This is a genomic window from Photobacterium sp. Ph5 (assembly GCF_022129445.1).
In the GTDB taxonomy this organism is placed as follows: domain Bacteria; phylum Pseudomonadota; class Gammaproteobacteria; order Enterobacterales; family Vibrionaceae; genus Photobacterium.
Genome location: NZ_JADQAQ010000029.1, coordinates 1 through 57,671, shown reverse-complemented (window position 1 = coordinate 57,671; position 57,671 = coordinate 1). Strand labels below are relative to the sequence as shown.

Sequence of the window (57,671 nt, the reverse complement as noted above, 5' to 3'; positions counted from 1 at the left end):
TCGAAAGATTCAGGTTTTTTTCGTCTGTAGAAAATGATTATTATAGGGTAGTGAGTTAGGTGCTTTATATTGGGAAGCTAGCTGCCTGCTATTTCAGGTAAATTCAAGTTTCTCTCGTTTCAACATTGATTAAAAAAGCTGAGTTAAAAATTCAGGTTAAGTATTTTAAATTAATCAGTCTTGGTGAGCTATCGTAAAATATTTTAAAAGCAGTTCATTCAGTTGCTCTTTATATTCATAATGAGTCTGTGATCCAATTAGTTGGGCTAATTCCTGTCCTATTGGGGATAAACGATAATAAGTAAACGATGTCCCTTTTTTGATTGGAGATAAGCTGTAAGACTCTTTATGGTAGTTTAAATTGAACTTATCAGTATAACTTATTAGGTTTGTTTCTAGCTCTGTGCTTAATAGAAGCCCAAGCTCAGTTAAAATTAAAATAGACGAATAAGGTAAATGGTATTGGTTATAGTCAATATGTGTTTGGTGGCTTCTGTGAAAACTAAAGCTGTTTGTTCGCTGTTTTATACTTGTGAGAAGTTTTTTATTTTTATCGTTACCAATACAGCAGGTAAGAGTAAGGACTTTTTGAAATAGAGCGGCTTCTCGATGTGTCATTGATAAGAGTATTTTTAAGGTGCGAAGAGATACAGAGCCTGGTTGAAGGATCTCTTGTTTTAGAATTTTTGCCCATAGTTTTTGCATTGATGGGTTATGAATCTGTTGAGCCATTTCTATAAATCTGACTAACCAATCAGGATCAGGATCTCTACTTGTTTCATCATTACATTGCTCATAAGCTTGTTTGATGATCTGCTCTAAATTAGCTTGTTCAAGTAATTGCTTTTTTTTAATACGCAGATCTAATCGTTTTTCTAACGTAGTTTCTTGCGTATTATTAATCTCTCCATCAATAGAGTATCTTTCAGCAATACGTTTTATGTTATTTTTACTGCTTGTTAATGGATTTAATACTCCAAGTCCCCGACTACTCTCTATTGATTTGTTGAGACTCTCAGCTTTATCGCTCATGCTTTTTTCATTCCTTTAATCAATATTTACATTTTTTTGTTATTTCGATCTCATGACTAGGAACGAATGCGATGAGATGTTACTTTTATGTTAACTTTAAAAGAGTGGTATTGATGGAGTATCCAATGAAAAAATTAAATCGATATATTGCCGATCTTATTTTAGTCATCGGTTATTCTGCGATACTAAGTTATCTGGTTTGGTTTTTTAGTAAATAAATATATCGACCACTGTGAATGTTTCTTTATTGTTTTAGAAAGTATTAGCCACCTTAAATGAGGTGACTAAAGTCACGTTATAAATTGTTTTTAACCAAAAGGATCACTGTATTTATCTCATTAGTGCTTAGTTTTCCTTCTTTGGCAAAGATAACTTGTCCGGCTTTATTTATCACAAATACGGCAGAGCTTTCCTTTTTTAGATCCCATGATTTTTGAACAATACCATTGGTATCGAGCACAATTGATGACCACGGATACTCTCGCTTGCTGTCTTCTGTTGCTGATTTGACAAATCCTCCAGTCCCCCAGATGGCATCACTTTGATTAATGATGGTTGTTGTTTGGTATTTATTTTCAGGAAAATTTGCGGCAGAAATTGCTGTGATAAGTGGAGCATTGAGATCTTTAGCTGAGCTACGTCCAGCTATTGCAAATAGAATACGCATTTTTCCTGTTAGTTTTGTGCTTCTCCAAGATTGATAACTAATCGTTTTTCCTTTTAAAACAAGTTCACCTTTATTGGTTACAGTCACACCAGGTAACGTCTCACCAGTTTTGATGTTACTCGCAAAGCTGATGGACGGAATGAGAGCCGCAAGCAGAATAACTGTCGCCTTTAATTTCATGTGTAGCCTCTTTGTTTATATAGGTTTGTCATTATGATAGTTAATTTTGTTCGATCTGGTAGTACCACGAAGTTATATGTTCTTTTTAAGTCGATCTTTATCATTATTGTGTTCGTATATGTATGATATTGGCAGATTGTTTGCATTAAGTTTTGATGTAATGAAACAAAGTCATCGATTTACGGTCTATATATTTAACCGTTAAGTGAGGATAAGATGCTTAGAATCTTTAAAATTTATCGTCCGAATCAAGTTGCTCGTTATGTGAAAAGCTATTTTCGAGGTCGTATTTTTATTATGGGTGTAGGTGGTTTTGAATTTGATAGTGGACGACTATTACCACCGAAGTCTGGTGATATAAAAGCACTCAATGTATTAACCGAAGTGAATAAAGAGATTCAAACGCTATCAGGAATGGTTGTTTAATCACCTAAAAGTAGATTTACAGCTCTAAATGTTGTTGTTTCTGAAATGCGAATAAGTTACCAGTATTATTTTGTTCCTATTTTGTTCCTATTTTGACCAATAACAAACTTAATTCTGTTATATCACCACACAGATATACTCCTTCCAATATCACGCATTTAACTATTATGCTGTAATGAATTGTTATTTTCCCAAAAAAAGTAATTAATTGTTCTACAGTTGTTTAAGTTACTGAAAGCTGTTTGAACCGTTTTAAGCATTATCTTTACTTCGTGATAATTTTTAATACCTGCAACGGGCATAATATTGACACTGAAGTTATAGAGTAGACTTTAAGACTGCTATTGAGAAAGTTGCAACCTAGAGGTGTAGTGGTATTGCTTTTCTTAAGTTCATTGACTTTAGGTTACTTTTTTTTAGATTCATTTTGTTAATATTTATAAATATATTGCTGAAAATGGAACAAAACTCTATTCGGTTCAATATTCATAAGTTTTCAGATGACAAAGGTTGGAAGTTAGTTATAGCTTTGTCAAAATGGGTTCGTGATTAATTCTAAATTTCGCAAAGAAGCACAATAGAATGAATAAAGTTTTTAAATGGTTAGGTGTGACATCATTTGCTCTGGTGCTATCTAGTCCGGTAATGGCCTCTTCACTGAAGATTAAAGGCCTAGATGGAAAAGTAGAAGATAATGTTGATGCTTATCTTTCTGCAATATCAAAGGATGATTACAGCGCGACCTTGCGTTTTAAAGATCAGGTATTAAAAGAAATTAGCGATGCGTTACAGGCATTAGGCTATTACCAGCCAAAGTTCGATTATCAAGTCTCAGGTAGTGGTTCTAAAACAAAAATAGTGGTTACTGTTGATCAAGGTCCACGTGCACATATTAGTAAAAGTAACTTGATCATTACTGGTGATGCTAAAAATGATCCTGCTTTTATGGCATTAGTAAAAGATAGTGGGTTGGGATTAGGTGAACCGTTAAACCAAGGTAAATATGAGGCATTTAAATCATCGCTCACAAGCTTAGCGGTTCGACGTGGTTATTTTGATGCGCAATTAACGAAGAGTACGTTAGAAGTTGTACCTAGTCGTAACGAAGTTTTTATTAATATCGATTTTGATTCTGGCCGACGTTACACCTTCGGTGAAACGACGTTTCAGGGAAGCCAAATTGATGATAATCGCTTACGTTCGATGATCCCTTACACAGAAGATGAACCTTACCTTGCTTCAAAGCTTGGTGAATATAATGAACGTTTATCTAATGTTGGTTGGTTTTCGTCTATTTTTGTTGGTGGTGATGTAAAAGAGCGTAAAGATGATGCGATCCCAATTCATGTCGTTGTATCACCACAGGTGAAAAATCAATTTGAAACGGGTATTGGTTTTTCTACCGATACCGGCCCTCGTTTGAAGTTTAATTGGAAAAAGCCTTGGATCACTAGCAAAGGTCATAGCTTTTACCTGAAATCTGAAATATCGAAAGATGAACCTAAAGTTGAAGCGGCTTATAAGATCCCACTCGATGATGTGTTGAACAATTATTATCAAGTAGTAGGTGGAATACGCTATGTTGATACACACGATACATTAAGTACACAGTTTGGCGTCGGGGTTGAGCGTCATTGGCGTTTAGATTCAGGATGGAATCGTACGGTCGCATTACGTTGGCTAACTGAAGACTATAAGCAAGGTGGCGATGAAGAAGGGGTCTTTAACGTCCTGATGCCTGGTTTGTCTTATAGTAAAAGTTCCATGGTCGGCGGTATGTTCCCATCAAGTGGAAGCAAATATAATTTCTCAGTTGATTTTGCAGATAAGTCACTAGGATCTAATACTAGTTTTGTTCGTTTACAAGCAAAAACAGCATGGATACGTAGCTTTGGTGAAAATCAACGTGGGATTTTCCGTTTAGATGGCGGTGCTGTATTAGCCGATAGCGTTAAAGATATTCCACCATCATTACGTTATTTCATCGGTGGTGATAATAGTATTCGTGGTTATGGTTATCAGTCTATCTCGCCACGTAATAGTGAGGGGCGAATGGTTGGTGGTCAGTATATGGCAACATCAAGCATTGAATATCAATATCGTGTTTATGGCGACTGGTGGGGCGCTGTTTTTTATGATTATGGCTCTGCTTGGAATGATACACCAGAGTGGAAGCGCGGTACTGGTGTAGGGGTTCGTTGGATTTCTCCTGTGGGTCCTATTCGTCTTGATTTTGCATGGGGACTTGATAAGGCTGATAAAGACAAGTTCCAGCTCCACTTTACATTAGGTCCTGAATTATGATCTGGGTTAAACGTATAGCGCTAGCAGTATTAGCGTTATTACTCTTGCTAGTTATTGCTGTGGCAGCATTATTGTATACGCCTGCTGGTATTAAAGTTGCTGCATGGGGAGCGCAAAAAGCACTTCCAGCCTTGTCCATTGGTGAGTCGCAAGGTGCTTTACTTGATGGTTTTGAATTTAAAAATGTCCGCTATAACGACGGTAATATAGATCTGGCTGTTAATAAGCTGAATTTGACGTTAAATGATAGTTGCTTATTAACCCCTGAGATTTGTGTTTCTGATCTTGGGGTGCAAGGTGTGAAGTTTTCAATGCCTGAACTTCCTCCTGCATCAGATAAGCCAGAACAACCTTCAGAGCCTGTGACTGAAATTTCAATGCCATTACCTATTCATATTGAAAAGGTTACGCTTGATGATATCGATTTAGATATTTTGGCGAATAAAGTGCGTTGGAAGCATTTCTCAACCGCAGCTGATTTGGTTGGTAGTCATGTCACCTTAAAGCCAACGGATTGGGAAGGGATTTATTTAGCATTAGCACCATCTAAATCGACAGAGAAAAAGCCTGCAACTGCGTCGAAATCAACGAAAAAAGCGGAAGCAATAAAACTGCCTGATGTTGTGCTGCCGATGTCGTTTGATATTGAACGTTTTACAGTAAAAGATTTTGAGTTAGCTGGTGATACACCGCAAAAGGTTTCGTTATTAGAACTGATTGCGAATGCAAAAGACAGTGATGTAAAGATTGATAAGTTGCAGGTGAATGCGCCTCAAGCATCTTTAACAGCAAAAGCGGATGTGACGTTAACGGGCAATTACCCACTCACATTAGATGCAAATGCAAAAATAGCAACGAAGCCTGTAGAAGGGCATCAGTTACATTTAAAAGCATCGGGCTCATTAGCGAAATTGGTACTTGATGCAACGCTAAAAGGTAAATTAGATGCGTTGGTTAAAGGTAAATTATCGCCATTAGATCCGAATCTTCCTTTTGATGTGGTGGTATCAAGTAAGCACTTACAATGGCCTATTGATAAAAAAGCAGAATTTACTGTTGCCAATACTGATATAAATGCCAAAGGTAGCTTAAAGGGCTTTACGTTTAATGCCAAAAGTAACGTAAATGGCACACCAATGCCAAACGTGAAATTAAATTTGAAAGGTAAAGGTAACCTTGATTCGGTGAACTTATCAGCACTGAATATAGATACCTTAGGTGGTTCTATTACAGGTAATGCAAAAGCAAGTTGGAAAGATCTTGTTAAATGGCAAGGTCAGCTCGCTTTTGCGAATATCCAACCTGGTAAACAATGGCCAGAAGCGGAAGGCAACGTAAGTGGTAAGCTAAATACATCGGGTGGTCTAACTACAAAAGGTGGCTGGTTTATTAAATTGCCAGAGCTTGCTGTTAATGGCTCTATAATGAAACAGCCACTTGATCTTCATGGTCAGCTTGATGCCTCTGATCTTACGGGTAAAGGTAAAGATCTTAAGTTTAAAACACAAGGTTTAACGTTAAAGCATGGTCCTAATGGTTTAGTCGCTAGAGGTGAGTTAGACAAAACATGGAATCTTGTTGCTGATATTAAAGCACCTGATTTATCTAAATCATTAGCAGGCTTACAGGGGCGTGTTAATGGTGAGGTGAAGTTATCAGGCAAGATGGCTGAACCAGATGTAAAACTTGATCTTGAAGGTGATGATCTTGGTTGGCAAAAAGTAGCAAGCCTTGCATCTTTTGAATTGAAAGGTAACGTAACGCCATTACCTGCATTGAAAGCAGATATTAGTTTAAATGCGAAAAAAGGAAAATTTGATACTGTTACGTTAGATGATATGGATGTGTTGTTTAAAGGCACAGAGCAAGATCATCGTTTAACGGTAAAAGTAAAAGGGGAGCCAGTTGGCACTGAATTACTTTTAACTGGGAAATTGGATCGTAAGACAGGCTGGCAAGGGATATTGCAAAAAGGTGACTTTACGACTCCTGTAGGTGAGTGGGTACTAAACCATCCAACGCCTATTCGTTATGATCTGAAAACGGCAATGGCAACAGTAGGCGCACACTGTTGGCAACAAGGTAAAGCTGGAATTTGTTTAACTCAAGATCTTACAGCTGGTGCATCGGGTAATGCCGAGTTAGCGATTAAGCGATTCAATTTTGATTTATTGAAATCATTTATTCCTGAGCAGATGAACGTTAATGGCGAGCTTGGTGCCAATGTTGTTGCTAAATGGGCGCCAAAGAGTGCACCTTATGTGAAAGCTCAGATTTTGATGCCAAGCGGCAGTTTTACTCAACAAGTGGACACCGAGGATGCCCCATTAACATTAGGCTGGGATAAAGTTACCGTTAATGCCGAGATGGAAAATGATGTGCTTAACGCAAACTGGCTAGTCGCTGTTAAAAATAATGGTGATTTATCAGGTAATGCTAAGATCACTGATCTACAAGGTGATAAACGCATTAATGCCAATGTGAAATTAGATCGCTTTACGCTTGCATTCTTAGAGCCAGTTATTAAGGATTATCATCAGTTTGGTGGTCAAGTTGATACTAACTTGCAAATAACGGGTCCGATTATGCACCCTGCAGTGAATGGCTTATTACAAGTCACGAAGCTAGAAGCAAGAGGGCGTAAAGTACCATTAGATGTTCAGAACGCTGATATTAAATTAGCCTTTACAGGTTATAACGCAACGTTAATGGGGAATATTTATACACCTGACGGACAACTGTTATTACGTGGTACAGGCGATTGGCAAGATATGGCAGCGTGGAAAACGGAATTGAATATTAATGGTAAAGAGTTACAAGTGAGTGTACCGCCAATGGTCTCTCTTAAGGTTTCTCCAGATCTCACCATTAAAGCAACACCGAAAGCTGCAGATATTAGCGGTAAAGTAGGTATTCCGTGGGGACGTATTACCGTTAATCAATTACCGAAGTCGGCGATTTCTGTTTCAAAAGATCAGGTTATTTTGAAAGATAACTTAGAACCTGTTGAACCGAAGAAATCAGTACCGTTTGATATTACAACTAACATCATGGTGCATGTAGGTGATGATGTTAAGCTTTCAGCCTTTGGTTTAAAAGCTGGCCTATTAGGCGATCTGAATGTACGCCAGAGTGGCAAAGGCCCAATGATATATGGTGAAGTCAACATTGCCAAAGGTTCGTTTTATCGAGCGCTAGGGCAAGAGTTACTTATCCGTAAAGGTCAGATCCTATTTAATGGTCCTGCTGATCAGCCATACTTATCGATTGAAGCTATTCGTGATCCTGACAATATAGAAGATGATGTTATTGCCGGTGTGAAAGTAACAGGTTCTGCTGATAAGCCTGAAGTGACTATCTTCTCTGATCCGGCTATGCCACAGCAAAATGCATTATCGTATATTCTGACAGGACGTAACCTTGATAGTGAAGGTGACGGTGGTGCAAATAGTGCAATGACGACTGCGCTTATTGGGATGGGGCTTGCGCAAAGTGGCCAGTTAGTTGGTGATGTTGGTGAAGCAGTCGGTATTAAAGATCTTAGTTTATCGACAGCAGGTGCGGGCGATGATTCGCAAGTAACCATCAGTGGCTATATAGCACCAGGTCTACAGGTTAAGTATGGCGTAGGTATCTTCAACCAAGTGGATGAATTTACATTACGTTATCGCTTAATGAGGAACCTGTACGTAGAGGCGGTCTCTGGATTGGATCAGGCGGTAGATTTACTCTACCAATTTGAATTTAATTAATCGTTAACAACGTTATATGACAAAAAACCCAATGCATGCATTGGGTTTTTTATTTCTGTAACATGGGATCAGTCTTTAGGTTGAGCGTTGAGAAGAAGTTGATAACTCATGCCATTAAATGTTTCTGTATAGCCAAGAGAATATAATTCAGCTTCAGCTATTTCGGCACGACGTCCTGAACGGCAGTAGAGTAATATCGGCTTTGATTTGTCTGTTAAATATTCTGAAATTGTCGCAATTTTTTCAAAAGGAATATTAATAGCATTAGGAAGGTGCCCCGTGGAAAATTCATCAACTGTTCTCACATCAACGATGATAGGGGTATGCGCTTGTTCTATTTGCCAGAACTCATCAGGGCTGACATTTTTGGAAAATGAAATAGCGGGAAAGACAGTCAAAAGTACCGCGAGTAAACCACGTTTTTTTTTCATCATATTTCACCGCTATTGATAAGTGTTATTAGCTAATTACTTCTTTTGAGCACGTTCAAAAGAGGTCAGAATTTCAGCTTTTGCTGCTTCTGCATTATCCCAACCTTCTACTTTTACCCACTTGTTTGGCTCAAGCTCTTTGTAGCGCTCGAAGAAGTGGGTTATTTGTGCTTTCAGTAATTCAGGTAGATCATTCACATCTTGGATATGATCATATTCTTTACTTAGTTTACTGTGAGGCACGGCAACAATTTTTGCATCTTCACCTGATTCATCCGTCATCTTTAATACGCCAACAGGACGACAGCGGATCACTGCACCTGGAACGAGCGGATGTGGCGTTGGTACGAGTACATCAACTGGATCACCATCAAGTGATAGCGTGTGGTTTACGTAACCATAGTTACACGGATAAAACATTGGGCTAGACATAAAACGGTCAACAAAAATTGCACCGCTGTCTTTGTCTACTTCATATTTAATCGGATCTGCATTTGCAGGGATTTCAATAACAACGTAAATATCTTCAGGGATATCCTTGCCAGCAGGGACCTGATTAAGGCTCATGACTAATTCCTTCTAAGGTTAATGAAATGTTGTTGTTTGTTAAAATTATAATGACTGTAAACAAAAACAAAAGCAAATCATCATCGTTGTTGTATCGCTGCTTTAAATGCGCGACATATATCGAGTTAATACTTAGTTTTCTGGATATTCGCGTAATAAACTTTCGACTTTTTCGACCATATTGGTTGAGCCAACAAAAAATGGTACGCGCTGGTGTAACTCTGTTGGCGCGATATCAAGTATACGTTGGAAGCCATCCGTCGCTTTTCCGCCTGCTTGTTCGATAATAAATGCCATTGGATTGCATTCATAAAGAAGGCGTAATTTTCCGTTAGGGTAACTGGCAGTACTAGGGTAGAGATAAATCCCGCCTTTTAATAAGTTACGATGAAAATCAGCCACTAATGAGCCAATATAACGTGAAGTATAAGGACGCTTTTCTTCAGGTACGGCTTCTTGGCAATATTTAATGTATTGCTTTACGCCCAGAGGAAAACGAATGTAGTTACCTTCGTTAATTGAATAAATGACGCCATCTTGTGGAATGCTCATATTTTCATGAGAAAGACAAAAGCTGCCGAGAGAAGGATCATAGGTAAAACCATGAACACCGTTACCAGTGGTATAAACGAGCATGGTAGATGAGCCATAAATGACATATCCAGCAGCAATTTGTTGATTGCCTGTTTGTAGAAAATCAGCTTTGGTTGGGGGAGAGCCAACAGGAGAAACGCGACGATAAATGGAAAATATTGTCCCTACAGAGACGTTAACATCGATATTTGATGAACCATCGAGCGGGTCCATTAGAACAACGTATTTTGCATTTAAATTTAACGGCTTATCAAATCCAACAACTTCATCTTCTTCTTCACTCGCAATACCACAGACTTGATCTCTTGCTTCAAGAGCGGCTTTAAATTTATCGTTGGCATAGACATCGAGTTTTTGCTGCTCTTCGCCTTGGATATTGTTCTCGCCGACTGTACCTGTAATATCGACTAACCCAGCTTTATTAATTTCGCGGTTGACGATCTTAGCTGCGAGTTTGATTGACCCTAATAGGGATGAAAGCTCGCCACTTGCGTGAGGAAAGTCATTCTGTTTCTCGACAATGAATTCACCAAGCGTTCTAATATCAGTCATAAACAATCCTTTCATCATGTTGTCATATAATCGGGTGAAGAGAGTAGAATATCGCACTTGATCATCTCTTCAGCAGGTGAGAGGAAGTGCCATATCGTATTTTTGTTATATAAGAAATTGTATATAAAGATCTTTTTTATGGTAACGAAGTAACGTTAAAGCGTGAAACTAACCGAATTAATCACGGAGCCAGCAGTAATGCATATTCATATTTTAGGTATTTGCGGTACATTCATGGGCGGTGCTGCAATGCTTGCGAGGCAGTTAGGCCATAAAGTTACTGGTTCTGACGCCAATGTATATCCACCAATGAGCACTATGTTAGAAGCTCAAGGTATTGAAATTATTCAAGGATACGATCCGAAACAGCTTGATCCTGCTCCCGATCTCGTGGTGATTGGTAATGCCATGAGCCGTGGTAATCCTTGTGTAGAGTATGTTCTTAATAAAAATTTACGTTACACCTCAGGTCCACAGTGGTTGCAAGAGTATTTATTACATGATCGTTGGGTGATGGCGGTATCAGGTACACATGGCAAAACAACCACAGCAAGTATGTTGGCGTGGATTTTAGAAGATTGTGGTTACCAACCTGGCTTTTTAGTCGGTGGTGTGCTGGGTAACTTCGGTATTTCAGCGCGTTTAGGAGAAAGCATGTTCTTCGTTGTTGAAGCGGATGAATATGATAGTGCTTTTTTTGATAAACGTTCGAAGTTCGTACATTACCATCCTAGAACCTTGATCATGAATAATTTGGAATTTGATCATGCTGATATTTTCGATGATCTTAAAGCTATACAACGTCAGTTTCATCATCTAGTACGTACGGTGCCTGGTAACGGTCGTATTTTAGCGCCAAAAGGGGTGAAGAATATTGATGAAACGTTAGAGATGGGCTGTTGGAGTGAATTGGAATATATTGGTGGTTACGGTCATTGGCGTGCTGAAAAACACCATGCTGATGGCAGTGTGTTTGATGTTTTCCTTGATGGTGATAGCGTTGGAACGGTACGTTGGCCGTTAGTGGGTGATCATAATGTTAATAATGCCTTAATGGCGATCGCTGCGGCACGTCATGTTGGGGTTACGCCTGATCTTGCATGTGAAGCACTGGCGAAATTTATTAATACTAAGCGTCGTCTTGAATTGAAAGGCGAAGTGAATGGTATAACGGTTTATGATGATTTTGCTCATCACCCAACAGCTATTGAACTCACGTTAGGTGGTTTACGTGCGAAGGTGAACCAATCACGTATTTTAGCCGTATTGGAACCGCGATCTAATACTATGAAGTTGGGAGTACATAAAGATGATCTTGCTCCTTCTTTACATGCTGCAGATGAAGTGTTTTTTTTCCAACCGCCAAATATTCCGTGGTCAGTTGAAGAGATCGCTGAGCAATGTTCACAGCCTGCCTATTGCAGCGCTGATTTAGATGACTTGGTCAATAACATTGCTGGTAAAGCACAACCCGGTGATACCATTTTAGTGATGAGTAACGGTGGTTTTGGTGGTATTCATGATAAGTTATTGGCAGCACTAGCTAAATAATAGGAAAAAGTAATGACAGATAAACGTATAACGCTAGCATGGACAGGCGCATCGGGTGCTCCTTACGGACTACGTTTATTAGAATGTTTATTAGCGGCTGATTATCAGGTGTATTTATTGATTTCATCTGCGGCACGTGTGGTTTTAGCGACAGAGCATGGTTTGAAACTATCAGCATCACCTGATAAGGCACGAGAGCAATTAGTGGCTCATCTGAATGGTAATGCTGATAAGTTAATTGTCTGTGGTAGAGATGATTGGTTCTCTCCTGTCGCGTCAGGCTCTGCGGCACCGAAGCAAATGGTGGTGTGTCCGTGCTCTGCTGGATCATTAGCATCTATTGCTTATGGCATGTCAGAAAATTTGATTGAGCGTGCTGCTGATGTGGTGATTAAAGAACGTGGTCAGTTAGTTCTGGTGGTACGCGAAACACCATTTTCGACGATTCATTTAGAAAATATGCTCAAGCTTTCTCAGCTCGGGGTCACTATTATGCCTGCCGCTCCTGGTTTTTATCATCAACCACAATCGATTGATGATTTAATTGACTTCATGGTCGCAAGGATCTTGGATCATTTAGGTGTTAAACAAGGTTTAGTCCCGCGATGGGGATACGATCAACGCGTATGATAGAAACTGTTAAGCCCGTAATTAATGTTACGGGCTTTTTTAATACTGTTCGTTAGGAGGAAGAAATCCTGCTTCTTGATAATAACGAACCGCTCCAGGATGGAAGGGGACTGATAATCCGTTTTGGAGCATGTCTGCTTTAGTTAAATTGGCAAAGGCAGGATGAAGCCGTTTAAATGTATCAAAGTTGGTAAAAATGGATTTTGTTAGTGCATAAACGGTTTCTTCAGAGACATCAGTACTTGAAATTAATGTTGCAGAAACGCCAAAGCTTTCAGTGTCATCCGTTATACCTTTATAAAAACCCTGAGGAGTAATTGATTTAGTATAGAAAGGATGATCTGCAATGATCTTTTCGATATGTTTACCCGTGGTTGGAATTAATTTAGCGTTACAGTAAACTGCAGCTTCTTTTATTGCTCCATTTGGATGGCCGACAAGATAGATATAGGCATCAATTTTGTTATTACATAATGCTTCTGAACGTTCAGCTGCGGGGATCGAAGTAAGCTTAAAATCAGAATGTGTCCAACCAAGGCTATCCATTACAATCTCCATTGTTGCTCGATCGCCTGATCCTGACTCACCTATATTGATCCGTTTCCCTTTTAGATCATCAAGGTTATTTATACCTGAATCTTTACGAACAATGATATTAAAAGGTTCGTCATGTAGCGAAAAGATCGCTCGCATCTTGTTATAAGGGCCTTGATCTTTAAATTGGCTCGTACCGTTATAACCATGAAATTGCCAATCAGATTGAACCACGCCAAATTCAAATTGTTTATCTTTGAGTTTGTTTATGTTGTAGATAGAGCCAGTGGTTGATTCAACCAAACAACGTAGATTATGTTGCAGACGTTCTTGATTCACTAATTTACAAATTGCGCCACCGGCCGGGTAATAAACACCATTGATGGGGCCTGTTCCTATTGTAATGAAGCTTTGAGCGTATGCCGATGATGCGATGAAATAGCAACTTAAACTAAATAGCCCAAGCATCATGCCTTTCTTTAATGTCATGAATGAATCCTTTCTAATCATGATGGCTAATGGATACGAATGAGAGCGTATTAAAGAATATTTTTGCCGTTTATCATAACAAATGCCGACAGTCAGAGTGGCTTTTGTGTGTGCTCCATCACTCAAATTAAGCAATAAATAAGATGAAAAGAAGCAAACATGGAGGAAATAGCAAGAGTATGAGGTAAGGACAGAGCTGGGTCTATTTGATATTTCATTCAATTATGAAAATAAATAGACCCAAAGTATTACTTGCTGTAATCAAATAACTCACAAACAGAATCGTAAAGCTCTTCTGTTGTTACGCTGTTAGTAGGAGTAATAAAGATCGTATCGTCACCCGCAACAACACCAAGGATACCCTCTGCTTTACCTAAAGAATCTAATAAGCGAGCAATCACTTGCGCAGCACCGGGACCTGTATGAATAACAACAAGCGCGCTGTTATAGCCTACATCCATGACAAGATCTTTTAATGGGCTGCTGGTTGTGGGTACACCGAGTTCAACAGGTAAACAATACACCATTTCCATTTTTGCATTGCGTGTACGTACTGCACCGAATTTCGTCAGCATACGAGAAACTTTAGACTGGTTGATATTATCGAAACCTTGCGCTTTCAATGTATCAACAATCTCACCTTGAGAACTGAATTTTTCTTCTTTTAGAATTAGTTTAAACGCTTTTACTAAGCGTTCTTGTTTATCTGAATTTCGCATAAATAAATATTATCTACAGAGATGAGGTGAGGTATTTTTGCATAACCTATCACTAAGTAGCAAACAAACTGCATGAAATCTGATTTTTGTATTATCAGGTGTTAATGATCAGTATAAAGGCAGTAATTATCTTTGTTGTTGTTTTTATTAGATAACATCATTAGTGATTTGCTTAAATTCTCACTTTTTTGAATAAAAGTTATTTTTGTAGTGACAATATAGGACGGCAACAAGGGTTTCTGCGCAACTTCGCAAAGCGTGCGGCTGAAGATTGTATTTGTTATCAGCTTGCTATAACGTCCCTCTATTATGCTTACCTTATGCAATGAAAATTAGCTTAAGTAAGCTGTATTAATAAAAAAAGATACTTCTATCGTAAAGGAGAACGAACATGAAAGTTGCTGTAATTGGCGCTGCTGGTGGTATCGGTCAAGCTCTTGCTCTGCTGTTAAAAAACCGTCTTCCAGCAGGTTCAGATCTTGCTCTATATGACATTGCACCAGTAACACCTGGTGTTGCAGCCGATCTTAGCCATATCCCGACCCCTGTAACTATTAAAGGTTATGCAGGGGAAGATCCTACTCCAGCATTAGAAGGCGCTGATGTTGTTCTTATTTCAGCTGGTGTAGCACGTAAGCCTGGTATGGATCGCGCCGATCTTTTCAATGTAAATGCAGGGATTGTTAAATCACTGGCAGAAAAAATCGCTGTAGTATGTCCTGATGCTTGTATTGGTATTATTACTAACCCTGTTAATACAACAGTACCTATTGCCGCTGATGTGCTTAAAAAAGCCGGTGTATATAACAAACGTAAGTTATTCGGTATTACTACACTTGATGTGATCCGCTCTGAGACATTTGTTGCTGAATTGAAAGATAAAGCACCTTGTGATATTCGAGTACCTGTCATTGGTGGTCACTCGGGTGTGACTATTTTACCATTGCTATCACAAGTTGAAGGTGTTGAATTTACTGATGAAGAAGTAAAAGCATTAACGCCGCGTATTCAAAATGCAGGTACTGAAGTTGTTGAAGCGAAAGCGGGTGGTGGTTCAGCAACCCTATCTATGGGGCAAGCTGCATGTCGTTTTGGTCTTGCTCTAGTACGTGCACTTCAAGGTGAACAAGGTGTTGTGGAATGTGCTTACGTTGAAGGTGATGGTCAACATGCTCGTTTCTTCGCACAGCCTGTATTACTAGGTAAAGATGGCATTGAAGAAGTGATGGATTACGGTTCATTAAGTAACTTTGAGCAATCAGCAATGGAAAGCATGCTAGATACGCTTAAAGGCGATATTACTTTGGGCGAAGAGTTTGCAGCGAAGTAATCGGCTTTAGTATTATATTTGAGTAAGAAAAAGCGGCGATTAAGCCGCTTTTTTATTGTCTGCGAGATGCATATCTAATAGTAACGATCACAGCCTGTATGCAGTTGTGGTTGATCTATAATCTCGTTGCATTCAATTGAGCGTAACTGATGATCATTTTTATGCTCAATGATCACGGCGTTGTTTTGTTGATCAATACCGATCACTTTTCCTACGCCATGTAATGACTCGACCCACATCCCCACCTTTAATTGACTTATCTCCATTATTCACTCCCACTTATCAGCAAAAGAAATAAGTTGATATAAAGTATAGATCATCGAGATCGTGTTTTTTAGATATAAAAAAACCTGCCAAAGGAGCAGGTTTTATAGTGTGAAGCTAAAGGTCTACTTATTACGCTGTACAGCCATATGAGCTAGTGCAATTAAGGCTTCTTTGTACTCAGAGTCTGCAATCGGCTCTAGTGCTGCGATAGCTTTCTCGGCTTCTTCTTCTGCACGTTGTTGGGTGTACTCTAGCGACCCATGTTCGTGCATAGCCGCTAAAATAGCATCAAGCTTGACCATTCCATTCGCTTTTTCAATCGCTTCGCGGATCATGGCTGATTGTTCGCTATTACCGTGATGCATAGCATGAAGCAGTGGTAAGGTGGGTTTGCCTTCAGCTAAATCGTCACCGACGTTTTTACCCATTTCTTTACCATCTGCGATGTAATCTAATACATCGTCGATAAGTTGGAAGGCGGTACCTAAATAACGGCCGTATTCTTGGAGCGCTAATTCAATTTCAGCGGGTGCTTGAGCGATAATCGCTGCAATCTGAGTGGAGGCTTCAAACAAGCGCGCAGTTTTTGAGTAGATCACTTGCATGTAGCTATCTTCAGTGGTGTCAGGATCGTTACAATTCATTAATTGTAGAACTTCACCTTCAGCGATCACATTAGTCGCTTCACTCATTATGTCGAGGATCTTTAAAGATCGTAGACTTGTCATCATTTGAAATGAGCGAGTGTAAATGTAGTCACCGACTAAAACACTGGCAGCATTACCAAATGCAGCATTAGCGGTCTCTTTGCCACGGCGCATGTCTGATTCATCGACAACATCATCGTGCAATAATGTTGCGGTATGAATAAATTCAACAAAAGCTGCCGCTGTTGTGTGCTTCTCACCGTCATAGCCTAAGGCACGTGCTGCTAAAACAGCAAGCATCGGACGTAGACGTTTACCACCGCTACTGACGATGTAGAAACCTAGTTGATTGATAAGTGCAACGTCTGAGTTAAGTTGCGCTTGTATCTTCGCGTCGACCTCGGCCATATCGTTGGCGGTGAGCGCTTGGATAGCTTTGAAATCCATTATACATCCAGCAAGATTGTTGGCCACGTAGGGCGGAAAAGTGATTCGAATGATTTATCGAATATTACACTAAAATAGTCCTATCGTCATAACCCCAACGTGCGCTATTTCAAAGACTTTTTTTGTTGAGCAGCTTTTGATCAATTTTCTTTCCATAATGGCTTGCCAGAATAACTCTTTTCGCGTAACATTCGCGCCCTATTGATGACAAGATTAAGCGCATACCCATTGCCTTTTTTATGCGGCAAATGGCCTATGCGGACAAGCGGAGTAAGACATGTACGCTGTTTTCCAAAGTGGTGGTAAACAACACCGTGTAAGCGAAGGCCAAACCCTACGCTTAGAAAAACTAGACGCTGAAACTGGCGCTAGCATTGAATTTGACTCAGTACTTTTAGTAGCTAACGGCGAAGAAGTAACTGTAGGCGCACCTTTTGTGGCTGGCGGTAAAGTAACAGCTGAAGTTGTTACTCACGGTCGTGGCGATAAAGTTAAAATCGTTAAGTTCCGTCGTCGTAAGCACTCTCGTAAGCAAATGGGCCACCGTCAGTGGTTCACTGAAGTCAAAATTACTGGCATCAGCGCTTAATAACAGGAGAATTTAAAGATGGCACACAAAAAAGCTGGCGGTTCTACTAACAACGGTCGCGATTCAGAAAGCAAACGCCTAGGTGTTAAGCGTTTTGGTGGCGAATCAGTTCTAGCAGGTAACATCATCGTTCGTCAACGTGGTACTAAGTTCCACGCAGGCAACAATGTTGGCCTAGGTAAAGACCACACTCTATTCGCTCTATCTGACGGTAAAGTGAAGTTCGAAGTTAAAGGTCCTAAGAACCGTAAATTCGTATCTATCGAAGCTGAGTAATATTCAACTTTGACACGAAGATTAAAGCCCTGCCTATTGGCGGGGCTTTTTATATCTGGAGGGTTTATGCGAGATCGTGGCCCGATGATCGGTTTTTTTCTTGCATTAACAACGGCAGTCTTTTGGGGCGCGTTACCAATTGCAATGAAACAAGCCGTTGAAGTGATGGACCCTTTTACAATTGTTTGGTATCGCTTTATTACTGCTTCTATTGGTTTAGGCCTATTGCTAGGCTGGAAAAAGCAGTTACCAACAATATCAAACCTAGGCCGAGCTGGTGGAATCGTGTTACTGATTGCAAGTGTTGGTCTTGCCGGTAATTTCGTTCTATTTAACAGTTCACTCAAGTATCTTAATCCACCTGTGGTACAGGTTATCATTCAATTAGCTCCAGTGGGCTTATTGGTGACCAGTGCATGGGTATTTAAAGAAAAGCTTGCTAAGCACCAGATTATTGGTGTGATTTGTTTATTAGCGGGTTTACTACTGTTTTTTAATGAACGCTTAATTGAGTTATTTACCAGCTTTTCTGGTTATACTTTAGGTGTGAGTTTAGCTGTGGCGGCAGCTATTGTGTGGGTGGTATATGGCCTTGCACAGAAGTGGTTATTAAAGCGATTTACTTCAGCACAAATTTTGCTGATGATCTATGTGATCTGTGCTTTGATCCTGACGCCAGTGGCACAACCTGAACAGATCTATGCAATGGATAATCGTCAACTTGCGATGTTGGCATTCTGTTGTATTAATACGCTTGTTGGCTATGGTGCTTTCGCTGAAGCGATGTCACGCTGGCAAGCCTCACAAGTGAGTGCAGTGATCACACTGACTCCTTTGTTTACGATATTATTTGTCGATCTTGCGAGCCTTGCTTTACCACAATACGTTGCGTCAGTAACGTTGAACATCTGGGGTTACCTCGGTGCGATGGTAGTGGTAAGTGGTGCGATATGCTGTGCTATAGGCCATAAATTTATTCGCCAGCACAAATAATCTAGGTCGATGACAATAATTACTACGCCATGATGGATTTGTGATCATGGCTGTATGTTAAACGCCACAGTGCGGAGAAAAAAATGAAGTTTATAGATGAAGCAGTTATCAAAGTTGATGCCGGTGACGGTGGTAACGGCGTAGTAAGTTTTCGTACTGAGAAGTACATTCCTAAAGGCGGTCCTGATGGCGGCGATGGTGGTGACGGCGGTGACGTGTACCTATTTGCTGATGAAAACTTTAACACCTTGATCGATTATCGTTTTGAACGTTTCCATGCCGCAGAGCGTGGTGAAAATGGTCGTGGTGGTAACTGTACGGGTAAACGTGGTGCCGATAAAATACTGACAGTACCAGTAGGTACTCGTGCAGTTGATGATGATACTGGTGAAGTGATTGCCGATCTGACTGAACACGGTATGAAAGTGATGGTTGCTAAAGGTGGTTTCCACGGCCTAGGTAACACCCGTTTTAAATCATCTGTAAACCGCGCACCTCGTCAAAAGACAATGGGTAGCTTAGGTGAAGTGCGTCATCTTCGTTTAGAACTACTACTTTTGGCTGATGTGGGTATGTTAGGTTTACCGAATGCAGGTAAATCTACCTTTATTCGCTCTGTATCGGCAGCTAAGCCGAAAGTAGCGGATTACCCATTCACTACGTTAGTACCAAGCTTGGGCGTTGTACGTGTTGATGCTGAGCGTAATTTCGTTGTTGCTGATATTCCAGGCCTGATTGAAGGTGCGGCAGACGGTGCTGGTTTAGGTATTCGTTTCCTTAAGCACTTAGAGCGTTGTCGTGTATTACTACACATGATTGATCTACTGCCTGCTGATGGCTCTGATCCGGTAGAAAATGCATTCACTATCATCAATGAGCTTGAGCAATACAGTGACAAACTTGGTAATAAACCGCGTTGGATTGTATTTAACAAAGCTGACTTGCTTGATGAAGAAGAAGCGCAAGAGAAAATGACTGAAGTATTAGAAGCCCTTGCTTGGGAAGATAAGTACTACAGCATCTCTGCACTAAACCGTACCGGCACGAAAGAACTAACGTATGATCTGATGGAAGCGATTGATGCAATGCCTAAGATCAAATACGAGCCTGAAGAGAAAGAAGATAAAGTTGACTTCAAGTGGGATGATTACCACGCTGAGCAAATTAAGAAAGCTCAAGATGAAGACGATGATGATGATTGGGATGATTGGAACGAAGATGATTACGATGTTGAAATCATCTATAAGCCATAATCAAGTCTGATTGTGTAAGAAGAAGCCGTGCCGTGAGGTACGGCTTTTTTTGTGCTTAATCAAAATGGCCTTTGTGGTTATTCGGTACCCTAATGAGATAATAAGTATGCGATTTTAATGGATAATAAATGGCAATTAAGAAGGACTGTATTATTACTTCGCTCTCAGAGTCTGAACAAAGAGACATTACACGGCTAGCGATATCTGCAGGCCAACGTCTTTTGCAGCATGGCGCAGAAAGTACCTTAGTTAACGATGTGACACGTCGTCTTGGTCTGGCACTTGGTGTTGAAAGTGTTGAGGTATCACTATCAGCTAGTTCGATGGTGATCAGTACACGTCATCAGGGGTGTTGCATTACAACCACACGGCGTTGCCAAGATGGCGGGATCAATATGCAGATTGTTACTGATATTCAACGGATCTGTATTTTAACTGAGCGTGGGCTACTTGATCGCCATGATGTTCACCGTAAGTTAGAAGGTATTCAATCTCAGCGTTATCACCGCTTATTGGTGATTATTATGATTGGATTGTCTTGCGCTTCTTTTAGTCGCTTAGCTGGCGGTGATTGGCCGGTTTTTTTCCTGACTTTTCTTGCTTCATCCATTGGTATGTTTGTTCGCCAAGAAATTGCACACTGTCATTTTAATCCCTTGATTAATTTTTCCTTCACCGCTTTTATCACCACATTAATTTCTGGTTTTGGTCAAGTTTATCAAATTGGTGATAAACCATTTTTGGCAATGGCATCTTCTGTGTTGATGTTAGTGCCTGGTTTTCCATTGATCAATGCCGTTGCTGATATGGTAAAAGGTTACCCTTCAATGGGGCTGGCAAGATGGACAATGGCGAGTTTACTGACACTTGCTACTTGTATTGGTATTGTTGCTGCGATGAATGTGCTGGATGTGTGGGGATGGTTACTATGAATGATCTGATCTCACTGATGCTAATGCTAGGCAATGATATGTTTTTTGCCATGATCCCAGCCGTTGGTTTTGCATTAGTCTTTAATGTCCCACCAAAGGCATTGAAATATTGTGCTATTGGAGGAGCATTAGGGCATGGCACTCGTTTTCTTTTAATGCATTGGGGGATGCCTATTGAGTGGGCTACATTTGCTGCTGCCACTCTTGTTGGGATGATTGGCGTACATTGGTCGCATCGCTTTTTAGCACACCCTAAAGTTTTTACTGTCGCGGCAATGATCCCTATGGTTCCTGGCGTTTTTACTTATAAAGCAATGATTGCGATTGTTGAAATTAATCATCGTGGTTTCTCAATGGAATTATGGGGAGTGATGGTTGAGAATTTGCTTAAAGCGATCTTTATTGTTGCTGCATTAGCCATTGGGTTAGCTATACCGGGATTATTGTTTTATCGTCGTCGACCTGTGGTGTAACCTATAACGTCACAAATATTAAAAAGGAGTTTCCTGAAGATGAAGATCAGCATGATCGCCGCAATGGCGCATGATCGAGTAATTGGCAAAGAAAATGCGATGCCATGGCATTTACCCGCTGATTTTTCTTGGTTTAAGCAATGTACTTTAGGAAAGCCTGTGGTCATGGGGCGCAAAACGTTTGAGTCTATTGGTCGCCCGCTTCCAGGTCGTCATAACATTGTGATCACCCATAATCCTGAGTTTCATGCCGAAGGGATCACTGTTGTGAGTGATATAGAAGCTGCAAAACAAGCTGCTGGTGATGTGGAAGAGGTAATGATCATCGGTGGTGGTAGTATTTACCAAGCGTGTTTACCACAAGCGAATTGCCTTTATTTAACTTTTATTGATGCGAATTTAGACGGTGATACACGTTTCCCTAAGTGGGGAGAGGGATGGCATCAAGTGAGCTCTGAGCATTATGAAGCAGATGAAAAAAATGCTTATGCGATGGACTTTACGGTATTAGAACGCAATTAATCATACTATCAATAATGCCCATGCTGGTGGGCATTATTGGATAGGATAAAGCGGCGAGATTTAATAAATAGGGCATTCGGAAACAAAGCGTTGTCCGTCTTCCCAGCGTAACATAGTTAAGCTGTTTCCCCACACGCACCCTGTATCAAGCCCAATACAATGCTCATCTTGGTGCCCCATGAGTGCCGCCCAATGACCAAAGATAATGGTTTTCTCAATCGGCTCACTGCGCTTTACTTCAAACCACGGGATCAGGCTTCCAACTTCTGGATTTCCAGGCTCTACTTTACACTGCATATCTAAGCGTCCGTTAGGCTCGCAAAAGCGCATACGGGTAAAACTATTGATGGTATAGCGGAGCTGTTCTAATTCATTAAGCTCTTCTTGCCAAAAATCAGGCCCATCACCATACATATTTTCTAATAGCCATACATAACGTTCAGACTGAAGCATCGCTTCAACTCGGCGAGCTTGTTGACGTGCCATCGCTAATGACCATTGTGGACTAATGCCAGCGTGTACCATAACTAATGGAAAATCAGGATGTTCAGCCAGCAATGGTTGATGGCGTAGCCAATGGAGTAATTCTTGGCTATCAGGTGCGTCTAAAATGGCTTGAGTTTTATCACTCGGTTTTAAACGTGCGAAGCCATTTGAAGCGGCTAATAGGTGGAGATCATGATTACCGAGGATCACTTGTGCACTATCACCCAGTGTTTTAACAAAACGTAATGTTTCTAAAGACTCAGGACCACGGGCAACAAGATCGCCAGCAAGCCAAAGGTGATCGTGTTTCGGATCGAATTGTGCTTGAGCAAGGAGTTTTTTTAGATCAGGTAAGCAGCCCTGAATATCACCAACAAGGTAGGTTGCCATATTGCTCTCATTATTGAGGAAAGTGAAAGTAAACAGCTAGTGGATAATGTTAGGCATAGCCAAACGAAATGGGGCAATGTCAACTTTAAAGCTATTACCGTCCCCGTCTTCCATAATGTAATGCCCTTGCATCACACCAAGCGGGGTGTCTATGATTGTACCACTGGTATAGGTATAGTCATCACTTGCTTGAATAACGGGTTGTTTACCAACAACACCATCACCATCGATCACTAGTTTCTTGCCATTTGCATCTGTGATCAGCCAGTGGCGTTTAAGCAATTGCGCCTGACCTCGGCCAAGATTATGAATAGTGACGGTATAGGAAAATACATAGCGGCTCTCATCAGGCTCAGATTGATCATCGAGATAATGAGTAACGACATAACATTTGATGGTTGGGGTAGAAGTGATACTCACAGACAACATCCTTTGTTTATGATCTCTTTTCATTTTAGCGTCATTCAACCACAAATAAAGAAAAACCCCGATAACCGTGAAGCTATCGGGGTTTTAGTGTAATCCGCTTAAATGAGATTAAGCTTTCGCATCTTTTTGGTAATTCGCATCAAGCCAGTTAGCCATGGCTACAAACTGTTCAACAGTAATGTTTTCTGGTCGGTGGCCTGGGTTAACACCTAGTGCTTCAAGTTGCTCTGCTGTGAAGAGTGCTTTATAGCAGTTACGAATTGTTTTACGACGTTGGTTAAAGCCTTCACGACATACACGATCCAACCATTTAAGGTTTGTACATGGGAACGGTAACACTTCGTAAGGAGTAAGACGTACTACTGCTGAATCGACCTTCGGCGCAGGTACAAAAGATTCAGGTGGCACTTCAAGCACAGGCATCACGCGGCAGTAATACTGTGCCATAACCGTTAGACGACCGTATGCTTTGCTTCCTGGTCCTGCCGCAAGACGGTTAACCACTTCTTTTTGCAGCATAAAGTGCATATCTTCAACATCTTTGTGGAATTCAAAAATGTGGAACATTAAAGGGGTTGAAATGTTGTATGGCAAGTTACCAAAAATACGCAACTTATTGTTTTCTTTTATAAGCTGAGTAAAGTCGAAACGCATTGCATCACCTTGGTGGATCGTTAGCTTTGATGCTAGATCTGGGTGGTTTTCAAGACGTTCAGCAAGATCGCGGTCTAGCTCAATAACAGTAAATTTATCAACCAGTTTACCAACTTGCTCGGTGATCGCGCCAAGACCAGGGCCGATCTCTACCAAGTTTTGACCTGGTAGTGGGTTGATTGATGACACAATGCCATCAATGATGTAAGGGTCTTTTAAAAAGTTCTGGCCAAAGCGCTTACGGGCGCGGTGACCTAGATGGACTTGATCGCTGCTCATGCTTGTTTATCTACCAATTCTAGGGCGTGAGATAGCGCTGTCCAAAGGCTACCTGTATCTGCCTGTCCGGTACCTGCGAGTTCCAGTGCGGTACCATGATCTACTGAAGTTCGGATGAAGGGCAATCCTAACGTAATGTTAACTGATTTACCGAAGCCTTTATATTTAAGCACCGGTAGCCCTTGATCGTGATACATGGCTAATACCGTATCGGCATCAGCTAAATATTTTTCTTGGAAAATAGTATCAGCCGGTAAAGGGCCAATAAGATCCATGTTTTCTTGCTGGCGTAATTGAGCAAGAGTTGGAGTAATAATATTTATTTCTTCCATCCCTAAACAACCGTCTTCACCAGCATGAGGGTTTAATCCACAGACATAAATTTTGGGTGATTCAATGCCAAATTTACTGACTAAATCGGCATGTAAAATACGAATCACCTGCTTTAACCTGTCTTCTGTGATTGCTTTTGATACACAACTTAGAGGGATGTGAGTTGTCACTAACGCGACGCGTAATCCTTCGGTAGCTAGCATCATAACAACCTGCGCAGTGTCAGATTGTTGAGCAAAAAATTCAGTATGGCCACTAAATGATACGCCAGCGCGGTTAATAACCCCTTTATGTACAGGGCCTGTTACGATAGCGGCGAACTCACCATTCATACATCCTTCAGCGGCACGTTTTAACGTTGATAGCACATACATACCATTGCGTTCATTTAACGTACCAGCTACCACATTAGTATCGGTATCAATGTGTGCAACCGTCATCGTTCCTGCTTTATGTGGCAGGGCTGACTGATCGGGTTGATAGGGTAAAATGGTTAGCGGTAAACCTAATTTAGCCGCACGTTCTACCATAACCTGCGCGTCAGCACAAATAACAAGTTGGTGCGGCCAATTTTCTTGGCATAAGGCGATGACTAAATCTGGGCCTATTCCAGCAGGCTCACCGGGGGTGATTGCAATCCTTTGTGTGTCAGTCATAGTCTTTATTTAGCCATTGTTGGTTGTATTCATTTTCTCAATGTAAGCGCCTGCACGTAGTTCTTGTAACCACGTCTGTGCTTCTTCATTGAATTTACGGTTAAAGATAATTTGTGCTGCGCGGTTTTTCATTGCAGCGTCTGTGCGATCAACTTTACGACGCCCTTCAACTTCAACAATATGCCAACCGAATGCAGATTTAAATGGCTCACTGATTTTATCAACGGGTAGCGTTTCTACTTTGTCTTTAAATGCTGGTGCATACATATCTGGTACTTGCCAGCCTAATTCACCACCATTTGCTGCTGAACCTGGATCTTCACTGTAGGCTTTCGCTGCTGCAGCAAATGTTTGTTTACCGCTAATAATACTTTGACGAATTTTATCAAGCTCTGCTTTTGCAGCAGCATCACTTAGAATCATTGATGGCTTGATCAAAATATGGCGTGCTTTAACTTCAACCACAGAGACGCTTGGCATCCCTTTTACATTGTTGATTTTTAAAATGTGGAAGCCGACGCCACTACGGAATGGACCAATGATCGCATCTTTACCGTTATTTTGGATCTGATCAGCAAAGACAGTTGGCATTTCTTCTTTACTCATCCAGCCCCATTCGCCCCCTTTTAGAGCTTTAGGTCCTTTTGAGTAACGGTAAGCCAATTGTGAGAAGTTTGCGCCTTTTTTCAATTGAGCAACAATGTCTTCTGCTTCTTGTTTGGCTTTATCTCGTGCCGCTTTATCCGCATCTTCATCAACACGAATTTGAATTTGACTAATGTTGTATTGCACATTTTGTTGCGTTTGTTTTGCCATTTGTTTGGCTAAAGACTCAACTTCTTGTGGCAGAACGTTAACACGTTTACGAACAATAATAGTACGCGCTTCAGATGCCAGCATATCGTTACGCATTTGCTCACGGAACATCGCGTAAGAAATCCCTGCTTTAGCAAGGCTTTGGCGTAATTGGTCTACGCTCATATTACGTTGCTTAGCAACATCAGCGATCGCTTGATCTAATTGGCTATCATCAATACGGATCCCTAGCTGTTGAGCTTGCTGGATCTGCAAGTTTTCAAGGATCAGCTTATCCATCACTTGCTGACGTAAAATGTCATTAGGCGGTAACTGTTGGTGTTCTTCAGCAGCGTTAAGATGAACCGTTTTTAGCATGGCGTTTACATCACTTTGTAAGATCACACCATCGTTAACAGTCATGACAACTTGATCTAGTTCCTGAGGTGCAGCCATGCTGGTTGCTGACATACCCATCATCATTAGACTAAGTACAGAATACTTCCACGTTTTCATTTATATTCCATCAGGTTATAAGGCGACACATGTGTCGCCTAAACATTAATTATTAAGAGTGAACGGATCGCCGTAAGACAAAATATTGCCGCCATCATCCGATGATTGACCAAATGAAGGCCCAGCACCTTGTAACCCAAGTAAACTGAATGAGAAGCTGACATTGCTATCATATTCAGTAAAGTCTCTTGATAGTGAATCTTTAGCGTAACGATTGTAAGTTAGTCCTATCATCCAACATGCAGATGTATAGGTGAAGCCAACTTTACTTTCTAGCATCTTATTAACATTCATGTCTTGGTAGTAATCAGCTTTAACATCAATATTATCACTAACAGGGAAGCCAATAGATAAACCAAGCTGTGATATACCGTCCTGTTTTCCATCAATAGCTGGATTTGGATTTCTTACGTATTTAGTTAAGTAATCACTTGAGACGTAACGGTAACTTGGTTGAACAAATACTTTACCATTCCGGTATTCAACCGCGGTGCTACCTTGCTGAATTTCATTTTCACTTGAGTCATATTGCATTGCGCTCTTTAGAAATAAGTTATCATCAAGGTTAAACTCTGTTTCAACCGCGGTTGCGGAGTAGTTTTCTGCTCGCTCATTATTTGTTGGCTTGTCAATATAAAATATTTGACCTATGGATAGGCTAAATCGTTCCTTAAAATCTTCATCAAAGTAACGGGTTGATGCACCAATTGTGAATTGGTTTGCTGGAGCAATATAGTCATTGCCGCTGTAGGTACGATCGCTAAACAAGCCGTAGTAGTCTTGTTGTAAACGAGTTGAGTCGTAACCACCGCCAGTTATATTGGCTGGGTTATAAATTCCAGATTGATCAACATTTTGAATATATAAATATTGAATCTGAGGTTCTAAACTTTGGGTATAATGGCTACCAAGAATTGAGGTATCACGCTCAAAGTAAAGACTACTATTAACGCGGAACTCAGGAATAGCTCTCGAATCAGCTTCTTTCAACTTATCAATTGCTGCTAACTGCTCCTCATCACTTGTACGCTTTTTCATCTCAGAAACATCAAATTTCTGGTTGTAATAAGCGTAATTTAGTTTTGTTTGTGCAGTTATAGACCACCACGGTGTTGCATAAGGCAGTGTGAAGGTTGGTTCTAAGGTTATGCGATCAGCTGTTGGCTTATATTTGGCATCATTATCAAATTTACTGATGCTCATTGGCATCTTGAAATCGATACCATAGCCTAAGTCATTACGATAATAAGTGGATGAAAGTTGTGGCATTAATCGATAGTTATTACCTTCGCCACTTTCTGTTAATGGCTGGAAGTCACGCACCATCAACATCGTATCCCAGTTGGCATTACGGTAAGACACTTCTGCTGTTTGGAGCAGGTTATTATCTTCACGCTCACCAATACTAGAATCTAGTCCGCTATTAAAATATTCATAATCACTGACTTTGCTATAGTCGATATCAACCAGCCAGTTTTCATCAATGATCCCACTGTGTTCCCATTGGAATCCCCAGCGTTTATCATAATCGGTTTTTTTATCATGGCCCATATACTCGCCGATGATATGACCTTCACCGAAATCAGTTAAATAGCGGAACTTCGCCGTTGTTTGTAGACCACGGTGGTTCATGTATTTAGGCGTTAAGGTTAAATCGTAGTTCGGTGCGATATTCCAATAAAATGGCGCTTCGTACTCCATACCATTACGTGAACCATAAGTTAACGTTGGGTATAAGAAACCCGTCATACGCTCATCGGTAACGGGCACTCGAAGCCAAGGAAGATAGAACACTGGAACATTAAGCACTTCAAAACGCGCATTGTACAAATCAGCAAAAGGGGACTCGCCATCACGTTCGAGTGAGCCAGCTGCAAAGCGCCAACTTTTATCGCCTTCAGGACAGGTGGTGTAAGTGCCGTCTTTCATCTTGTAGAACTGGGTACCATCAACATTACGTTTGTCGATTTGTTCTGCTTCACCACGACCTGCCTGGCAGGTCATACGGTAGATGGCATCATTCATTTGTGAGTCTTTAGTATCAAGATCACTATGGAGCTCTTTCGCTTTCATTTCTATACCACCGTCATGGTAGTAAACGTTGCCTTTTGCAGTAACAATATTTTGCGGTTGTTGTAGCGTTACTGTATCGGCGGCAATCGTACGCGTTCCTTGCTGAACAATAACATCACCAGAATATACCGCTTTATGCTCATTTTTAGCTTGAGCACTGTCGGCTTCAATGTGGATCGGTGTGTTATTGGTATCTTCTTTACGATCTTTGGGTGCAATACAAACACCACGTACCATAGCTAAAGGATCGTTAGTAACGGCTGTTTTTGTTGTTTGATCTTCTGCTACAGCATGTTTATCGTTGATATCTTTATGTAAAGACGTGGCATCTTCTGCCATTGCCGGCCCATAAAGGGCAAGACCAATCATGGTGGCAAGTAAGCTGTGAGAGGTGAGTGACATCAGATTCAACATTCCTGTATCAGTTTGAGAGCAAGGCGAATAATTGCGCTTTTTACAAGCATTCCCGATAAATGACAGCTATCATAATGCAAATTCGACGCGACAGCATCTTTTCAGCGCATGCTGTTGGGTAAACATTGAAAAAATTTAACAAATTACCAGAGAGTATAGAATGCAGAAGACAGGTATATGGGGAAAAATCATTGGTGCGTTGCTTGGCCTCTCCATTGGAAAATTGCCTGGATTGTTGATTGGTTTATTTATTGGTCACCAGTTTGATAAGGCTTATGCTCGTCAGATGAATGGCGGTTTTGCAGGTTTTGGTCAGAACAGAGCCAGCAGCGCAGAGCTGCAAGCAGAGTTTTTCCATGCTTGTTTTGCAGTAATGGGACATGTCGCAAAAGCGAAAGGACATGTAACAAAAGAGGAAATTCGCGTTGCAAGTGCGATTATGGATCGAATGGGGTTACAAGGTGAACCTCGACTTCAAGCGCAAAATGCGTTTCGTGAAGGAAAAGAAGATAACTTCCCATTAGAAGAGATGCTAAATCGTGTTCGTAGCCGTGCACGACGTGCTGATTTACTCCAGTTTTTCTTAGAGTTACAAATTCAAGCAGCATTTGCGGATGGTTCATTACATCCTAAAGAGCGTCAGTTACTGCATATTATTGCGCGATACCTTGGCTTTTCTGAAGCCCAGCTTGAACAACGCTTGCGTATGCAAGAAGCGGCATTTCGTTTTCAGCAAGGTGGTTTCCATCAGCAATATCAACAACAAGGCGGTGGTTTCCAAGCGCCCCCTAGCCGAGATCAATTAGCTGATGCGTTCAATGTGTTAGGGGTTGATGAAAATGCCTCTGCGCAAGATGTGAAACGTGCTTATCGTAAACAGATGAATGAACATCATCCAGATAAACTCGCAGCGAAAGGGTTACCACCAGAAATGATGGAAATAGCGAAGCAAAAAACCCAAGAGCTACAAGCTGCCTATGATTTGATCCGAAAAGAGAAAGGATTCAAATAATCAAAATTCTGCGTTGAAAAGTAATAGAAGCGAGCCTTGAGCTCGCTTTTTTATTGGTGAGATATTCAAACGAGGTTTTGCGGTTTGTTGTTACAAAAGCTATCAATATTTTCAATTAGCTGATTTACCAAGGCTGTAATCGCGGAATCAGATCCCCATGCAACATGTGGGGTTAGTAATAGATTAGGTAAATGTGCCTGTTGTAATAATGGATTATCATTAGTTGGTGGCTCAGAAGTAAAAACATCACAGCCAGCACCCGCAATTTTTTTATCTAGCAATGCATCGACTAAATCTTGTTCATTCACCAGTCCACCACGTCCGGTATTGATCAAAATAGCGTTAGGTTTCATCTGTGTCAGTTCTGTTTTTGCAATAAGATCTTCAGTGGTATCTGTTAGCGGGCAATGTAAGGTGATGATATCGGCTTGCTGTAATACGTCGTTAAACAGCGTATAGCCTTCACGACAGGTGGTGACGTGCTTGTGCTCTGCAAATAGCACCTTCATCCCCAGCGCGGTTGCTAGATTGGCTGTTGCTATCCCTAGGCTGCCTTTACCGATAATACCTATTGTTGAACTTGCGATATCGCTAATTGGATGAGTGAAAAAGCAGAACTGTTGTTGCTTCTGCCACTCGCCTGCGATGATATCTTGCTGATAGCCAATCAAATTACGTTTTAGTGCAAAGATCATTGCTAGCACGTGTTCAGGGACAGAGCGAGCCGCATAACCTCGAATATTGGAAACCAGAATGTTATGGCGGTGACAGTAATCGACATCGACGTTATTGGTTCCTGTCGCACCGATGGCAATAAATTTCAGGTTTGGTAGTTGAGATAAAATATCGGCAGTGAGTTGGACTTTATTAGAAATGGCGATAGTTGCGTGTTGCAGACGTTCAATGACTTGAGATGGTGATGTACGTTGATATTCAACCCATTGATGATCAGATTGTGGGCGAGGAATATCAATGTGTGCTGGGATAGTGGCGCGATCTAAAAATACAATATGTTCCACTGTTAGACTCCATGGAACCTTTGTTCCGTTTGGTGTGAAAAGAAGAATGCTAGTTTAGGTTTTGCTTGTTAAAACAAAGCTAGCATTCTTTTTTATCGTGATCTAACTTCCGTGCGATAGTTCTGATTTATCAGTGGTTTTATTTACTAAAAATCGTTTGTGTTGGTGCTTCTGGATAAAACTCACAAGGGGCAAACAAATGCATCGGTTGATCACTTCCTGGATGTGTAAAAGTCAGTTCTGCTGCGTGTAACAGTAAACGAGGAGAGGCAGCCATAGCCTCCTCATTAGCATAAAACTTATCGCCTAAAATCGGATGACCTAATGCTTGCATGTGAACACGCAATTGGTGAGAGCGACCTGTTACGGGCAGTAAACGGACCAAAGTTGTTTGCTCATCACGGCTTAAGACTTCGTAATGCGTTACAGAAGGTTTGCCATCATCAAAACACACTTTTTGACGTGGACGGTTAGGCCAATCACAGATCAAGGGAAGATCCACGGTTCCTGTGTCTTGTTCGATATGTCCCCAGACACGGGCGTAATACACTTTTTGTGTTTCTCGTTCACGAAATTGGGCTTTTAAATGACACTCAGCTTTTTTGTTTAGAGCCAGCACAATTAAGCCTGATGTCCCCATATCTAAACGGTGCACAATTTGTGACTTAGGGTATTTTTCAAGAACGCGAGCAAATATGCTGTCGTGATGCTCTGGTGCACGTCCTGGGTTTGAGAGTATGCCAGCAGGCTTATTAACGGCGATGATGTCGCTATCAAGAAAAAGAGTATCCAACCATGGATCGATAGGTGGATTGTAGTTCAACACTGGCAATGGTTTCATGATGCGCTCGTAGGATAGGTATGAATAAAAACGGGGCGAATACTAATATGAATAATAGTAAATTGGTATGTTTGCTGATGCGATTAAAGAAAAAAGCCGTGAATATCAGTAATGATATTCACGGCCTTAATTTAGTTATGATGAGTTATTGATCAGTTATGGCTAACAACGATCAAACGCAGCGAATCAAGCTGGATTTGTGCTTTTTCAATGTAGTTAGTTAACTCAATGATTTGGCTTTCAATTAGCTCTAATTCGTCATCACGAATATTCGGATTAACCGCTTTCAGGGCTTGGAGGCGATCAAGCTCAGCGCGCAACGTGTTTTCCATTTCTGCTTGTGCTTGGCTTCGTACGACATCAAGCTCTTTGCTGATCTCGCGCTCTGCGTGCTCAATCAGAGTATGAATATCTTTTTGAACCGAGTTAACGAGCTTACTGCCAAGGTGACGATTGACTGGGCTAAGTTGGCGGTTAAAGCCTTCAAATTCAACGTTAGCTGATAGGTTATTACCTTTACCATCAAGCAAAATACGGATTGGTGTCTTTGGTAAGAAACGACCAATACCTGATTGCTTAGGTGCTTGTGCGTCAACCACATAGATAAGCTCAAGTAGCAGTGTACCAACCGGGAGTGCTTTGTTTTTCAACAACGATACTGCCGTTGTACCCACGCCTTCACTTAGCAGTAATTCAATACCGCCTTGGATCATTGGGTGTTCCCAGCTGATGAAGTTGATATCTTCACGAGAAAGTGCAGTATCACGTTCAAAAGTGATGGTACAACCGTCGTAAGGAAGCCCTGGATAGCTTGCCACCATCATGTGCTCTGATGGGGTCACAACAATTGCGTTTTCACCTTTGTCATCTTGGTTTAAACCAATGGTATCAAACAAGCCAAGTGCGAAAGTCACAAGGTTAGTATCACCATCTTTAGCGCTGATCTTCTCAACCAACTGCTGAGCTTCTTCACCCCCGTTAGAATGAATTTCTAATAGGCGATCACGACCTTGCTCTAACTTGGTTTTAAGCTCATTGTGCATTTCAGCACTGCGCTGAATAACCGATTCAAGTGCTTCCAGATCGTGTTTGTCACTGGCAAGCAAGGTGATCAGATCTTCACATACCGCTTCATAGACAGCACGACCTGTCGGACAGGTTTCCTCAAAGGCATTTAAGCCTTCGTTGAACCAACGGGCTAATAGTGCTTGAGAAGTCCCTTCTAGGTAAGGCACATGAATTTCAATTTCACGCTTTTGACCAATACGATCCAAACGACCAATACGTTGCTCAAGTAGATCAGGGTTACTTGGTAAATCGAACATTACCAATTGGTTTGCAAACTGGAAGTTACGACCTTCTGAGCCGATTTCAGAACATAATAGTACCTGAGCACCATCATCTTCTTGGGCAAAGTAAGCCGCCGCTTTATCACGTTCGATAATCGACATACCTTCGTGGAACACGGTAGCACGGATGCCTTCACGCTCACGTAATGCTTGTTCTAAAGTTAATGCGGTTTGCGCACGAGAACAAATCACCAACACCTTCTCGTTACGGTTGGCTTTTAGCATATCAAGTAGCCAGTTAACACGAGGATCGAAGTTCCACCATGTTGCTGATTCACCTTCAAATTCTTGGTAGATATCTTCAGGGTAAAGTAGCTTGATCGCTTTCTCGTTGACACCTATTTTACCGCCCATCATTGCCGCAACGCGCATGGCTGTGGTGTATTGGGTTGGCATTGCTAACGGGTACATATTCAGGTGACGCTGAGGGAAACCTGTGATTGCTGAACGGGTATTACGGAACAATACGCGGCCTGTACCGTGGCGATCCATCAGGTTGTTGATCAATTCATGACGCGCCACTAATGCTTCAGGATCGTCTTGAGCTGAATCTTCGATCACACGTAACATTGGCTCGATATCTTGTTCAGATAACAGCTCGGTTAAGGTGTTTTTCGCATCATCATTCAGTTTTTCACCAGAAAGCAGTTGGGTTACAGCATCAGCCACGGGTTCGTATTGACGCTCTTCTTCAACAAAGGCTTCGAAGTCGTAAAAACGGTCAGGATCCAGAATACGCAAGCGTGCGAAGTGGCTTTCACGACCTAATTGCTCTGGTGTTGCTGTCAGTAGCAGCACACTTGGCGTTTTTTCTGCTAAGGCTTCAATTACTTGGTACTGACGACTAGGCTTATCTTCGCTCCACTCAAGGTGGTGAGCTTCATCGACAACCAATAGATCCCAATCAGCATCAAGCGCTTGTTCAAAACGACGACGGCTTTTACGTAAAAAGTCTAATGAACACAATACATATTGTGCAGTATCAAATGGGTTAGCAGCATCAGCAAATGCTTCAACACAACGCTCTTCATCAAAGATAGAAAAGTGCAGGTTAAAACGACGCATCATTTCAACTAGCCATTGATGTTGTAGGGTTTCAGGTACCACAATCAGAATACGTTCAGCACGGCCAGATAACACCTGCTGGTGGATGATCATACCCGCTTCAATGGTTTTACCTAAACCTACTTCATCGGCCAGTAGAACGCGTGGCGCATAGCGACGACCGACTTCGTGAGCAATATATAACTGGTGTGGGATCAAACCTGCGCGCATACCGCATAAACCACGTAATGGGCTTTTTAGTTGCTCGTATTGGTTTTTCAGCGCGCGGTAACGCAGTGCAAAACGATCCATGCGATCAATTTGACCGGCAAATAATTTATCTTGCGGTTTATTGAAACGAATTTGGTGACTTAAGAAAAGTTCACGTAGCGCGACATTTTCTTCTTCTGTGTCGGTACGCGTACCTACGTAGGTGATCACGCCTTTATCTTCGTTGATCGCTTCTACCTTTAGTGACCAACCCTCATGGCTTTCAATCACATCACCAACGTTAAACATGACACGGGTAACAGGGGCATCATTACGTGCATATAGGCGATTTTCTTCTGATGCGGGGAACATCAAGGTAACCGTTCTTGGTTCAAGAGCGACAACGGTACCTAGACCTAAATCACTTTCTGTATCACTGATCCAACGTTGACCCAAAGCAAATGGCATAGTGGTAGAAACCTTCTAATTATTTGATATCAAAGAGACTGCAATAAGCTGTGCAAAGTATTAATAAGCTACACTGAAGATAAGTGTAAGCTAGAATTTGAAATTTGTGCATAGCTCAAAAAGGGGACTCATGTTACTGCATGATGTGATTAAGGTCACGGTGAAAGTGATGAAAATCGGTCACAGTAAAATCATAATAAAACTTTCATCTACCGAGGGCTTAATAGGAAAGACGTCATAATTAAACCAGATGGGCAATTTTGACGTAAGCTAATAGAGTGATAGCTTAATTATCGCTGTCCAGACTACCAAGGAGGTGCCTATGGACGACGCCGAACGGAAACTGTTTGTACTTGATACAAATATTCTGCTTCATGAACCTCTGGCGTTCTTTTCTTTTCAGGAACACGACGTGGTTATTCCCATGACGGTTTTGGAAGAATTGGACAGAATTAAAGACAGTAAGCGTGATGTTTCTCGTGATGCGCGAGTTGCGATACGTGCGCTTGAAGATATATTCCACGATGCACCACCAGAGCAAATTTCGGCTGGTATTCCTTTCAATGATAAAGTGGCTCATAGCGGTACTATTGCTATTTTTGCTGACTATGAAGTAAAACAAACCGTCCATGCCTTTAGTGATAAGGCGGGTGACAATCGTATTCTTAATAGCGTTCTCTTTCTACAACAAAAACATGCACCACGCTCTGTCGTATTAGTGACCAAAGACATCAACATGCGACTGCGTGCCAAAGGTGCAGGTGTCTTGTATGTTGATGATTATCGTACCGATCAATTGATTGATGATGTCGCATTATTAACCAAAGGCTTTCATCGCTATCAGGGCGATTTTTGGGAAAATGTTGCTGAGTGTCAGTCGGAAAATAAAGGTCGCTCAACCTTACATACCTTACCTAAAAACTTATTTGAAACTCCCTTTGTTAATCAGTATTTACTGGATGAAGGCAATGATTTTGCCGCTAGAATTCAAAGTATTGATGATGAAAGCGTCACCATTAAAGACATTAGCCAAGAGCGACTAATGCATCGACAAGCTTGGGGCGTTAATCCTAAAAATATTTATCAGGGGATGGCGCTAGATGCAATGCTTGATCCTCGGATTGATTTAGTGATCTTAACTGGCCCTGCCGGCTGTGGTAAAACCATTTTAGCGATGGCGGCAGCACTGGAGCAGGTGATTGAAAAAGGGATGTATGACAAAATTATTGTCACTCGTAATACACCCGAAATCGCTGAGTCGATTGGTTTCCTACCGGGGACCGAAGAAGAAAAAATGATTCCATGGCTGGCGGCGGTTACCGATACTATGGAAGCACTTCATAAGCATGATGTTTGTACTGATGGCTCAATGAAGTACATTTTTGATAAAGCCAATATTCAATTTAAATCGATTAACTTTATGAGAGGGCGTTCTATTCAAAATGCCTTTGTTTTACTCGATGAATGTCAAAACTTAACAGCGTCACAAATTAAAACCATTATTACTCGATGTGGTGAAGGCACAAAAATTGTGTGTTCGGGTAACCTTGCTCAAATTGATTCCAACTATCTATCCCCAGTAACCTCGGGATTAACCTATATTGTTGAGCGCTTTAAAAACTTTGAAGGTAGCGCCAATATTTATCTCAACGGGGTGGTTCGAAGTCGCCTCGCGGAATTTGCCGAAGAAAATCTTTAATCACTAGCAAGAAGAATAAGAAAAGCGAGCACATTGGGTACTCGCTTTTTTTGTTTGTGTTGTTACTTATTGCATTCTGCGGTTATGTTTCTTGTAGGGGTAAACCGAGATAGTTTTTAAGTTCAGGTAATACGGGATTAGATAAAACATCACGAGTTTCTCCTACCGCTTTGATAGTGCCTTCATTAATAAAAATACATTTATTGGCAATCTTTTCGGCATCTTCAGGGCTATGAGTGATCATCAATACCGTCATATTACGCGTTGTGGCTAATTGTTTAACGAGGTTTAGCATTTCCATACGCAACGCAGGGTCAAGGGCAGAAAATGGCTCATCAAGCAGCAGCAAAGGGCGTTCTCGTAATAAACATCGCGCTAACGCTACTCGTTGGCGTTGCCCGCCAGAAAGCTGCTCAGGTAAACGCTCAAGATAGGTATCAATCCCCACTTGTTTCGCTGAATTAATTACTCGCTGTTTTTGCTCTGCGGTAAGTTTAAGGTTTGGGTTGATACCTAATGCAATATTTTCAAACACACTGAGGTGAGGAAATAAATTGTGCTCTTGAAATAACATCGAGAGTGGGCGTTGTGCAGGCTCTAGCTGACAGATAGATTTGCGATTAATGGTGATCTCACCGCTATCAGGGACGAGAAAGCCAGCAATGAGTGCTAATAAGGTACTTTTACCTGCGCCACTTGGGCCAATGAGTGCGGCGATATCTCCCTGCTCAAGCTGAACATCAAAGCTCAACGCCATCGCAACCTCATTTTTGCGTTGAGGTAAGTAGGTATAGTTGAGTTGATTAATGTTTAGCATGATGAACTCCTTGGCGATGGCGAGTAACAACGAGATACTCGACGGCACTAAATAAACCTAAGCTGAGTAAAAGTAAAACCAGTGCAGCAACAGCAGCGGCATCCATTCGGTAACTGCCCATTAGTTCAAATAAATACAGTGGCAGCGTTTGAAAGTCTTGACTGCCAAATAATGCAATCGCACCTAAATCCCCCAGTGATAAGACAAAGCTAATAGCGAGAGCTTGGGCAATAGGGGCACGTAATGCACGCCACTCAACCAAACGTAATCGCGATAGATGCGTCATCCCTAAACTGCGACATAACTGATTATATTGCTGCGCGAGGTGGAGCATTGGTTGACTTAATGTTTTGATTACATAGGGCAATGCCATTAGGGCATTAACACAGACCACAACCCAAAACGCAGCACTGTAAGCATCGGTATATTGGCGCAGTAAAAGAAAAATACCAGTACTTAACACTAACCCTGGTGTCACTAAAATCACTGTGCCGATCATTTCAATCCCGTCAGCAGCCAGTTTTTTACGTGCTAAGCGTAAGCTACGACTCGTGATGAGGATCATGACGCCAAGACAAAATGCTAATAAGCAGGAAAATAGTGCAATATGGAGTGAGTTAGTGATTGCTGACCATAACTGCTTTTGTTCTAAGATATTAAATAACTGCTGGTTAATACCCGATACAAAGACGGCAATGATCGGTGGTATAACAAACACTAACGCACTGATAATCCAGAATACATCCCAACATTTAGCGCGCCATGTATCGTTATAATTCACTACCTTTCTGCTGATAGAGCCGTTTAGGGTAGAAAGCGGTTTAGCAAAACGTTGGGTAAAAAGTACTAATGAGCAGCAAAGTAGCATTTGCCATAAGGCTAAAATCGCACCTGTCGCTAAATCAAAGTCATAACGCAACGCTTGATAAATCGCGAGCTCGATAGTGGTTGATTTAGGGCCACCGCCAAGCGACATGATCACGGCAAAGCTAGTAAAGCACAACATAAAGACTAAACCCGCGATATGCGGCAGTTGTTGGCGTAGTCGAGGCCATGCAATTAAGCGAAATTTACTCCAGCCAGTAATACCTAAATGCGCTGCAAGCTGATGTTGCTCTGCGGGGATACCATCGAGACTTTGCAGTAGAAAACGAACGGTCAGTGGCAGGTTTAAGAATACGTGCGCCAGTAAGATCCCGCTTAAACCATAAATGTTCAATGGCGGTAAGCCTAGTATTTCTAGGTTATGACTGATCAATCCACTTTTGCCATAAATCGATAATAAACCAAAAACAGCAACCAAGACGGGCATCACGAGCGTCATCGCAAATAAACGTAAGAGTAGAGCTTTTCCTACAAACTGCCGTCGTGAAAGTGCATAAGCAATGGGAATCGCTGGGATGATGCTAAATAGAGTCGATAAGATAGCTTGGTAGAAGCTAAATCCTGTCACATGCCGCAGGTAAGGATCATGCCATAGTGTTGACAGTTGCCAGTCGTTAGCTTGGCTGATCAAGGCGGTGAGCGCGGCAACAACAACAAAAGTGATCAGCCCGGCACTGATAATGCCGGGCAATAAGGTAATGCGTTTGTTCAAAGTCTTAAACCATTACTGAGTGAGGGCTTGCTGCCACTCTCGGATCCAGGCTTTGCGATGCGTTGCCACTTCGTCGGCACTAAATTCAAGTGCTTTGCTTGGTACGGTGAGTTCATCAAAACCTTTCGGTAGGCTTTGCTTTGTTACTGGATACATCCAGTTGTGAGTAGCGATTTGTGACTGAAAAGCATCACTTACAATAAACTGCATAAATTGATCGGCAAGCTTTGGATGTGGGCTATTTTTCATTTTTGCTGCCACTTCAACTTGCATGTAATGGCCTTCTTTGAAGTTAGCCGCTTTGTACTGATGCTTGTCTTCAGCAATGATGTGATAGGCCGGTGATGTGGTGTAAGAAAGCACCATATCTGATTCGCCTTTTAAGAACATGTTATAGGCTTCAGACCAGCCCTTAGTGACGGTCACTGTGTGTTTCGCTAGTTGCTGCCACATTTCAGGGGCTTTATCACCGTAGACCGATTTGATCCATAACATTAGACCTTGGCCTGGGGTTGAAGTACGAGGATCTTGGTAGATAACGCTGATATTTTGATCTTTGATCAGAGCATCTAAACTCGCTGGTGGGTTCTTCAGTTTATCGCTGTCATACACAAAGGCAAAATAGCCGTAATCATAAGGGATGAAAGTATCATCACTCCACCCTTTAGGAAGCGTTAGCTTACTGGTATCAACATCACTTTTTGCTAATAGGCCGGTATTTTTCGCTTCTGTCATTAGGTTGTTATCTAGCCCTAACAACACATCTGCTTTACTGTTTTTCCCTTCTAGACGAACGCGATTTAAAATCGATACGCCATCTTCTAAAGAAACAAAATTGACCGTACAACCATTACATTGTTTTTCAAACGCTTTCTTTACTACAGGACCTGGACCCCAGTCGGAAGCAAAGGAACTGTAGGTATAAACATTAAGAGTATTGTCTGAGGCGAAAGCTGAGCTTGCAACTAATGACAGAGAGATTAGGGGAAGAAGAGTGTTTATTTTTTTCACTATGCGCTCCGAGATGTCCTGCATCCTTGGGACAAAAATTGAAAGAGAGAGCGGCACAGGTTTGAGTGCTGTTGCGTCATGCAATGGTCAGCGAGCTCGAAAGAATGTTCGAGCATCTCAATTCCTACGCCAGCATTACCTGGTTCAGGTTCAGTGGGTCCTGCTATAAAGCACGTATGCCTAACAATCTCAGCCAAATGGCTCCCCAATGAGAACAAGCTATTGTACCTGCAACCGTATCGAAGTTATAGCTTCTGATTAAGTTGCCAATTATAGGTGTAACGGATCTGAGTTAATTGTACGTTAGGCGTAACACGATAATGATTAAGGTGTTGTTGCAACTCAGTTAACGATCCAAAATCAGTTTGATACCAATCATAGATAGATGACAGCGTGATGCCATTTTTTGTTACTTTTACTGCTTTTTCACTATTAATAAAGCGTGTGGCAGCTTGATCTAACTGGGAGTCTAATCGTTCGCTATTAAATGCTTTAGGCAGTAAATCAGGACAACCGAGGCTGGCACAGTTGACCGCGTAGTGGATCCTAGGATCTTGCCAGATAGGGCGTAAGATCCGATGTTCAATATCGTTTAAAGTTAGCTTTTTATTATTAATGGTAATAATGGTTTGATCCCATGGTCCAAAGCTAAATAAACCTCCAAGTTTAGTAATTGATTTTACAGGGTAATTATCGATAATTAGTTGAACAGTTAGGGCGTTATATAAATTAACCCAATAGGCAAATTGAACATCACGATTATAACGGTGAGGGTTTTGGGCACTGAGTCGCTTAATATAAGTTGTTAGCTTTTGTTTATCTGCACGTGATACTTGGTTATAACGAAATAAGGTTTGATTCGGTTGAATGACAAGATATTTATCGAGTAGCTGCTGCCAATCTTGATGACTGATCTTGTTTGTGTTATTAGGATCATGAGGTTGCCAATATGGCCAGAGTTCGGATTTTGGCGCCGCAAAGATTGGCAAAGTGAATAACAGCAGCCAAATAGCAATAACAATACGCATATTCTTCCTATTATTATAATAAGTAACAATATTGATTAAGACCGTAATAAGTATTGGCTAATTTCATTATCTTTTTGATATTTTAGATAAAAACGCCCTGTTTATATTAAACTGGGCGTCCGATTTCAGATAATGTATGATTACGCTAAGAAGCTAGGAATACGGTTTTCAAAGTCTGTAATTTTATCTTCGTGTTGTAGTGTCAAACCGATATTGTCTAAACCATTTAATAGGCAGTGACGACGGAATTCATCAATTTCAAAGGTGTACTCTTTACCATCCGCACTGACGATCATTTTTTCAAGATCAACAGTGATCTGTGCGCCTTCATTTTCATCGACATACTTAAATAAAGTGTCGACGTCTTGCTCAGATAGACGTACTGGCACCATTTGGTTATTGATCGAGTTACCATAGAAAATATCGGCAAAGCTTGGTGCAATCATAACTTGGATACCGTAATCAGCAAGCGCCCACGGTGCATGTTCACGAGAAGAGCCACAACCAAAGTTTTCACGTGCCAGTAAAATACTCGCACCTTGGTAGCGAGGGGCGTTCATAATAAAGTCAGGGTTTGCCTGCTCGCCTGCATCATCTAGAAAACGCCAATCATGGAAAAGGTGCTTACCAAATCCAGTTCGGGTTACTTTCTGCAAAAACTGTTTTGGAATAATCGCATCGGTATCAATATTTGCCGTATCTAGCGGTACAACTAAACCTGTGTGTTGTTTAAAACCTGTCATGTTCAAATCCTTTTGTTACACCGATGCGGCATCTAGTTGGCGAATATCAACAAAATGTCCGGCACATGCTGCTGCTGCTGCCATGGCTGGGCTAACTAGATGAGTACGCCCATCACGACCTTGACGGCCTTCAAAGTTACGGTTACTGGTTGACGCACAACGCTCACCGGGACCTAAGCGATCGTTATTCATTGCCAGACACATTGAACAACCGGGTAGTCGCCATTCAAAGCCTGCTTCAATAAAAATCTTATCAAGCCCTTCTTTTTCAGCTTGTGCTTTCACTTGCTCTGAGCCTGGAACGACTAAAGCTTGTACGTTAGCGGCAACTTTACGCCCTTTAGCAATGGCTGCTGCTGCGCGCATGTCTTCAATACGTGAGTTAGTGCATGAACCAATAAAGACTTTATCAACAGTAAAATCAGACAGGGCTTTGCCAGCTTCTAGTCCCATGTAAGCTAATGCTTTTTCTGCAGAGGCTTTTTCAACGGGATCGTTAAAGCTTTCAGGGGCAGGGATTGGCTCATCAACGGCAATCACTTGACCCGGGTTTGTTCCCCATGTCACTTGCGGCTTTATGTCTTTAGCATCGAGCGTTACAACGGCATCAAACTCGGCGTTCGGATCGGATTTCAATGATGTCCAGTATTCTACTGCGGCATCAAAGTCTGCGCCTTTCGGGGCAAATTTACGATCTTTAATATAATCAAAGGTCGTTTGATCCGGTGCAATTAAACCTGCTTTAGCGCCTAGTTCAATCGCCATATTACAAACGGTCATACGACCTTCCATTGTAAGGTCTGTGATTGCTTCGCCACAGAACTCAACGACATAGCCAGTACCGCCAGCTGCGGTTGTTTTACCTATGATGGCAAGGACGATGTCTTTTGCTGTAATGCCTTCCGCTACTTTACCTTTAACTTCAATCTTCATGGTTTTCGCACGAGATTGTTTTAAGGTTTGAGTGGCTAAGACATGTTCTACTTCCGAGGTACCAATACCGAAGGCCAGTGCACCAAAGGCACCGTGAGTCGCGGTATGTGAGTCACCACAAACAATGGTCATACCCGGCAGAGTAATACCCAGCTCAGGCCCCATGACGTGTACAATGCCTTGATATTTGTGGTTTAAGTCATACAGAGTGACACCAAACTCGTCACAGTTTTTTGCCAGTGTTTCCATTTGAATACGTGCCATTTCACCCGATGCATTAATGTCTTTAGTTTGGGTAGAAACGTTGTGATCCATAGTGGCGAACGTTTTTGATACTTGGCGCACTTTACGACCCTTCTCACGCAAGCCGTCAAAAGCTTGCGGGGATGTCACTTCATGTACAAGGTGACGGTCGATATATAGGATCGGATTTTCCCCTTCTGCTGCAACGGCAACATGGGCATCGTAAACTTTTTCATAAAGCGTTTTAGGTGAAGCTGAAGCGTTATTATTAGTGTTCGACATTGCTCAATGCTCCCTTATGCTTGTTGAATGTAGGCTGCGATCTTATCGCCCATTTCACTGGTGGTTAGTGCTGGCTTATCACTCGCAAGATCGGCTGTTAACTCACCGGCTTCTAGCGCTTGTGATACCGCTTGTTCGATAGCACGTGCCGCTGTTTCTTCACCTAGGCTGTAACGAAGCATCAGTGCTGCTGATAGGATCTGCGCCACTGGATTTGCTATGTTTTTACCTGCAATATCAGGTGCTGAACCGCCAGCAGGTTCGTACATACCAAACTTATCTTGGTTAAGGCTAGCAGAAGGCAACATACCCATAGAGCCTGTGATCATTGCACACTCATCAGAGATGATATCGCCGAAGATATTTGAACATAGCATGACATCAAATTGAGAAGGATCTTTGATAAGCTGCATGGTCGCGTTATCAATGTACATGTGAGTTAACGTCACATCAGGGTAATCTTTCGCGATTTCTTCCACGACTTCACGCCATAAAATAGAGCTCTGTAGGACGTTAGCTTTATCAATAGAGCAGACTTTTTTGCTGCGTAAGCGAGCTGATTCAAACGCAATTTTTGCAATACGTTCAATTTCATAGCGGTAGTAGACTTCGGTATCGAATGCTTTTTCTTGTGCGCCTTCACCTTCGCGGCCTTTTGGCTGACCAAAATAAATACCGCCAGTGAGCTCACGCACAACTGCAATATCAAAACCACGTTCTGAAATATCAGCGCGTAGTGGAGAGAACTTCTCTAAGCCACGGTGAATTTGAGCTGGGCGTAGATTACAAAATAATTGAAAGTGTTTACGTAGTGGCAGAAGAGCACCACGCTCAGGTTGATCGTTAGGCGCTAGATGTTCCCACTTAGGGCCACCAACAGAGCCAAATAACACTGCATCGGATTGTTCACAGCCTTTTAGAGTGGCATCAGGTAGCGGGCAGCCATGATTATCGATAGCAATACCACCCACATCATATTCTGTACGATTAAAGGTTAGATTAAATTTAGCTTCGATTGCATTTAGCACTTTATGTGCCTGTTGCATCACTTCTGGACCAATCCCGTCACCGGGTAAAACTGCAATATTGTAAGAACCAGCCATGGTATCTTGCTCTCCATAATTGTTTAAAAGTATAAATTCGTGAGTAACTGCAAGCGTTATCAACTAGTGAGTTGCTGAGCGTTGCTTTATTTCTTCAATTTGATCTGCACGGTGAATGCTATTGATAACGTGCAGTAACGCTTGACCAGACGCTTCTACAATATCGGTTGCTAAACCCGTTCCGTGGTATTTTCTGCCTTTATAATTAGCGATGATATCTGCTTGTCCTAAGCCGTCTTCACCTTCACCTTTTGCGGTTAAATCAAATTTATCCAGTACAATGTCATAACCTGTTAGGCGGTAGATACACTGGTATAACGCATCGACAGGACCGTTACCGACTGCTGCTTCACATTTTTCTTCGTCACCACACAATAGCTTGATGCTGGTCGTTGCCATCACACTACCCGATTGAACACTTAGGTAGTTCAGTTTGAAGTAGTCATCTTCATCACGAAGATTAGAAAAATGCATCAGCGCTTCTAAGTCATAATCAAACACTTGGCCTTTACGATCTGCCAGTTTTAAGAAATCAGCATAGAGTTTGTCTAGGCTATATTCGTTTTCGGTGTAGCCCAATGCATCCATGTGACTTTTAACTGCCGCACGACCAGAGCGACTGGTTAGGTTTAGTGCTTGGTTTTTAAGGCCAATCGATTCAGGCGTCATGATCTCATAGGTGTTTTTATTTTTTAGCATACCATCTTGGTGAATACCCGATGAGTGACTAAAGGCATTGGCACCAACAATCGCTTTATTGGCTTGAATTGGCATATTACACAACTGGCTAACCATTTTACTGGTGCGGTGAATTTCATCGTGTTTGATATTGGTGGTAACACCCAGCAACTCCTGACGAGTTTTGATGATCATCGCAATTTCTTCTAGTGAGCAGTTACCTGCACGCTCACCTAGACCATTAATGGTTCCTTCTACTTGACGAGCACCTGCTTGAATGGCTGCCATTGAGTTGGCAACAGACATACCTAAATCATCGTGACAGTGGACAGAAATAACAGCTTTATCGATATTTGGAACGCGGTTAAATAGTTGAGTGATAATGCCGCCAAATTCGCTCGGTAGGGTGTAGCCTACGGTATCAGGAATGTTAATGGTGTTAGCGCCCGCATCGATAGCGGCTTCTACCATGCGGCATAGATTATCAATCGGTGTACGGCCGGCATCTTCACATGAGAACTCAACATCATCAGTATAATTACGCGCACGCTTTACAGCTGCGACACCCATATCAATGACATCATCATAGCTACGACGTAGCTTGTCTTGTACGTGAACGGTTGAGGTTGAAATAAAGGTGTGAATGCGGAAAGCTTCTGCGACTTTCAATGACTCTGCCGCTACATCAATATCTTTTGCTACCGCTCGGGATAGAGCACAAATACGACTGTTTTTGATGTGTTTCGCGATAGTTTGTACTGACTCAAAATCGCCAGGGGATGAAACAGGAAAGCCTGCTTCAATCACATCAACACCTAAACGCTCTAATGCGTATGCGATCTGTAGTTTTTCTTTTACGGTAAGGCTTGCCGATAACGCTTGTTCACCGTCACGTAGCGTAGTATCGAAAATAATGACCTGATCTTTCATTGCTACTTCCTTTTAATCTATTACCGTTACAGGTTAGTTCGCATTCACTTGCGCTAGTCGATATATGAAAAAACCCGCGCAAGTTGCGCGGGTTTTAAAATCTTTAGTGGCGTTTCCCACTCAAAAGCAACCCGCGCGATTTAAGTCACGATAAGGAGGAGGCTAAGGAGTAAAGAGAAACGTTTTTTCATTTTATACACACTTATATAAAGTTGTTTAACAAATGAATACCAAATAGACAGGTCAAAGGTCAACCAATAATTATGTTTATTTTATAATTATGACGCTAACTAATTGATTTTTAATTATTGCGATATATTTCCCCGTAAATAAGGGAAAAACACTGAGAAGGTTGACTATAACATTTAATGATAAATAGTTGTCAAATCATTAACAATTAATGTGATTCTCCTTTTCTTCTAGATTGTCACTGACTCTCCTTTGAAGTTTCACCTTGTTGTCACAAGTCCTTTTTATTCTAGTGACAGTTATAAAAAGGAGAACAATGATGACATTACTTACCCCCATTCAGCGTTTTGATTATGCGTTTTCAACGCTATGTCTCTGTCATCGATTTAATATTCCACTGGCTAAAATTAGCCGTATTGTTTCACGAACAGGCGATGGCCACTTATATGCCATGATTGGCTTTCTCGTATGGTGGGGTGATCAACAACACGGGGATTTTTTCATTCTTTATGGTTTGTTGATGTTTTTGATTGAACTCCCATTGTATTGGCTGCTCAAAAATAGCTTTAAACGTAGTCGTCCGGTTAGTTTACCCTCCTTTATAAAACCCTCAGATCGCTATAGCTTGCCATCGGGTCATACTGCGGCAGCTTTTATGATGGCCGCCTTAATTTCAAGCTTTTATCCTTCGTATAGTGAAATGGTATGGCTATGGGCAAGCTGCATTGGTTTCTCCCGTGTATTACTGGGGGTGCATTATCTTAGCGATATTGTTGCTGGCGCATTATTAGGTTTTACTTGTTTTGAATTAGCCGGTTTTATCTTGTAAGGAATATACAATGAAAATACTTTATGGAATCCAAGGTACGGGTAATGGTCATATTTCTCGAGCTCGTGAAATGGCACGTGCTTTTGATGGATTAGATTGTGAGGTTGATTATTATTTTTCAGGGCGGGAAAGAGATAAGTTTTTTGATATGGCCTGTTTTGGTGATTATCAATTGGGAAAAGGGCTGACTTTCGTTACTGAACAAGGCTGTATCCAACGATTAAAAACATGGCATCAGCTTGATTTACGGCAATTTCGACAAGAAGTGAAAACGTTAGATGTATCTCGTTATGATTTAGTGTTGAATGATTTTGAGCCCGTTACTGCATGGGCTGCAAAACAGCAGAAAGTACCCAGTCTCTCGTTAAGTCATCAAGCTGCTTTTTTACATGATGTACCCAAAGCGAATGAAAGCGTATTTGATCGACTACTTACGCGTTATTTTGCTCCGACTCAATATCAAATTGGTCTGCATTGGCATCATTTTAACTGCCCAATATTACCGCCAATTATTCCTTGTTTTGATACACCGAGTCGTCATCAACAACCTTTTATTTTGGTGTATTTACCCTTTGAGTCACTTTCTCAAATTACCGATTTACTCTCTCATTTTCAGCAAGTGAATTTTGTTTGTTATCACCCAGATGTTGAGAGCAAATCACAATGGCAAAATGTGCAGTTGAAACCATTAAGTCGAGAGGGTTTTCATTACCATTTACATCACTGTAAAGGTGTCGTGGCAAACGGTGGTTTTGAGCTGCCTTCAGAGGCTATTTCTTTAGGGAAAAAATTATTGCTAAAGCCATTACAAGGGCAATTTGAACAAAGTAGTAATGTTGCAACGTTAGCGATGATGGGATTAGCTCATGTTACTCAATCGTTAGATGTGACGACGATGCGAGTTTGGCTTGATAGCGAGAGTGTTGGGCGGGTTAAAATCCCAGATGTTGCAAGTGAAGTTAGTAAGTGGTTACTTAATAAAGAGTGGGATGATATTGATGCACTAAAAGAAGTGTTATGGCAGCAAGTTGAGTTCCCAGAGTCTGTAGCTGAAGCAATGTCCGAGCATTACCCCGAAAGCCAATATATCACGGTGACGCCTTCACTGATTAAATCATTGGTGAAATGAATCAATAGGAAAAGTTACTGATTATTCTTGAATTTGTTACTGCTTTTTACCTTAAAAAAATGTCTAAAGTTTTATTTATATCTTTTTTTATTTATTTTATGTGTGGTTTAACTCTATGATTTTTAATGTTTATATTTCTGAATTAGTGTTAATTCATACAAAGTTCATAATCACTTATATTCTATTATTAGTCTCATCAATCTGTTTGGATAATACTGGTCTCATCCCAAATCAAGCGGGTTTAGACTAGAAGCAAGAATTAAGCTTCTAAGTTACTGAAGGCATAGGACGTGCCGATGAACTCATAAATTTAGAGGCACAATATGACACGTAAAACATCTTCAGTTTTCCCAACAGAAACTTACTCAATGGAATCAACATTACGTAGTGTTGATCTTAATTTATTAACTGTTTTTGATGCTGTAATGCAAGAGCAGAACATTACCCGTGCAGCACATAATTTAGGTATGTCACAACCTGCGGTAAGTAATGCTGTTGCGCGTCTTAAAGTGATGTTTAATGATGAACTATTTATTCGTCATGGTCGCGGTATTCAACCAACGCAACGAGCAAAACAATTGTTTGGACCACTGCGCCAAGCCCTGCAATTAGTTAAAAATGAATTGCCATGCTCTATCTTTAATCCAATGACATCAAATCGTACTTTTAAGTTGGCAATTTGCAGCCCTTCAGATATGCGTTTTGCACCTCAGATTTTAAAAGAAATGAACACGCAAGCACCTAATTTACGTCTTCAACTTGAAGCCGAATTTGAAGCGGAATTAGCACAGAAATTGCGTTATCAAGAAATTGATTTTGTGATTGATTATGTACGCTTTGATGAGCAAGGTTTTTGCAGCACAGAATTATTCAGTGATGAACTCGTTGTCATCGCATCAGGAAATCACCCTCGTTTACATGACAGTATTTCTGAAGCTGAATTTAATCATGAAATGCACGCCGTATTAAAAACGATCCCTGAAGTTAAAGGTTTCGCCGATCATATTTACAATCAAGCGCACAGTTACAATGAAGCTTATCAAGGTGCGAGTTTAAGCAATATTATGTATGTAGTCGGCCAATCTGAATTAATTGCGGTAGCGCCTCGTTGGTTAGCAGAATCTGTGGCTGATAATCTACACTTAAAAGTGCTAGAACTTCCATTTGCTAACAATAAAATTAGCGGTTACTTAAGTTGGCATGAGTCAACACAAAAAGATAAAGGCAATATTTGGATGCGAGATCAACTAATGGCAATTTGTGGTGACTTAACCCAATAATCCTCATGATATAAACGTAAAGGTCAGCATAATTGCTGACCTTTTCTGTTCGTAGTTATCGAAATTACAGCGTCAAGAGTTGTCTGTTTTTTGCAATATGAATAATGTCGCGACATGAAATCAGGTTGATTTTTTCGTTCTTCAACCATGTTATTTATAGATCCTTACACTTTTGCTTTTTGATTGAAAAGTCGTTTGATAGCCTTTATTCACAAGGCGTAGAGTAAATCACTAGGGTTGGGAAATATAATTTTATGTGCATTATGGTTGGCTTTTTATAGGCTGAATTGTAGACTGCATATCTCGAATCAGCTTACAAGTGTAAGCTAAAGAAATAGAGTACTTATGGCACAACACGATTTTCATATTGTTCACCGCATTCGCAGTCAAGTTTCTCGCTTAGGTGATAAGCCTGCATTACGTCATCAAGTTGATGGTGAGTGGCAAGATATTAGTTGGAATTGTTTTGGCGAACAAATTCAGCAACTGGCTTTGGCGTTATTGTGTCAAGGGCTACAGGTTCAAGATAAAGTCGGTATATTTTCAAACAATATGCCACGTTGGACTGTTGCTGATTTTGCGGCGTTATACAATCGTTGTATTACAGTTCCTATTTATCCAACAAGTACAGAGCAGCAAGCGGCTTATATCCTTCAGGACGCAAGTGTAAAAGTACTTTTTGTTGGCGAGCAAGCTCAAATGGATGCGGCTGTTGAAATTGCAGCACAATGCCCTCAGCTTGAACGCATCGTTGCACTGTCGGACGATGTCACGATCCCTGATCATCCATTAGCGTGTCATTATAATGAGTTTGTTGAGCAAGCAAGCGGTGAATATCAGCAAGAACTTGATACTCGCTTAGCTGAAAAACAAATGGATGATCTGATCACGCTTATTTATACCTCGGGTACAACCGGTACACCGAAAGGGGTAATGCTAGATTATGCGAACATAGCTTCTCAGATTGAAGCGCATGATCAGCGGTTAGCGTTAGATGAAGGTGATACTTCATTATGTTTCTTACCGTTATCACACGTCTTTGAGCGAGCATGGACTTTTTACGCGTTACATCGTGGTGTCGTTAATTGCTATCTATCCGATACTAATAAATTGAAAGAAGCACTAATCACGGTGAAACCGCAGTATATGTCGGCGGTTCCTCGTGTGTTTGAAAAAATCTATTCAGGTATTCACGATAAAGTCTCTCGTGCACCCTTGCACCGTAAAATGATATTTACATGGGCGGTGAATATGGGGGCTAAGATGTCTGCTGCCCGTCAGGAATGCCGTGAGCCTTCTTGGCTATTGAAGAAATCTTATGCGTTAGCTGAGAAAGTGGTGCTATCTAAACTACAGGCAGTACTCGGTGGCAATATTAAATTTATGCCATGTGGTGGTGCGAAATTAGATGCGGGAATTGGACGCTTTTTCCATGCGATTGGAATTAACGTTAAATTAGGTTACGGCATGACAGAAACCACAGCGACGGTTTCTTGTTGGGATGACAGCTGTTATAACCCTGATTCTATTGGTATGCCAATGCCCGGTGCTGAAGTTAAAATTGGCGAGCAGAATGAAATTTTAGTTCGTGGTCCAATGGTTATGCGTGGCTATTATAATATGCCGGAAGAAACCGCGAAAAATTTCACTGAAGATGGCTTCTTGAAAACAGGTGATGCGGGCTATCTTGATGAGCAAGGTAATTTGTTTATTACAGATCGTATTAAAGAGTTAATGAAGACTTCTGGTGGTAAATATATTGCGCCGCAAGTGATTGAAGGTGCGATAGGTAAAGATCACTTTATTGAGCAGATAGCTGTTATTGCCGATACTCGTAAGTTTGTATCAGCCTTGATTGTTCCGTGTTTTGAAACGCTTGAAGAACATGCGCGCGAATTAAATATCAAATACAAAGACCGTTTGGAGCTAGTTAAACATAGCCAAATTGTTGAGTTAATTGAAAAACGTGTTGTAGAGCTACAAAAAGATTTAGCACGTTTTGAACAGGTGAAAAAATTCACCTTGTTACCTAAATCATTTTCGATGGACAAAGGTGAGTTAACGCCTACTCAAAAACTTCGTCGAAAAGTGATTCAAGATCGTTACCACAAAGAAATTGAGCATATGTATGAGGAAAGCCATAAAAAGGCGTCTCATAAAGATAAGTAATGTTTTATTTTTAATAAATTAAGGAGCCGTTATGGCTCCTTTTTTGTTTTAGCTAGTAACATATTTGGTAATAAAACTACGTGGTGGTTATTAATGTGGCTGGATGGTTTTATTTTCATGTAAAAAGTCATAAAACATCAAATTTTAAGATTTTAAAATCAAAGTCGACTTTTCCTCTAGATTCAAATGCTGCAAAAGCGTTAAAGTTGTTACAGGTAGCTGCGTGTTGTTATTGCATTGCGCAGTATACATAGCATGAATTATTCATGGCGTTTATTAGGCTAAAAATAAGCCCTAACTATGTTTCATCGACCTGGAGACAAAATATGGAGATGTTGTCCGGCGCTGATATGATCGTACGTTCTATGATCGATCAAGGCGTTAAGCATATATTCGGCTACCCTGGTGGCTCTGTTCTTGATATCTACGATGCCCTTCATGAAAAAAGCGATATTGAACATGTTCTTGTTCGTCATGAACAAGCTGCTGTTCATATGGCTGATGGTTATGCGCGTGCCACGGGTGATGTAGGTGTTGTACTGGTGACCTCTGGTCCTGGCGCAACGAATGCCATTACTGGTATTGCAACGGCTTATATGGATTCAATCCCTATGGTCGTGCTATCAGGACAAGTAATGAGTAGCTTAATTGGTAACGATGCATTCCAAGAATGTGACATGGTTGGGATTTCACGCCCAGTCGTTAAACATAGCTTTCTTGTAACCAAACCTGAAGACATCCCTGCAATTATCAAAAAAGCCTTCTATATAGCATCTACAGGTCGTCCAGGTCCTGTTGTGGTTGATATCCCTAAAGATATGTTAAACCCTGCTGAAGCGTATCCTTATCAATATCCAGAATCGATTTCATTACGTTCATATAACCCGACGACCCAAGGTCATAAAGGACAAATTAAGCGTGGTGTTAAAGCGCTATTATCTGCGAAAAAACCAGTATTGTACGTAGGTGGCGGTGCCATCATGTCATCGTGCAGCGAGCAATTGATTGAACTTGCTGAGTCATTAAACATCCCTGTTGTGAATACTTTGATGGGGCTAGGGGCGTTCCCTGGTACACATAAACAGTGTTTAGGTATGTTGGGTATGCATGGCACTTATGAAGCGAATATGGCAATGCATAACGCAGATCTTATATTTGGTATTGGAGTGCGTTTTGATGATCGTACGACTAACAACTTAGAAAAGTACTGCCCTGATGCAACGATCATGCACATAGATATTGATCCCTCATCGATATCTAAAACCGTATCAGCAGATATCCCTATCGTGGGCTCGGCGGATACCGTACTAAATAGCATGCTTAAATTATTAAAAGAGCATGAAGTGAAAAATGATCAACAAGAGATCGCACAATGGTGGCAATCAATTGAATCGTGGCGAGAACGTGAATGTTTAAGCTATGACACCGATAGTGATCGTATTAAACCACAGCAAGTGATTGAGGCTCTTCATCGCTTAACCAATGGCGAAGCTTATGTTTCTTCTGATGTTGGTCAACACCAAATGTTTGCCGCGCTTTATTACCCGTTTGATAAGCCTCGTCGTTGGATTAACTCTGGCGGTTTAGGCACGATGGGCTTTGGTTTGCCTGCTGCGATGGGAGTGAAGTTTGCTTTGCCTGATGCGGAAGTGGTGTGCGTAACAGGTGATGGCAGTATTCAGATGAATATTCAAGAGCTATCTACCGCGTTGCAATACGATATTCCTGTTAAGATCATTAACTTAAATAACCGATTCTTAGGCATGGTGAAGCAGTGGCAAGATATGATCTACCAAGGTCGCCACTCACATTCATACATGGACTCTGTGCCCGATTTTGCTGCTATTGCTGAAGCTTATGGTCATGTTGGTGTACGAATTTCAGATCCTAATAAATTAGAAAGTGAATTAGAAAAAGCTTTGGCATTAAAAGATAAATTAGTCTTTATCGATATTAGTGTTGATGAAACAGAGCACGTTTACCCAATGCTTATCCGTGGTGGTGCAATGAATGAGATGTGGTTAAGCAAGACGGAGAGAACCTAATGCGTAGAATTATTTCAGTATTACTTGAAAACCAACCGGGTGCATTATCTCGTGTGGTGGGTCTGTTTTCTCAGCGTGGTTACAATATCGAATCACTCACTGTTGCACCAACAGATGATCCAACGTTATCTCGCTTAAATATCACGACTAATGTGAAAAATGAATCGGCTTACGAACAAATCGAAAAACATCTTCATAAGCTGATTGATATTTTAAAGGTTAGTAATATTACTGAATCTGAGCATGTTGAGCGTGAATTAATGCTAACTAAAGTCAAAGCAAGTGGTTTTGCGCGAGCAGAGGTTAAACGTACTGCAGATATTTTCCGAGGACAGATCATTGATGTTACAAGTCAAATTTATACCATTCAATTAATAGGCACGGGTGAGAAGCTTGATGCTTTCCTTGCTGCTGTTGGTGAAGCGACAGAGATCATTGAAGTCGCTCGAAGTGGTGTTGTTGGTATGGCTCGGGGAGAGCGCGCGTTAAAGGCGTAATTGTATAGCGCAATATTAAGAAAGCCGATTGTAGTAATAAGCAATCGGCTTTTTATTTTTTAATGAATAAACATCGACTAATCTTTAGTAAGGAGCAGAAGGCAGGGAAGCGCTTATACCATATGAGGTAAGCGATGCTGCGGCAATTTTTGGTCCGATTAACCACAGCTATTCTCGTTATTTTAGGGTTTAAAGTGAGTGCAATTTATTTTTTGTTAGTTGTGTTGCTGTTAAATACCCACCATAAAGAGATCTTTGGCTGGTAAGATCAAAAAAGCTCGTTAATGATATTAACGAGCTTTTTATTTGAAATTTAAAGCTTAGAGGTGATTTTTTATGTCATCAACTGCTCTTTCAAAGTGGGTCTGCATAATTTTTTGAGCAAGTTCCACATCACGGTCAAGTACCGCTTTCATCAGAGCTTCGTGTTCCCCTTCATCAGTATAGCGATCTTCCACTTCTCGTGTTTTACTCACCCAAATATGGCGATAGCGTTTTATTTGATCATAGATATCATTATAGATATCAAGCATTACAGGAGAGTGTGCACTGGTTAAAATAGCGGTGTGGAAATCACTATGTCTTTGTTCCCATTCAGATAAATCAGTATCATCAAGGGTTGGATCTAAGCGGCTGAGTTTGTGATAGGTCGTCAAAATATTGAGTTCCCAAGCTTCATCACCCTGCGTAATTGCACGCGATAATAGCTCTCGAGAGATGACTTTATTCGCGCTAAAAAGATCTTGTAGCTCTTCAATTGAAACGGGTGCGACCCAACATCCTTTTTGTGGTGCAAATTTAACGTATTTTTTCCATGATAATTGCACCAAGGCTTCTCTAATTGGAGATGCACCTACGTTGTATCGCTCTTTAAGATCAGCGACAACGAGTTTTTGGCCAGGAGTCAGTTTACCGAGCAAGATATCTTGTCGGATGACTTCCATAACCTGATTCGTTAAAGTCGGGCTAGACACGTCAATCCTCTTCTGCTTTTAAAATTCTCGTTATTATTATTATTGAGAATTTATCGTCTTGTTATATATGAAGTTATAAGTACTTTAAGATTAAAGTATACATTGGTTTGTTTATTGCTTAAACATTTTAGGTGCTATTTGGTCATTTATAGAAGGGGTATCATATAAGTGATGGCTAACATAATAATGTAGCATTACCCAAAGTAAGCGCTATCACGTATTTATTGTTAGGGGACAAAGTGGCATGTTAAGAGGCTGGATGTTTAGAGTGTTAACAGCATAAAAGAAAAAGGAGCTACAAGAGCTCCTTTTTATACATCAGTAGGTACGAATTAAAGTACGTGTACAGATGCTGTGTTTGTAGTGCCTGAAGTTACAAGAGCACCAGAAACCATAACAACGATATCGCCTTTAGCACCAAGACCAGTCTCAAGTGCTAGCTCTTTACCACGTAGGTAGAATGCATCAGTGTTTTCGATTGAATCAACAACAACTGGTGTAACGCCTTTAGAAAGACATAGCTGAGCTGCTGTCTTCGTATTTGTTGTTACAGCAAGAATGCGTGCAGTTGGGAAGTATTTACGTACAGAGCGAGCTGATTTACCAGCTTCTGTTGCAACGATGATCAGTGGAGCGCCTAGCTTCTCAGCTGTGTCTACTGCACCTTTACATACTGCTTCTGTGATACGTAGACGTGGACTGTCTAGGCGAGAACCTAGCTCAGGCTTAACAACGTCATCTGTACGAGCACAGATTTGCGCCATAATAGTTACAGCTTCAATTGGGTATTTACCCTTAGCTGATTCACCAGAAAGCATTACAGCATCTGTACCATCCATGATTGCGTTAGCAACGTCACCCGCTTCTGCGCGAGTTGGACGTGGGTTCTTAATCATAGAATCAAGCATTTGAGTTGCAGTGATTACAACTTTACGTGCACGGTTACATTTCTCGATCATCATCTTCTGAGCGAAGATAACTTCTTCAACTGGGATTTCAACACCAAGATCACCACGAGCAACCATGATACCGTCAGAAGCTTCAAGGATAGCGTCAAAGTTATCAACACCTTCTTGGTTTTCGATCTTAGAGATAATTTGGATGTTTTCGCCGCCATTAGCTGCTAGAAGTGCACGGATTTCCTGTACGTCTTCTGCTTTACGGATGAAAGAAGCAGCAACGAAATCAACGCCTTGCTCACAACCAAACTTAAGGTCTGCTTTATCTTTTTCAGCAAGTGCTGGAAGTTTTACAGAAACGCCAGGCAGGTTAACACCTTTATTTTCGCCTAGGTCACCGTTGTTAAGTACTTTACACTTAACTTCAGTCTCTGTAGTTTCTAGCACTTCCATTTCGATTAGACCGTCGTCTACTAGGATAGTGTTACCTTTTGTTAGGTCTTTAGCAAAACCTGGGTAAGTTACAGCAACGCGGTTTTGGTTACCAACAACTGAAGTGTCAGTTGTGAATGTAAAATCTTGACCAGCTACTAGAGAGAAGTCTTGACCGCCTTCTAGTTTGATTGTACGAATTTCAGGGCCTTTAGTATCTAACAGGATTGCTAGTTCTTTGCCTGTATTAGCCATTACTTCGCGTAGGTTACGAATACGTTGACCGTGCTCTTCGAAGTCACCGTGTGAGAAGTTAAGACGCATTACGTTCATACCAGCGTTAGCTAGCTTAGTAAGCATTTCTACAGATTCAGTTTTAGGTCCAATCGTACATACGATCTTGGTCTTTTTCATTGAGGGTCTCTCCAGACGAACTTTTACCCAAGGGGAAATTATCATCATAGAACTAGTGTTCTCATCTGATTGCTGTATGACTACATTCTAAATGAGAGAGTAGTTACTACGATGGTTGTAATAAAAAACTCGATAAACATTACTTTATAAAAACGTTGGCGCTTTGATAAAGTGCGGTACGAAATTTTTATGGTTACTTATCGTTGGTTAGATCTTGGTACTTGCGTTAGTCAATAATATCAAACAGTTTCATTGGATATGGGCTTAACGAGCGCAACATTATAGCAGAACTCTTGTGATTTGCACTTAGAGTTAAGAGCCTAAATTGTCTCATTGCTATGTGACGTAACGATGATGATTATGCTTAAAAATAAAAATAAAGTATTGCTATTTATCAAGACTTGAAAGGGTTATTCAATATTATCTTTGCGCTGTAACATATTCTGTTGCAGTGAAGAAGTATCAAAGTAATTGATGAAATCACAATGATAGCTTTTGTGATCTTAATCTGAATGGGTATGGATAAAACAAAAGGCAGAGAAGGATTAACCTTTTCTGCCTTTCTATGTTTGGTGGCCCCTCCCAGACTTGAACTGGGGACCAAGCGATTATGAGTCGCCTGCTC

The 57,671-nt window shown here is 41.1% G+C and carries 49 protein-coding genes and 1 riboswitch; of the genes, 21 read left to right on the top strand and 28 right to left on the bottom strand.

The genetic code is table 11. The features are described from left to right. Window positions 1–174 precede the first annotated feature (174 nt). Both I3259_RS12530 and I3259_RS12525 read right to left on the bottom strand, forming a co-directional pair. On the bottom strand, window positions 175–1,032 hold the full coding sequence (locus tag I3259_RS12530) for a TIGR03899 family protein (RefSeq protein ID WP_238029933.1): 858 nt from the start codon (window positions 1,030–1,032) through the stop codon (window positions 175–177). Window positions 1,033–1,327: 295 nt separating this feature from the next. Continuing rightward, the gene (locus tag I3259_RS12525) at window positions 1,328–1,879 is read right to left on the bottom strand and encodes a YtfJ family protein (RefSeq protein ID WP_238029932.1); all 552 of its coding nucleotides are present in this window, start codon (window positions 1,877–1,879) and stop codon (window positions 1,328–1,330) included. A gap of 216 nt (window positions 1,880–2,095) precedes the next feature. On the opposite strand from I3259_RS12525, the gene I3259_RS12520 reads away from it, so the two are divergent. From I3259_RS12520 to I3259_RS12510, 3 genes are all read left to right on the top strand, one after another. After that, complete coding sequence (locus I3259_RS12520; RefSeq protein WP_238029931.1) at window positions 2,096–2,305, top strand: DUF1107 domain-containing protein; 210 nt, start codon at window positions 2,096–2,098, stop codon at window positions 2,303–2,305. A gap of 582 nt (window positions 2,306–2,887) precedes the next feature. Continuing rightward, window positions 2,888–4,609, top strand: coding sequence for an autotransporter assembly complex family protein (locus I3259_RS12515; protein WP_238029930.1), 1,722 nt, complete (start codon window positions 2,888–2,890; stop codon window positions 4,607–4,609). Next, entirely contained in the window at window positions 4,606–8,361 is a 3,756-nt protein-coding gene (locus tag I3259_RS12510; RefSeq protein ID WP_238029929.1) for a translocation/assembly module TamB domain-containing protein, read from the top strand. Before I3259_RS12515 ends, I3259_RS12510 begins: the two co-directional genes overlap by 4 nt. A gap of 68 nt (window positions 8,362–8,429) precedes the next feature. Here the strand turns inward: I3259_RS12510 and I3259_RS12505 are convergent, their stop codons facing one another. From I3259_RS12505 to fbp, 3 genes are all read right to left on the bottom strand, one after another. Continuing rightward, on the bottom strand, window positions 8,430–8,792 hold the full coding sequence (locus I3259_RS12505; RefSeq protein WP_238029928.1) for a rhodanese-like domain-containing protein: 363 nt from the start codon (window positions 8,790–8,792) through the stop codon (window positions 8,430–8,432). A 36-nt stretch (window positions 8,793–8,828) separates the two neighbouring features. Next, window positions 8,829–9,359, bottom strand: coding sequence for an inorganic diphosphatase (ppa, locus tag I3259_RS12500; RefSeq protein WP_105059407.1), 531 nt, complete (start codon window positions 9,357–9,359; stop codon window positions 8,829–8,831). A gap of 132 nt (window positions 9,360–9,491) precedes the next feature. Beyond that, window positions 9,492–10,505: a class 1 fructose-bisphosphatase gene (gene fbp, locus I3259_RS12495; RefSeq protein ID WP_238029927.1), complete on the bottom strand. Its 1,014-nt coding sequence runs from the start codon at window positions 10,503–10,505 to the stop codon at window positions 9,492–9,494. Window positions 10,506–10,703: 198 nt separating this feature from the next. On the opposite strand from fbp, the gene mpl reads away from it, so the two are divergent. Further along, window positions 10,704–12,056, top strand: coding sequence for a UDP-N-acetylmuramate:L-alanyl-gamma-D-glutamyl-meso-diaminopimelate ligase (gene mpl, locus I3259_RS12490; RefSeq protein WP_238029926.1), 1,353 nt, complete (start codon window positions 10,704–10,706; stop codon window positions 12,054–12,056). Window positions 12,057–12,068: 12 nt separating this feature from the next. Then, on the top strand, window positions 12,069–12,686 hold the full coding sequence (locus I3259_RS12485; protein ID WP_238029925.1) for a flavin prenyltransferase UbiX: 618 nt from the start codon (window positions 12,069–12,071) through the stop codon (window positions 12,684–12,686). A gap of 39 nt (window positions 12,687–12,725) precedes the next feature. Here I3259_RS12485 and I3259_RS12480 read toward each other — a convergent pair whose 3' ends face one another. Then, window positions 12,726–13,691 carry a TAXI family TRAP transporter solute-binding subunit gene (locus I3259_RS12480; protein WP_238029938.1) on the bottom strand — a complete coding sequence of 322 codons (966 nt, stop codon included), beginning with the start codon at window positions 13,689–13,691 and terminating at the stop codon, window positions 12,726–12,728. A 266-nt stretch (window positions 13,692–13,957) separates the two neighbouring features. Beyond that, on the bottom strand, window positions 13,958–14,428 hold the full coding sequence (gene argR / locus I3259_RS12475) for a transcriptional regulator ArgR (protein ID WP_238029924.1): 471 nt from the start codon (window positions 14,426–14,428) through the stop codon (window positions 13,958–13,960). Window positions 14,429–14,819: 391 nt separating this feature from the next. Between argR and mdh the strand changes: the two genes are divergently transcribed. Further along, entirely contained in the window at window positions 14,820–15,758 is a 939-nt protein-coding gene (gene mdh / locus I3259_RS12470) for a malate dehydrogenase (RefSeq protein ID WP_238029923.1), read from the top strand. Window positions 15,759–15,832: 74 nt separating this feature from the next. Here the strand turns inward: mdh and I3259_RS12465 are convergent, their stop codons facing one another. Beyond that, window positions 15,833–16,024, bottom strand: coding sequence for a hypothetical protein (locus tag I3259_RS12465; protein WP_238029922.1), 192 nt, complete (start codon window positions 16,022–16,024; stop codon window positions 15,833–15,835). Between the two features lie 123 nt (window positions 16,025–16,147). After that, window positions 16,148–17,119 (bottom strand): octaprenyl diphosphate synthase, encoded by a 972-nt coding sequence (ispB, locus tag I3259_RS12460; RefSeq protein WP_238029921.1) that lies wholly within the window; start codon window positions 17,117–17,119, stop codon window positions 16,148–16,150. Window positions 17,120–17,396: 277 nt separating this feature from the next. Between ispB and rplU the strand changes: the two genes are divergently transcribed. From rplU to folA, 7 genes are all read left to right on the top strand, one after another. Further along, window positions 17,397–17,708: a 50S ribosomal protein L21 gene (rplU, locus tag I3259_RS12455; RefSeq protein WP_008989838.1), complete on the top strand. Its 312-nt coding sequence runs from the start codon at window positions 17,397–17,399 to the stop codon at window positions 17,706–17,708. Between the two features lie 18 nt (window positions 17,709–17,726). Next, window positions 17,727–17,984, top strand: a complete 258-nt coding sequence (gene rpmA, locus I3259_RS12450) for a 50S ribosomal protein L27 (protein ID WP_005369901.1) — start codon at window positions 17,727–17,729, stop codon at window positions 17,982–17,984. A gap of 66 nt (window positions 17,985–18,050) precedes the next feature. Beyond that, complete coding sequence (locus I3259_RS12445) at window positions 18,051–18,977, top strand: DMT family transporter (protein ID WP_238029920.1); 927 nt, start codon at window positions 18,051–18,053, stop codon at window positions 18,975–18,977. 83 nt (window positions 18,978–19,060) lie between these two features. Next, complete coding sequence (gene cgtA, locus I3259_RS12440; RefSeq protein WP_005369899.1) at window positions 19,061–20,230, top strand: Obg family GTPase CgtA; 1,170 nt, start codon at window positions 19,061–19,063, stop codon at window positions 20,228–20,230. A 128-nt stretch (window positions 20,231–20,358) separates the two neighbouring features. Next, window positions 20,359–21,162, top strand: coding sequence for a threonine/serine exporter family protein (locus tag I3259_RS12435; RefSeq protein ID WP_238029919.1), 804 nt, complete (start codon window positions 20,359–20,361; stop codon window positions 21,160–21,162). After that, window positions 21,159–21,635, top strand: coding sequence for a threonine/serine exporter family protein (locus I3259_RS12430; RefSeq protein ID WP_238029918.1), 477 nt, complete (start codon window positions 21,159–21,161; stop codon window positions 21,633–21,635). Before I3259_RS12435 ends, I3259_RS12430 begins: the two co-directional genes overlap by 4 nt. Before the next feature lie 39 nt (window positions 21,636–21,674). Then, window positions 21,675–22,157 (top strand): type 3 dihydrofolate reductase, encoded by a 483-nt coding sequence (folA, locus tag I3259_RS12425; RefSeq protein ID WP_238029917.1) that lies wholly within the window; start codon window positions 21,675–21,677, stop codon window positions 22,155–22,157. A 60-nt stretch (window positions 22,158–22,217) separates the two neighbouring features. Here folA and I3259_RS12420 read toward each other — a convergent pair whose 3' ends face one another. The 6 genes from I3259_RS12420 to lptD form a co-directional block, all read right to left on the bottom strand. After that, window positions 22,218–23,033, bottom strand: coding sequence for a symmetrical bis(5'-nucleosyl)-tetraphosphatase (locus I3259_RS12420; RefSeq protein ID WP_238029916.1), 816 nt, complete (start codon window positions 23,031–23,033; stop codon window positions 22,218–22,220). A 36-nt stretch (window positions 23,034–23,069) separates the two neighbouring features. After that, complete coding sequence (apaG, locus tag I3259_RS12415; protein ID WP_238029937.1) at window positions 23,070–23,462, bottom strand: Co2+/Mg2+ efflux protein ApaG; 393 nt, start codon at window positions 23,460–23,462, stop codon at window positions 23,070–23,072. Window positions 23,463–23,570: 108 nt separating this feature from the next. Beyond that, window positions 23,571–24,395, bottom strand: a complete 825-nt coding sequence (rsmA, locus tag I3259_RS12410; protein ID WP_006646049.1) for a 16S rRNA (adenine(1518)-N(6)/adenine(1519)-N(6))-dimethyltransferase RsmA — start codon at window positions 24,393–24,395, stop codon at window positions 23,571–23,573. Next, window positions 24,392–25,384, bottom strand: a complete 993-nt coding sequence (pdxA, locus tag I3259_RS12405; RefSeq protein ID WP_238029915.1) for a 4-hydroxythreonine-4-phosphate dehydrogenase PdxA — start codon at window positions 25,382–25,384, stop codon at window positions 24,392–24,394. Before pdxA ends, rsmA begins: the two co-directional genes overlap by 4 nt. Window positions 25,385–25,393: 9 nt before the next feature. Then, window positions 25,394–26,695 (bottom strand): peptidylprolyl isomerase SurA, encoded by a 1,302-nt coding sequence (gene surA / locus I3259_RS12400; RefSeq protein ID WP_238029914.1) that lies wholly within the window; start codon window positions 26,693–26,695, stop codon window positions 25,394–25,396. A 45-nt stretch (window positions 26,696–26,740) separates the two neighbouring features. Continuing rightward, window positions 26,741–29,170 carry an LPS assembly protein LptD gene (gene lptD, locus I3259_RS12395; protein WP_238029913.1) on the bottom strand — a complete coding sequence of 810 codons (2,430 nt, stop codon included), beginning with the start codon at window positions 29,168–29,170 and terminating at the stop codon, window positions 26,741–26,743. Window positions 29,171–29,342: 172 nt separating this feature from the next. Here lptD and djlA point away from each other — a divergent pair, with 172 nt between their 5' ends. Then, window positions 29,343–30,194, top strand: a complete 852-nt coding sequence (gene djlA, locus I3259_RS12390) for a co-chaperone DjlA (RefSeq protein ID WP_238029912.1) — start codon at window positions 29,343–29,345, stop codon at window positions 30,192–30,194. A 65-nt stretch (window positions 30,195–30,259) separates the two neighbouring features. Here the strand turns inward: djlA and I3259_RS12385 are convergent, their stop codons facing one another. The 3 genes from I3259_RS12385 to rapA all read right to left on the bottom strand — a co-directional run bounded on the left by I3259_RS12385 (window position 30,260) and on the right by rapA (window position 35,125). Further along, complete coding sequence (locus I3259_RS12385) at window positions 30,260–31,213, bottom strand: D-2-hydroxyacid dehydrogenase (protein WP_238029911.1); 954 nt, start codon at window positions 31,211–31,213, stop codon at window positions 30,260–30,262. A gap of 139 nt (window positions 31,214–31,352) precedes the next feature. Next, entirely contained in the window at window positions 31,353–32,045 is a 693-nt protein-coding gene (gene rluA, locus I3259_RS12380; RefSeq protein ID WP_238029936.1) for a bifunctional tRNA pseudouridine(32) synthase/23S rRNA pseudouridine(746) synthase RluA, read from the bottom strand. 161 nt (window positions 32,046–32,206) lie between these two features. Next, window positions 32,207–35,125, bottom strand: coding sequence for an RNA polymerase-associated protein RapA (gene rapA / locus I3259_RS12375; protein WP_238029910.1), 2,919 nt, complete (start codon window positions 35,123–35,125; stop codon window positions 32,207–32,209). Between the two features lie 322 nt (window positions 35,126–35,447). On the opposite strand from rapA, the gene I3259_RS12370 reads away from it, so the two are divergent. After that, complete coding sequence (locus I3259_RS12370; protein WP_238029909.1) at window positions 35,448–36,824, top strand: PhoH family protein; 1,377 nt, start codon at window positions 35,448–35,450, stop codon at window positions 36,822–36,824. A gap of 82 nt (window positions 36,825–36,906) precedes the next feature. Here the strand turns inward: I3259_RS12370 and thiQ are convergent, their stop codons facing one another. The 8 genes from thiQ to leuA form a co-directional block, all read right to left on the bottom strand. Then, entirely contained in the window at window positions 36,907–37,641 is a 735-nt protein-coding gene (thiQ, locus tag I3259_RS12365) for a thiamine ABC transporter ATP-binding protein (protein ID WP_238029908.1), read from the bottom strand. Then, the gene (gene thiP / locus I3259_RS12360; protein WP_238029907.1) at window positions 37,628–39,238 is read right to left on the bottom strand and encodes a thiamine/thiamine pyrophosphate ABC transporter permease ThiP; all 1,611 of its coding nucleotides are present in this window, start codon (window positions 39,236–39,238) and stop codon (window positions 37,628–37,630) included. The genes thiQ and thiP overlap by 14 nt, the downstream gene beginning before the upstream one ends. Before the next feature lie 12 nt (window positions 39,239–39,250). Beyond that, the gene (gene thiB / locus I3259_RS12355) at window positions 39,251–40,240 is read right to left on the bottom strand and encodes a thiamine ABC transporter substrate binding subunit (RefSeq protein ID WP_173425485.1); all 990 of its coding nucleotides are present in this window, start codon (window positions 40,238–40,240) and stop codon (window positions 39,251–39,253) included. 113 nt (window positions 40,241–40,353) lie between these two features. Continuing rightward, window positions 40,354–40,467: riboswitch (TPP riboswitch) on the bottom strand. A 27-nt stretch (window positions 40,468–40,494) separates the two neighbouring features. Then, window positions 40,495–41,277 carry a DUF547 domain-containing protein gene (locus I3259_RS12350; RefSeq protein WP_238029906.1) on the bottom strand — a complete coding sequence of 261 codons (783 nt, stop codon included), beginning with the start codon at window positions 41,275–41,277 and terminating at the stop codon, window positions 40,495–40,497. Between the two features lie 140 nt (window positions 41,278–41,417). Then, entirely contained in the window at window positions 41,418–42,020 is a 603-nt protein-coding gene (gene leuD, locus I3259_RS12345) for a 3-isopropylmalate dehydratase small subunit (protein WP_005369865.1), read from the bottom strand. A 15-nt stretch (window positions 42,021–42,035) separates the two neighbouring features. Further along, window positions 42,036–43,478, bottom strand: coding sequence for a 3-isopropylmalate dehydratase large subunit (gene leuC / locus I3259_RS12340; RefSeq protein ID WP_238029905.1), 1,443 nt, complete (start codon window positions 43,476–43,478; stop codon window positions 42,036–42,038). A gap of 14 nt (window positions 43,479–43,492) precedes the next feature. Beyond that, complete coding sequence (leuB, locus tag I3259_RS12335) at window positions 43,493–44,581, bottom strand: 3-isopropylmalate dehydrogenase (protein ID WP_107207643.1); 1,089 nt, start codon at window positions 44,579–44,581, stop codon at window positions 43,493–43,495. 63 nt (window positions 44,582–44,644) lie between these two features. Then, complete coding sequence (gene leuA, locus I3259_RS12330) at window positions 44,645–46,189, bottom strand: 2-isopropylmalate synthase (protein ID WP_238029904.1); 1,545 nt, start codon at window positions 46,187–46,189, stop codon at window positions 44,645–44,647. 508 nt (window positions 46,190–46,697) lie between these two features. On the opposite strand from leuA, the gene I3259_RS12325 reads away from it, so the two are divergent. The 6 genes from I3259_RS12325 (at window position 46,698) to ilvN (ending at window position 54,327) form a co-directional block, all read left to right on the top strand. Further along, complete coding sequence (locus I3259_RS12325) at window positions 46,698–47,207, top strand: phosphatase PAP2 family protein (RefSeq protein WP_238029935.1); 510 nt, start codon at window positions 46,698–46,700, stop codon at window positions 47,205–47,207. 10 nt (window positions 47,208–47,217) lie between these two features. Next, window positions 47,218–48,336: an MJ1255/VC2487 family glycosyltransferase gene (locus tag I3259_RS12320; RefSeq protein ID WP_238029903.1), complete on the top strand. Its 1,119-nt coding sequence runs from the start codon at window positions 47,218–47,220 to the stop codon at window positions 48,334–48,336. A gap of 323 nt (window positions 48,337–48,659) precedes the next feature. After that, a complete protein-coding gene (gene leuO / locus I3259_RS12315; protein WP_238029902.1) occupies window positions 48,660–49,616 on the top strand; it encodes a transcriptional regulator LeuO in 957 nt (318 codons plus the stop codon). 345 nt (window positions 49,617–49,961) lie between these two features. After that, entirely contained in the window at window positions 49,962–51,785 is a 1,824-nt protein-coding gene (locus I3259_RS12310; RefSeq protein ID WP_238029901.1) for a long-chain fatty acid--CoA ligase, read from the top strand. Between the two features lie 326 nt (window positions 51,786–52,111). Then, a complete protein-coding gene (locus tag I3259_RS12305; RefSeq protein WP_238029900.1) occupies window positions 52,112–53,830 on the top strand; it encodes an acetolactate synthase 3 large subunit in 1,719 nt (572 codons plus the stop codon). Continuing rightward, window positions 53,830–54,327 (top strand): acetolactate synthase small subunit, encoded by a 498-nt coding sequence (gene ilvN / locus I3259_RS12300; RefSeq protein WP_005369845.1) that lies wholly within the window; start codon window positions 53,830–53,832, stop codon window positions 54,325–54,327. The genes I3259_RS12305 and ilvN overlap by 1 nt, the downstream gene beginning before the upstream one ends. Window positions 54,328–54,647: 320 nt before the next feature. Here the strand turns inward: ilvN and I3259_RS12295 are convergent, their stop codons facing one another. Then, window positions 54,648–55,271 (bottom strand): FCD domain-containing protein, encoded by a 624-nt coding sequence (locus I3259_RS12295; protein ID WP_238029934.1) that lies wholly within the window; start codon window positions 55,269–55,271, stop codon window positions 54,648–54,650. Between the two features lie 362 nt (window positions 55,272–55,633). Continuing rightward, window positions 55,634–57,046 carry a pyruvate kinase PykF gene (gene pykF / locus I3259_RS12290; protein ID WP_238029899.1) on the bottom strand — a complete coding sequence of 471 codons (1,413 nt, stop codon included), beginning with the start codon at window positions 57,044–57,046 and terminating at the stop codon, window positions 55,634–55,636. Between the last annotated feature and the right edge of the window lie 625 nt (window positions 57,047–57,671).

Coding starts and splice junctions, on each gene's coding strand:
- I3259_RS12530 (WP_238029933.1), bottom strand. CDS start 1,032: ATGAGCGATAAAGCTGAGAGTCTCAACAAATCAATAGAGAGTAGTCGG.
- I3259_RS12525 (WP_238029932.1), bottom strand. CDS start 1,879: ATGAAATTAAAGGCGACAGTTATTCTGCTTGCGGCTCTCATTCCGTCC.
- I3259_RS12520 (WP_238029931.1), top strand. CDS start 2,096: ATGCTTAGAATCTTTAAAATTTATCGTCCGAATCAAGTTGCTCGTTAT.
- I3259_RS12515 (WP_238029930.1), top strand. CDS start 2,888: ATGAATAAAGTTTTTAAATGGTTAGGTGTGACATCATTTGCTCTGGTG.
- I3259_RS12510 (WP_238029929.1), top strand. CDS start 4,606: ATGATCTGGGTTAAACGTATAGCGCTAGCAGTATTAGCGTTATTACTC.
- I3259_RS12505 (WP_238029928.1), bottom strand. CDS start 8,792: ATGAAAAAAAAACGTGGTTTACTCGCGGTACTTTTGACTGTCTTTCCC.
- ppa (WP_105059407.1), bottom strand. CDS start 9,359: ATGAGCCTTAATCAGGTCCCTGCTGGCAAGGATATCCCTGAAGATATT.
- fbp (WP_238029927.1), bottom strand. CDS start 10,505: ATGACTGATATTAGAACGCTTGGTGAATTCATTGTCGAGAAACAGAAT.
- mpl (WP_238029926.1), top strand. CDS start 10,704: ATGCATATTCATATTTTAGGTATTTGCGGTACATTCATGGGCGGTGCT.
- I3259_RS12485 (WP_238029925.1), top strand. CDS start 12,069: ATGACAGATAAACGTATAACGCTAGCATGGACAGGCGCATCGGGTGCT.
- I3259_RS12480 (WP_238029938.1), bottom strand. CDS start 13,691: ATGATGCTTGGGCTATTTAGTTTAAGTTGCTATTTCATCGCATCATCG.
- argR (WP_238029924.1), bottom strand. CDS start 14,428: ATGCGAAATTCAGATAAACAAGAACGCTTAGTAAAAGCGTTTAAACTA.
- mdh (WP_238029923.1), top strand. CDS start 14,820: ATGAAAGTTGCTGTAATTGGCGCTGCTGGTGGTATCGGTCAAGCTCTT.
- I3259_RS12465 (WP_238029922.1), bottom strand. CDS start 16,024: ATGGAGATAAGTCAATTAAAGGTGGGGATGTGGGTCGAGTCATTACAT.
- ispB (WP_238029921.1), bottom strand. CDS start 17,119: ATGGATTTCAAAGCTATCCAAGCGCTCACCGCCAACGATATGGCCGAG.
- rplU (WP_008989838.1), top strand. CDS start 17,397: ATGTACGCTGTTTTCCAAAGTGGTGGTAAACAACACCGTGTAAGCGAA.
- rpmA (WP_005369901.1), top strand. CDS start 17,727: ATGGCACACAAAAAAGCTGGCGGTTCTACTAACAACGGTCGCGATTCA.
- I3259_RS12445 (WP_238029920.1), top strand. CDS start 18,051: ATGCGAGATCGTGGCCCGATGATCGGTTTTTTTCTTGCATTAACAACG.
- cgtA (WP_005369899.1), top strand. CDS start 19,061: ATGAAGTTTATAGATGAAGCAGTTATCAAAGTTGATGCCGGTGACGGT.
- I3259_RS12435 (WP_238029919.1), top strand. CDS start 20,359: ATGGCAATTAAGAAGGACTGTATTATTACTTCGCTCTCAGAGTCTGAA.
- I3259_RS12430 (WP_238029918.1), top strand. CDS start 21,159: ATGAATGATCTGATCTCACTGATGCTAATGCTAGGCAATGATATGTTT.
- folA (WP_238029917.1), top strand. CDS start 21,675: ATGAAGATCAGCATGATCGCCGCAATGGCGCATGATCGAGTAATTGGC.
- I3259_RS12420 (WP_238029916.1), bottom strand. CDS start 23,033: ATGGCAACCTACCTTGTTGGTGATATTCAGGGCTGCTTACCTGATCTA.
- apaG (WP_238029937.1), bottom strand. CDS start 23,462: ATGTTGTCTGTGAGTATCACTTCTACCCCAACCATCAAATGTTATGTC.
- rsmA (WP_006646049.1), bottom strand. CDS start 24,395: ATGAGCAGCGATCAAGTCCATCTAGGTCACCGCGCCCGTAAGCGCTTT.
- pdxA (WP_238029915.1), bottom strand. CDS start 25,384: ATGACTGACACACAAAGGATTGCAATCACCCCCGGTGAGCCTGCTGGA.
- surA (WP_238029914.1), bottom strand. CDS start 26,695: ATGAAAACGTGGAAGTATTCTGTACTTAGTCTAATGATGATGGGTATG.
- lptD (WP_238029913.1), bottom strand. CDS start 29,170: ATGTCACTCACCTCTCACAGCTTACTTGCCACCATGATTGGTCTTGCC.
- djlA (WP_238029912.1), top strand. CDS start 29,343: ATGCAGAAGACAGGTATATGGGGAAAAATCATTGGTGCGTTGCTTGGC.
- rapA (WP_238029910.1), bottom strand. CDS start 35,125: ATGCCATTTGCTTTGGGTCAACGTTGGATCAGTGATACAGAAAGTGAT.
- I3259_RS12370 (WP_238029909.1), top strand. CDS start 35,448: ATGGACGACGCCGAACGGAAACTGTTTGTACTTGATACAAATATTCTG.
- thiQ (WP_238029908.1), bottom strand. CDS start 37,641: ATGCTAAACATTAATCAACTCAACTATACCTACTTACCTCAACGCAAA.
- I3259_RS12350 (WP_238029906.1), bottom strand. CDS start 41,277: ATGCGTATTGTTATTGCTATTTGGCTGCTGTTATTCACTTTGCCAATC.
- leuD (WP_005369865.1), bottom strand. CDS start 42,020: ATGACAGGTTTTAAACAACACACAGGTTTAGTTGTACCGCTAGATACG.
- leuC (WP_238029905.1), bottom strand. CDS start 43,478: ATGTCGAACACTAATAATAACGCTTCAGCTTCACCTAAAACGCTTTAT.
- leuB (WP_107207643.1), bottom strand. CDS start 44,581: ATGGCTGGTTCTTACAATATTGCAGTTTTACCCGGTGACGGGATTGGT.
- leuA (WP_238029904.1), bottom strand. CDS start 46,189: ATGAAAGATCAGGTCATTATTTTCGATACTACGCTACGTGACGGTGAA.
- I3259_RS12325 (WP_238029935.1), top strand. CDS start 46,698: ATGACATTACTTACCCCCATTCAGCGTTTTGATTATGCGTTTTCAACG.
- I3259_RS12320 (WP_238029903.1), top strand. CDS start 47,218: ATGAAAATACTTTATGGAATCCAAGGTACGGGTAATGGTCATATTTCT.
- leuO (WP_238029902.1), top strand. CDS start 48,660: ATGACACGTAAAACATCTTCAGTTTTCCCAACAGAAACTTACTCAATG.
- I3259_RS12310 (WP_238029901.1), top strand. CDS start 49,962: ATGGCACAACACGATTTTCATATTGTTCACCGCATTCGCAGTCAAGTT.
- I3259_RS12305 (WP_238029900.1), top strand. CDS start 52,112: ATGGAGATGTTGTCCGGCGCTGATATGATCGTACGTTCTATGATCGAT.
- ilvN (WP_005369845.1), top strand. CDS start 53,830: ATGCGTAGAATTATTTCAGTATTACTTGAAAACCAACCGGGTGCATTA.
- I3259_RS12295 (WP_238029934.1), bottom strand. CDS start 55,271: ATGGAAGTCATCCGACAAGATATCTTGCTCGGTAAACTGACTCCTGGC.
- pykF (WP_238029899.1), bottom strand. CDS start 57,046: ATGAAAAAGACCAAGATCGTATGTACGATTGGACCTAAAACTGAATCT.